Below are 56084 nucleotides of genomic sequence, written 5' to 3'. Positions count from 1 at the left end.
CCCGCGCACCGCCTCGACCGCGGTCCGCGCCACCCGCCGCCGCTCCTCGTCCGTGAGCGACGAGTACTCGCCGAGCGAACCGTTCGGGCCGACGCCGTGGCAGCCGTTGTCCACCAGCCACCGGCAGTGCTCCGCGTACCGGTCGTAGTCGACGGCGAGACCGGCCGGCGCCGCGCCGTCCGCCACGTACGGCAGCGGGGTGGCGACGACGACGCCGCCGAGGTCCGTGCTGGTACTCATGCGACGCTCCGTTCGTTCGGTGAACCGAACGCCAGACTAGCGCGTCGCACCTCAGGGGTGCGGGTGGCCGGGCCCGGCCGGGTGCGGCGCGTCGTACGCCAGCAGCAGCACCGAACGGACCGGGCCGTCGGGCGCCGCGTACCGGTGGGGGAGGCGGGCGTCGAAGCTGACGCAGTCCCCCGGCCCCAGCTCGGCGACCGTGCCGTCCACCTCCACCCGCAGCGCCCCGTCCTGCACCACCGTGTACTCGGTGCCGACGTGCCCGAGCGACGGTTGCCGCCGACCCGCGCGCACCCGCTGGTCGTACACCTCGACGAGGGCCGGGCCGGCCTCGATCCGGCGCAGCAGCCGCAGATCGACACCCTCGCCGGTGAGGACCTCCGCCTCGGCGGCGCGTACCACGGTCATCCCGGCCGGGCGCTGGTCGAGCAGGTCGGAGATCGGCAGTTCGAGCGCGCGGGACAGGCTGAACACCGTCTCGATCGTCGGGTTGCCGGCGCCGGACTCCAGCGCCGACAGCGTCGCCTTGCCGATCCCCGACCGCCGCGACAGCTCGGACAGCGACAGGCCGCGGCGGGTACGCGCGTGTCGCAGGTTCGCCGCGAGCGTGTCCCGTACCGACTCCTGCATGTGCGCCTCCCGCGTTCGCTGACCCGAACGGTACCGCCCGGTGGACGTCGGCGGCGGCGGGCCCGGCCGATCCCGGTACCGGGCGCCGCCCGAAGTGCTGTACTGGTGCCACGGCGGACTCGACCACAGGGGGCGCCATGGCCGGCACCGAACGTCGCTCCGGGTACGACGTCGTGGTGGTCGGGTCGGGCGGCGGTGGGCTGACCGCGGCGCTGACCGCCGCCCTGCGCGGGCTGTCCGCGGTCGTCGTCGAGAAGACCGACGTGTACGGCGGGACCACGGCGCTGTCCGGCGGCGCGCTGTGGATCCCGGACAACCACCTGCTGCACGCGGCCGGCGTCCCCGACTCGTACGAGCGGGCCCGGCGGTACCTGGACGCGACGGTCGGCGACCGGGTGCCGCGCGAGCGCACCGACGCGTACCTGCGGCGCGGGCCGGAGATGCTGCGGTTCCTGGCGGAGCGTACGGAATGGCTGCGCTTCGCGTACGTCCCCGGCTACCCGGACTACTACCCGGAGCGGCCGGGCGGAATGCCCGAGGGCCGCTCGGTCGAGGCGGAGCTGATCGACGGCCGGCTGCTCGGCCCGGACCGGGCGGCACTGCGCCCGCCGAGCATCGACACCAAGGGCTTCGCCATGAGCGCCGCGGAGTTCCACGACGTCACCATGGTGACCCGGACGTGGCGGGGCCGGGCCCGGTCGCTCACGCTCGGCGCGCGCCTCGTCCGCGCCCGTGCCACCGGGTACGACCCGCTCACGTTGGGGCAGGCGCTCGTGGCGCGGCTGCGGCTGGCGCTGCGCGACGCGGACGTACCGGTGCTGCTCGGTACCGAGCTGGTGGAGCTGACCACCGACGAGCGCGCGCACGTCACCGGCGTCCGGGTACGCGACCGGCACGGCGCGCGCACCATCACCGCGCGGCGCGGCGTGATCCTGGCGGCCGGCGGGTTCTCCCGCTCCGCGCCGATGCGCGACGAGTACCTGCCGCATCCGACGGACGTGGCGTGGACGTCCGCGCCGGAGGGGCAGACCGGCGACGCGATCCGGCTCGGGGTCGGGCTCGGCGCCGCCGCCGACCTGATGGACCGGGTGTGGGGCGCGCCGAGCCTGCTCCCGCCCGGCGCGGCGCCGTTCTTCCTCGTCTCCGACCGCGGCATCCCGAACCTGATCGTGGTGGACGCCGGCGGCGAGCGGTACCTGAACGAGTCGCTGCCGTACCACGAGTTCGTGGACCGGATGTACGCCGCGGGCGCCGTGCCGTACTCGTGGGCGGTCTTCGACCGGCGCGCCAAGAACCGGTACGTCGTCGCCGGGACGTTCCCGCGGCAGCCGTTCCCGGCCCGGTGGTACGAGAGCGGGTTCGTGCGGACCGGTCGCAGCATCGCCGACCTCGCCGACCGGATCGACGTGCCCGCGGCGACCCTGCGCCGCACGATCGCGCGGTACAACGACCTCGCGCGCGCCGGCCGCGACACCGACTTCGGCCGCGGCGACAGCGCCTACGACCGCTACTACGGCGACCCGACCCTCCACAACCCGAACCTGCTGCCGCTCACCACCCCGCCGCTGTACGCGGTCCGCGTGTACCCGGGGGACATCGGCACCAAGGGCGGGCTCGTCACCGACCCGGACGGCCGGGTGCTGCGCCCCAACGGAACCCCGATCGCCGGCCTGTACGCCACCGGCAACACCTCCGCCGCCGTCATGGGCGAGACGTACCCCGGGCCGGGCGCCACGATCGGCCCCGCCATGGTCTTCGGGTACGCCGCCGCCCAGGACCTCTGAGCCCGGATCGGCTCAGCCGAGCCGATCCGGCACCTCGTACGTGAGGAACACGAACGCGCCGTCCTGGTCCACGCGCGCCAGCCGCAAGGGCCCGGTACGCACCGGCAGCACGGGAGCACCGCCGCCGAGGACGACCGGCGCGACACCCAGGTGTACCCGGTCGAGCCGGCCCGCGGCGGCGAACCGCGCCGCGAGCACCCCACCGCCGACCAGCCACACCGTCGGCGCGGACGGCGTCGTCACCGCGCGCATCGCGTCGTGCGCCGCGGCCACGTCACCCGACACGAACCGTACGTCCGCGCCCGGCGGTACCGGCAGGTCGTGGTGGGTGAACACCCAGCAGGGGGTGTCGCCGTAGTGCCGCCGCCACGCCTCGGGCTTCTCGTGCGCCAGCACCCACCGGTACGTGGTGGCGCCCATCGCCATCGCCCCCACACCGGCGAAGAACCGCTCGAACCGGTCCCGCTTCGCCGCGGTGGGCGGGAACCCGGACAGCCAGTCCATCCCACCGTCCGGATCCGCCACGTACCCGTCGAGGCTGACCGCCGTGAAGTACTCCGTCGTCATGGCGGCCAGTGTCGGCCGCCGGCCTGACAGCCCGCGTCAGCCCGCGGCGAGCGGCGCCAGGTCGATGAAGATGCGGTAGTCGTCGATCAGGCCGCCGCCGTCGGTGTGGAAGATCGTCACCGCTGGCACCGGAACCTCCCGCCCGTCCGGCAGCGAGTACGTCACCGTCGCCTCCACGACCGTGTCGGCGCCGACCGTCCACTCGTTGCGGATGTCGTGCCGGAGGCCGGACAGCGTGGCGTAGAAGGCGGTCAGGCCCGCGGCGATCGCCTCGCGGCCGGACAGCGGCGCGGAGTTGCCGAAGGTCATCGAACCGTCCGGCGTGAACAGGTCCACGAACGCCGGCACGTCGGTGGCGTCCACCGCGCGGAACACGCGGGCGGTCAGGTCGCTGGGCATGGCGTACCTCTCGGTCGAAGGGTGCCGCCAACCTAGTCCGTCCGCGCGCCCGCCGCGGTCCCGCGCGCCCTCACCACCGCCAGGTCGTCGCGTACGACGAGCGGACGATGCGGTTGCTCTCCTCCGGGTGCTCGGTCACCGAGGTCACCGCGACCCGGCCCGGACCGACCAGCCGCAGCCACACGTTGCGGTAGCTGTAGCTCGACAGCCAGAAGCTCACCGCCGACCGCGGGTACTCCAGGTGCAGGTGCGTCCCGACGGTCAGGTCCCGGTACAGCAGGGCGGACGGCTGGATCAGCAGCGTCTCGTTCGGCGCGAGGTCGCGGACGAACGTGTTGCCCGGCGCGTGCAGCATCAGCAGCCCCGGCGCCTCCCGCGCGGTGAACACGTCACCGAACTGGCCCAGCGGGTAGTGCGTCTCCGTCTCGTCCCCGGACCGCGTCGTGTACCACACCCCGGTCGACGTCCAGTCGTACGTGATGTTGCCGGTGGCGGCGAGGAACCGGTGCTCGCGTACCCACATCTGCTGGCCGTGGTCGAGTGGCAGGCAGACCAGGTCGCCGGCGTGGTTGTCGGACAGCGCGGCGTGCCCCGGCCCGTGCGCCTCGATCATGAACAGCGGCAGCCCGCCCATGATGCGCTTCCAGCCGCCGGACAGCCCCATGTTCGACAGGCGCGTGGACGGGTCGGTCCACAGCAGCGAGTGGTGCGAGAAGTAGATCCGGTCGCCGTTCGCGAGCGCGAAGTCGGCGACCGGCACCTGCGTGCCCTCGATCTGCACGTACGACTGGCCGAACTGGATGCGCGCCATGTCCGGGATCGGCTCCTGGCGCTGCCAGCCGGACGTCGTCACCGCGGCCCGCACGTCGACCGGCGCACCGCACCGGACGCACGACCGCGCGGTCGGGTCGCTCGCGTGCCGGCAGTACCGGCAGGTGTAGACGTGAGTGGTCATCGGGCCTCCGACCGGTGGAGTGCCGCCATGTCAGCCGGTCCGGTGGTGCACGTACATGGACTGGATGCCGACGCGGCCGGGTCCGGTCATCTCGGCGAGGTAGAGCTTGCGCATCAGGCCGACCCGCAGGTCCTGCTGCACCGCCTGCATCTGCACCGAGGCGTCCTTGTAGAGGAAGCCGCCCGGCTCGACCAGGATCTTCTCACCCGGCCGGAGCGTGCGCTCCAGCACGTTGCCGTTGCCGTGCAGCAACAGCACCCCCGGGTACTGCTGCGTGATGAAGCGGTCCAGGTACATCCCGTTGCCGCCGTGCAGGATGTTGGCCAGGCCCTTGATCCGGATGAACGAGTAGTTCACCGAGCCGGCGGCGAGCAGGAACGCGTGCTCGCGTACGTCCAGCTCCATGCCCGGGTGCATCGGCAGCACGACCAGCTCGCCCGGCGCGTCCCGGGAGAACGCGATGCGCCCCGGCCCGCTCGCCACCGACAGTACGAACGGCATGCCGGCGAACATCCGCCGCAACCCGCCGCCCGTCTGCATCGACGACAGCGGCACCCGCTCGTCCTTCCACAGCATCACGTGATGCTCGAAGTACACCCAGTCGTTGGGGGCGAGGGCCATCTCGGCGACCGGGACCAGCTCGCCCTCGACCTGACAGACGCTGCCGGAGAACCGGAACTCGGTCAGGTCGCGCAGCCGGGGCGCCTCCCGCCAGCCCGAGTCGGTCACCCGGTTCCGCTCGTCGAGCGGCGCCCCGCAGGTCTGGCAGCTCGTGGTGCCCGGCGGGTTCTGCACCCGGCACCACTCGCAGGCTATGCGCTCCACGGTCACGGTCCCCTCCGCTCCGGCCCGGCCGCGGGCCGGCACCGACGGTAGCAACCGGGTACGAGCCGGTCACCGCGGATCGCTTGGTACGGCGTGGATCCGCGGTGCGTGGTCGGGGCGCTGCGGGGAGTCGCCGCCCGAGTAAACGGCGGGTAACGCAGCCGGTCGCGGTGGGTGCCCCGCGGCCGGCCCAGGTACGGACGGTGGGATGCTACCGATCGGTGCGAAACGTCGAGATCCGCCTCGGGAGGCGACGATGATCCTGGTACAGGTCCAGCAGAGCTGGCTGTCCGTGCTGACCGGTTCGACCACGCCGGACGAGGCCGTGCTGGGCGACTGGCCCGGTGTGGACGCGCAGAGCCTGCAGCAGTACGGCGACGTGCTGCTCGGCATCTACCGCAACACCGTCATCGCCGTGTACGACCTCGACCTGGCGAAGACGCAGGTGCTGCCCGGCGGCAAGACCCGGTTCGGCGGTACCCCGTCGACGACCTGGGGCCACCTGCTCGGCCAGCCGAACCCGGGCCAGCCGTGGGGCAACGACGGGTACGCGAAACCCGTGCAGTACCTGGACACCCGGGCCGCCGGGCAGGTCGCGCCGCAGGCTGCACCCGCCGGCAGCCGCCGCGCCGCGATCGACGGCATCGTGCTGACCGTCGACCCGTCCGGCGCGGCGACCGTGCACGTACCGGCGGGCCGCAGCGTCACCGTCCGCACCGCCTGAGCCGTACCGCGGCGGCGCTCGCCGCGGCGCCGGCTACGGGGCCGCGGCGTTGAGTACCGCGACGAGTTCCGCCTCCTCGCGGTCGAGGTGCGCGGTGACCTCGGCGACGAGCCGGTCCACCTCGGCGAGTACGGCGGGCTGCTCGGTGGTGTCGTCGGCCAGCGTGGCGCGCAGCTCGTCGAGCAGCCGGTGCACCGTGTCGTGCTCGGCGCGCAGCCGCGCCACGGTGTCGGCCAGGTCCGGCCGGTGCGCGTCGAGGTACGGGAACATCCCGTCGTCCTCGGTCCGGTGGTGGTGTTCCAGGCCGCGACACAGGGTCAGGCAGTTGATCCGGAGCTGCGCGCCGAGCCGCGGTCCGGCCGCCGCGACCTCCGCGCGTACCAGGGCGAGTTCGCGGCGGAACGCGGCGTGCACGGTGCGCAGGCCGTCGCCCCAGGCGCCGCCGCCCCGCTCGTACCGCACCGGGTGCAGCGCCACGACGGGGATCGTCCGCCCCGACTTCTCCTGGTACGCCAGCCATCCCGGGTCGGCCTCCACCGCCCGGTCGAACAGCCGGTCGCGTTCCGCGCCGTCGAGCACCACCGCGTCCGCGTCGTACGTGAAGACGCCGGTCTCCACGGTGACCCGGGGTTGCGCCAGCACGTTCCGGTACCCGTCGGGGTGGCGCGGCGACCCCCCGGCGGAGGCGAGGACGAGCGTGCGGTCCCCGTCGGGCAGGTAGCCGAGCGGCGTGGTGTGCGGTGCGCCGGTACGGGCGCCGGTGGTGGTCAGCAACAGCAGGCGGCCGTATGCGCCGACGACCCCGGCGTTGGCCCGGAACTCCTCGATCACCTGCTGGTCGAACTCGTTGGGCATGCGTCTCCTCACGCGTCGGATCGGTTGGTACGACAGGGAAACGCGCGCACACCGACCCGCCCGGTCCACAGTGGACGGTGTCCGGGAAGCGGAGGGTACGACCCGGCCACCCGCGCCGTCGAGGGTGCAGCAGCCCACGGCGGAAACGGGGTCGTACCGGGAAGGGAGCGAGGGTGGCGCGCGGCCGGATGGGCTCAGCAGCGCCCGGTGAAGTGAGTCGTCACGACTGCCCCCTCTGAATCGGGTGCCGCCGGCCCCTCGCCCCCGGTCTCGGTGTCCTCGATCTCTCTCCGGAGGGGGCGCGGCCTTGCGGCACGCCGACCATCAAACCCAGTCGCCGCAACGGATGTCAACATCCGGCGCGCATCCGGCGCAGGTGATCCCGCTCGCTTCCGTTGCGTGCCAGGGCGATCGCCGTGTCGTACGCCGCGGCCGCCTCACCCGTACGGCCGAGCCGGCGCAGCAGGTCCGCGCGGACCGCGTGGTACAGGTGGTGCCGGGGCAGGTCGAGCGGGTCGACCAGGTCGAGCGCCGCGGCGGGCCCGGCGACCTCGGCGACCGCGACCGCCCGGTGCAGCGCCACGACCGGCGTCGGCGTCATCGCCTGGAGCTGGTCGTACAGGGCGAGGATCTGGCGCCAGTCGGTGTCCGCGGCGCGCGGCGCGTCGGCGTGCACCGCGTTGATCGCCGCCTGGATCTGGTACGGGCCGGGACGGTCGCGGCGCAGGCACGCGCGTACCAGGGACTGGCCCTCGGCGACGAGCGCGCGGTCCCAGCGACCCCGGTCCTGCTCCGCGAGCGTCACCAGCCGCCCGGCGGCGTCGGTGCGCGCGTCGCGCCGGGACTCGGTCAGCAGCATCAGCGCGAGCAGTCCCACCGCCTCCGGCTCGTCCGGCATCAGCTCGACCAGCAGCCGGCCGAGCCGTACGGCCTCCGCGCACAGGTCCGCCCGTACCAGCGCGTCGCCGGAACTCGCCGCGTACCCCTCGGTGAAGACCAGGTACACCACGGCGAGCACCGACGTCAGCCGCTCCGGCAGGTCCTGCTCGTACGGCACCCGGTACGGGATGCGCGCGTCCCGGATCTTGGCCTTGGCCCGTACCAGCCGCTGCGCCATCGTCGACTCCGGTACCAGGAACGCGCGGGCGATCTCCGCCGTGGTCAGCCCGCCGACGAGTCGCAGCGTCAGCGCCACCCGGGCCGCCGGGGCGAGCGCCGGGTGGCAGCAGGTGAAGACGAGGCGGAGCCGGTCGTCGTGCACGGCGCCCTCCTCGTCCGGCTCGTCGTGCGCGGCCAGCCGCGCCGCCTGCTCGTACTTCCCCGGCCGGGACGCCTCGCGGCGCAGCCGGTCGATCGCGCCGTTGCGCGCGGTCGTGATGATCCAGCCGGCCGGACTCGGCGGTACGCCGTCCACCGGCCAGCGGTGCAGTGCGCGGGTGAACGCGTCCTGCACCGCCTCCTCGGCCAGGTCGAGGTCACCGAACGCGCGCACCAGCACCGCGACCGCCCGCCCGTACTCGGCGCGGAACACCCGCTCGACCGCGGCGGCCGGCACCTCCGGCACTCACGCCCCCTGGAACGGGCGTACCTCGATGGGCAGGGTGGTGATGCGGCTGATCCGCTTCGCCCAGCCGAGCGCCGCGTCCAGGTCCGGTACGTCGACGATGGTGAAGCCGCCGATGTGCTCCGTGCCCTCCGCGTACGGCCCGTCGGTGGTGAACACCTCGCCCTCCTTGAACCGCACGACGGTGGCGGTGTCCGGCTGGTGCAGCCCGCCGGAGAACACCCACACGCCGGCGGCGCGCATCTCGTCCTCCATCGCGTACAGCTCGCGCATGACCGGCTCCAGCACCTCCGGCGGCGGCACGATGCCGTCGGGCTGCCACATGCTCATCACGTACTTCGTCATGACGCACCTCCGTGGTTTCTCGTAGCTTCACCCTCCATACGAACGGCCGCCGGCCGGATCGACACCCTGGGACCACTTTTTTGCCGCCGGACTTGCGGGTGGGTCGATGTGCCGATGTGGCCGACCCGCACCGTCCGGTACCGTCCCGGAACGTTGCGACGGAACGACCCTGGATGCGTGCGATGACCGGTTCCCCCGTCCCCACGGTACGGTCGCGGCGGTGGCCCTGGGTGCTCGCCCTCGGCGGCCCCGCGCTCGCGTTCGTGGTCGCCCTGCTCGTCGAGTTCGTCGTACTCCCGGCCCTGCACGGCGGCGCCGCCCCGGCCACCCCGGCCGCGCTCGCCCGCGCCGGCACCGCCGCGCTGCGCCGCGCACCCGCCCTCCGGTACGTCGGGGACGTGCTCGCCGGCGACCGCGTCGTGCACGTCGACCTGCGGGTGACCGCCGCCGGCGACACCGTCGGCACGCTGCGGCTGCCCACCGGCGGCAGCGCGCGGCTGCTCGCCGTCGCCGGCGGCACGTACGTCGACGGCGACCGTGGCTGGTGGTTGTCGCTCGCCGCGGACCGTACCGGGATCATGGCCGGGCACTGGGTGAGCGGCGCACCGTCCGTGCTCGGCGGGCTCGACCCGCGCACCGCGCTGCGCCCGGCCGCGCTCGCCGCCGCGCTCGGCACCGTACCGGCGGGCGCGCGCGCCGCCACCGGCCGGGCCACCCGCCTCGGCGGCACGCCCGTCACCCCGGTCACCACCTCCACCGGCGCCACCCTGTACCTGCACGGCACCGTCACCGCCCTCGACGCGCGCCTCGCCGGCCGGTACGCGGCGCTCGACGTGACGCCGGTCGGCCGGGACACCGCCGCGCGCGCGGTCGCCGCCGCCCGCCGCGCCGCCGCCACCGTCCAGCGCTACGACACGCTGCCCGCCCGGTACGTGTCGGTGTCCGGCACCGGCAGCTGCGACGGATCGAGCTGCACCGAGACCGTGAAAATCCGGAACGAGGGCGGCCGCGCGACCACCCCCGGCACCGTGTACGGCCGGCTCACCCAGGGCAGCGTCGAGGGCGCGAAGCTCGGCGACTGCCACGCGCAGCTCCCGCCGATCGCGCCGGGCCGTACGGCGACGGTGCGGTGCACGGTGCACGCGTCGCCCGACGGTCAGGGCTGGTACCAGTGGGTCACGTTCAGCCCGGGGTGGCAGGGCAGCGATCCGGCGCCGCTGGTCCGGCTGCTCGACCGCGGGTACGACCTCGAATGGCTCGACGAGGACGACCACCCCGTCGAGGTGCTGACCGCGCTCGGCGGCCTCATCGCCGACCCCGGCTGGACCCGGAAGACCGTCGAAAGGACCTGCGCCGCGCTGGTACGGGCGGACCTGATCGGCGACGTCGCGCACCTGGTCGCGTCCGGCCGGCTCGCGTACCGGGCCGCGGACCTCGCCGCCGACGTCGCGGCGCACCGGCTCACCCCCGCCGCCCTGACCGAGGCGGTACGCCGGGCCGACGCCGGCACCGACCGCGTCGCCGTGGGCACCTGGCGCACCGGCGGCCACTCGTACCGGGCGGACGTGATCGACGCCGGCCGGCACCAGACGGTACGCGTCGCGCAGGTCGACTCGTCGTCCGCTTCCGTTGCGGTACAACGGATCGCCGCTCTCGCGGGTGCCGTACCGGCCGCGCCGCCCGGGTACGCCGCGACGCTGCGGGTCACGCTCACTCCGGCAGTGGTCGCGCTGTACCGGCTCGGCGGCGCGGATCTGCGGGACGCGCTGCGCCGCGCCGGCCTGACCCGGGTACGGCTGGGCGCGGTGCGCGGCCTGACCGTGGTCGGTGCCGGCGGTCGCGCGACCGATCTGCGCGCCACCGACTTCTGACGCCCCGGCACGGGAAGGGGTACCCGGCCCGGTCGCGGTGGGGGTTGCCAAGGGGCCGCAATGCCGTGAGAATTCGATTTCTCACGGCATTGGGGGATCTGTCATGACCGCATCCGCATCCCGCCCACTCGCCCGCCGTACCGTGCTGCGCGCCGGACTCGGCCTCGCCGCGGGAGCACTCGCCGTCCCCGCCACCGCGTCCGCCGCGACCGGCGGCACCGTCCACCCCGACGCGATCAGCGGTACGAAGATCAGGAACCTGACCGGTCCGGCCGAGACCGGCGGGTACGCGGCGCCGTGGGCGGACCTCGGCATCCCGGCGCGCTGCCCGGACGGCTCGATGCTGTTCGTCTGCGGCGACACGTTCGACGGGGCGACGGTGGGCGCCGCGGACTGGCGCGCGCCGACCGGGCTGCGGTCCAGCAACGGCAGCCCCGCGGGCATCGCGATCGACGGCAGCGTCGGCGGTTCGCACGCGGTCGGGCTCGTACCGGAGCCGCACAATCCCGTCGACGGTGGCTACACGACGGCGATCCCGTCCGACGTGTTCACCGTCGGCGACACGATGTACATGCACCTCATGCGCGGCGTCATCTACCGCACCGACCACAGCGACTTCTGGCGGTCCACCGACAACGGCGAGACCTGGGAGTACCTGTGCCTGTGGCCGGGCGACATGTACGGCGGCCAGTTCCAGCAGAAGACGTACGCGGTGGCCGACGACGGGTACTGCTACGTGCTGTCCACGGTGTTCAACCGCGACGTCACCTCGGGCCTGCTGCTGCACCGGGTACGCCAGGACAGCCTCGGCGTGCCCGACGCGTACCAGCCGTGGGGGTACGCGAACGGCGCCTGGGCGTGGGGCAACCCGCCGACCACCATCACCGGCGCGCGGCGGTGGGGCGAGATCTGCTTCCGCGCCATGGGCGGGCAGTACGCGTTCACGTGGCTCAACATGGATGCGCTGTCGATGCGGGCGCAGGTGTTCCCGCTGCCCACCTCGAACCTGTTCACCACACCGGAACAGACCATCATCGTGCCGACCACGCCGGGCAACGAGGGCGGCAACGCGGTCGCCAGCCCGTACGGCGGGTTCATCGTGCCGGGCTCGACGTTCGACGACTTCCACGTCTGCGTCAGCCAGTGGTACGACGACGTCGACTACCGCGTCATGCACTACCGGATCGACGGCCTCGCGCACTGACGCCCGCCCCGGGAGGGCGCCGCGCCGGCTGATGCGGGAGTACCGGAAAAGTGTTGCGGGGCAACGGGATCCGGCCGATGCTGGGCGGATGGAGGTGCTCCAGGACGACCCCGGACGCCGGGTGGTGCGGATCGGCGACACGGTGCGCCGGCCGTGGCGGCCGTGGACCCCGACCGTGCACGCGCTGCTCGACCACCTGCGCGCCGTCGGCTTCCGGTACGCGCCGCGTGCGTTCGGCGCCGACCGCGAGGGCCGCGAGGTGCTGGCGTATACGTAGTTGAGGAGCGGCAGCGACGATACCTGCCGGGGGAGTGCGGTCCGGCCGGCTGGGCGAAGGTGGTCGATCCGGTGGGTCTGCGGGCGTTCGGCCGGCTGCTGCGGGAGTACCACGAGGCGGTCGCCGGGTTCGTCCCGGGCGCGCATCGCCACCTTCTGCGCCGCGTACGGCGTGGACCCGGCGGGCATGGCCGACGCCGTACTCGACGCCCAGCGGACCACCGCGGCCCTCGCGCGTGACCTGGCCCGGCGGGGCCGGGAGCCGCAGGTGACCTGGGCCCGGCAGGGACACCTGGCGGAGCTGGACCGCCGCATCGCCTGGACCGCCGCACACCGCCACCTGGCCGGGTGACCGCCACGCGCCACCCTCGGCGGTGGCGGAGAACCAGCGCGCCACCGGCGGGGAGCGGACGCCGGTCAGCGGCGGCGGGAACTGGCGCGGACGTGCAGCTCGGTGCGCAGGGTCGCGACGGTCGGCGGCCGGCCCGGGTCGTCGATGCGCGACTTGAGCAGCGTCGCCGCGGTGCGACCCAGCTCGTACGTCGGCTGGGTGACGGTGGACAGCGGCGGCCGGATGAACGTCGCCCACGGTACGTCGTCGAAGCCGACCACGGCGACCTCGTCCGGCACCCGGATCCCCTTGTCCGACAGGAACTCCAGCGCGCCGACGGTCATCAGGTTGTTGGCCACGAAGACCGCGTCGGGCCGGGCGGCGGCGAGGTCCGCCATCGCCTCGTACCCGCCGCGCTCGCGGAAGTCGGCGTGCCGCTCCAGCTCCGGCTCCGGCGTACGCCCGGCGGCGCGGAGCGCGGCGCGGAACCCGCGCAACCGCTGGCTGGCCGTACTCAGCCGGGACGGGCCGGTGATGCACGCGATCCGTTCGTACCCCTGGTCGATGAGGTGTGCGGTGGCCTCGCGCGCGCCGTGCTCGTTGTCGACCAGCACGGTGTCGAGGGCGAGCCCGCGCGGGCGGCGGTCGATGGCGACGACGGCGCGGCCGGCGTCGACGAGCGCCCGGATGTTCGCCGTACGGCTGGTGGGGGAGACGATGAAGCCGGAGATCTGGTCGGCGAGCAGGGCCGTGACGTACCGCGCCTCCTTGTCGGGCTGCTCGTCGGAGTTGCACAGCACCACCGAGTATCCGAGGTCCTGCCCGGCGTCCTCGACGCCGCGGACCACGGCGGTGAAGAACGGGTTGTTGACGTCGGAGATGATCACCGCCCACAGGTTCGTGGTACTGCGCCGGAGGTTGCGCGCCAACGAGTTCGGCCGGTAGCCGAGCGTCGCCGCGGACTCGCGCACCCGGGCGGTCAGCGCGGCGTCGACGCCCTCGTGCCCGTTGAGCACGCGCGAGACCGTCGCCGGTGACACCCCGGCGTGCCGGGCGACATCGTAGATGGTGGGCATGCCGACCATGGTCCTCCATCACCTCCCCGGCTCCGCCGCCCGGGTACCGAACCGGCGGGTCACCCTTGACGACCCGATGTGGTGCACCTAGGTTATCGAGAAATCGGTTTCTCGTTGCGAATCGTTGTCGACAGTGTGTCGGAGGCGGGTCATGCACGCGATCGAGGGAACATTCGGGATCTCGGCGCTGACCGCCGGCCGCAGCCGATCGATCAGCCCGGAGAACCCGACCGGTGCGCCGGGCAACGGCGGCCGCGCGACCGAGGGCACGGGTGCGCGGGCCGCGCGCGACCTCGGCCCCGGCTGGAAGGTGTCGCCGAGCATCGACATCCCTGCCGGCGCCACCGCCGTGCTCGGCGAGATCGAGGGCCCGGCGACGATCCGGCACCTCTGGCTCACCACCCACCGGGACAACTGGCGTTCCCTGGTACTGCGGGCCACCTGGGACGATGCCGACACGCCGGCCGTCGCCGTACCGTTGGGCGACTTCTTCTGCTCGGGGTGGGGCCGCTTCGCGCAGGTGAGTTCGGCGCCGGTGGCGGTCAACCCGAACGGCGGCTTCAACGCGTACTGGGAGATGCCGTTCCGGCGGTCGGCGCGGCTCACGCTGGAGAACCTCGCCGCCGAACCCGCCACCGTGTACTTCCAGATCGACTACGAACTGGCGCCCGTCGCCGACCACGCGGGATACCTGCACGCCCAGTGGCGACGCAGCAACCCGTTGCCGTACAAGGAGGTGCACCCGATCCTGACGGGGGTGACCGGCGCCGGGCACTACGTCGGGACGTACCTCGCGTGGGGGGTGAACTCGACCGGCTGGTGGGGCGAGGGCGAGCTGAAGTTCCACCTGGACGACGACGAGGAGTTCCCCACGATCTGCGGCACCGGCACCGAGGACTACTTCGGCGGCGCCTGGAACTTCGACGTGCCGGGCCAGGGCTACACCCCTTACAGCACACCGTATCTGGGGCTGCCACAGGTGATCCGCCCGGACGGCCTGTACGAGAGCCAGCAGCGCTTCGGCATGTACCGATGGCACATCCCCGATCCGATCCGGTTCGAACGGGGCTGCCGGGTGACGGTCCAGGCGCTCGGCTGGCGCTCCGGCGGGCGGTACCTGCCGCTCACCGACGACATCGCGTCCACCGCCCTGTGGTACCAGGCGGATCCGGGCGGGGTTCCGGGCGGCGCGCTGACCGCCGACGAGCTGGAGGTGTGCTGACATGGCGGGGATCCGGCGCCGGTCGCTGTTCACCGCGGCGGCCGCGGGCGCGGCCACGCTCGGCGCGCCGGCACTGCTGTCCGGGTGCGGGAAGTCCGGCGGTGCCAAGGAACTGACGTTCTGGAACTTCTACGCGCCGAACCCGAACCCCGGCGATCCCACCCTCGCCGCCCAGAGCAAGTGGTTCGAGGACATGGTCGCCGCGTGGAACCGGGAACACGAGACCAAGATCCGCCTCCAGTACGTGACGATCCTCGGGACGCCGAAGCTCGCCACCGCGTTCGCCGCTGACGAGGGCCCGGACATCTTCCTGATCAGTCCAGGCGACATCCTCCGGTACTACAACGCCGGCGTGCTCACCGATCTCACGCCGTACCTGACGAAGGAGGCGATCGCCGACTTCTCGCGGCCGAACATGGACACCCGCCTGGTCGGCGACCGGGTGTACGCGCTGCCGATGGAGATCGAGCCGCTCGCCATGTTCTACAGCAAGCCGCTGATGGAGTCCGTCGGCGTCACCGCCGACAGCGACCTGCCGACGACCTGGGACGAAATGCTGGCGCTCGGCGAGAAGCTGAAGCGGGCGAAGAAGCCGCCGATCGTGTTCTGCGCCGCCCCCGGCTACTACCAGAACTTCACCTGGTACCCGTGGATGTGGCAGGGCGGCGGCAACGCGATCTCCGCGGACGGCAAGCACAGCGCGTTCGACTCGCCCGGCGCGGTGCACGCGCTGAACCTGTACAAGCAGACGATCCAGCGGGGCATCTCGCCGCGGGTCGAGCCGGCCAACGCGGACGGCGCGCTCGCGCTCATGCAGGGCTACGCCGCGGCATACCACACGGGCATCTGGTCGGTCGCCGAGTTCCGCCACCGCAAGCCGAAGTTCCCGTACGGGGTGTTCGCGCCGCCGACCCCGCCCGGCGGTACGCCGAAGACGGTGCTGGGTGGCTGGGCGTTCGTGGCGAACGCGCGGGGGCGCGACCCGGAGACGGCGGCGAAGTTCTGCGCCTGGGCGATCGGTTCGATGGAGCAGGACTCGATCGACCGCGTCGTCGACTGGTGCACCAAGGCCAAGGCCGACATCGCGCCGCGGAAGTCCGCGCTGGAGCTGGCGACCCGCAACGGCGGGTACGACGACCCGATCATGAAGAAGTTCAAGGACGAGATCTTCCCGACCGGCCGGGGCGAGCCACGCTACCCACCCGTGGTGTACAAGGCGATCTCCGACGCGATCCAGGCGTGCCAGCTCACCGGCGCGGATCCGCGCCAGCAGGCCGAGCTGGCGTCGAAGCAGATCGACGCGTACCTCAAGAGCTACGAGGGGGGCAGGATCCTATGACCGCGGTCGCGCAGGCACCGGCGGGCGCCCCGTCGACGACGAGCGGGCGCCGGCCGACGAGCCGGAGGCGGCGGGAGGCGCTCGCCGCGATGCTGTTCCTGGCGCCGGACATGCTGGGGCTGCTGCTGTTCCTGGGCATCCCGATGGTGGCGTGCCTGGTGCTCGGCTTCTTCCAGGTGGACGGTTTCGGCGGGTACAAGTGGATCGGGCTCGGCAACTACGAGCGCATGTTCGCCGACCCGCTGTTCCTGCACAGCCTCCGCACCACCCTGCTGTACCTGGTGATCCTGATCCCCGGGCTGTTCGTGGTGAGCCTCGCGCTGGCCCTGCTGGTACGCCAGCGTTTCCCGCTCGTCGGGCTGGTGCGCAGCATGCTGTTCGCGCCGAACGTGGTGAGCCTGGTCGTCGTCGCGCTGGTGTGGAAGTTCATGCTGACCGACCAGATCGGCGTGATCGACCGGATCCTGGGCTTCTTCGGGGTCACCGCACCGTCCTGGCTCGGTACGCCGAAGTGGGCGGTCGGCAGCATCCTCGTCGTGACCATCTGGTTCGCGATGGGCTACTACATGCTCATCTTCCTCGCCGGCCTCCAGGACATCCCCCGCGAGTACTACGAGGTGGCGAAGCTGGACGGGGCCGGGCCGTGGCAGACGTTCCGGCACATCACCTGGCCGCTGCTCAAGCCGACGAGCTTCTTCATCCTGCTCACCTCGACCGTGTCGATGATGACCGGCGGCCTCGACCTGCTGTACGTGCTGACCAGCGGTGGCCCCGCCAACTCGACCACCCTGATCATCTACTACATCTACCAGCAGGCGTTCGTGTACGGCGAGTTCGGCTACGCGTCGGCGATCGGCGCGTTCCTGGTGGTGATCCTGCTGATCTGGTCGGCGGCGCTGTTCGCGCTGACCCGGGGAGGGCGGTTCGGCGATGGCGACAAGTGACACGGTGACCCGCCCCGCGGTACGCGTCAACCGGCCGTCCGGTCGCGGCCGGCGCGCCACCGCGCTGACCGTCGGCGCCATCCTCGCGCTGATGACGATCTTCCCGCTGCTGTGGATGGTGACCTCGTCGTTCAAGGGCGCCGACGAGGTACTGAGCACGAACCTGTTGCCGCACAAGGCGACCCTGTCCAACTACACGTACGTGTTCACCCAGGTGCCGTTCGCCCGGTACCTGCTGAACAGCCTCATCGTCTCCGTCGTGGTCACCGTGGTGGCGCTGTGGTTCCACTCGATGGCCGCGTACGCGCTGGCCCGGTTGCGGTTCCCCGGGCGGGACACGCTGTTCCTGCTGATCTTCTCCACGCTGCTGGTGACCGCGCCGGTGATCCTGGTGCCGCTGTTCCTGATCGTGCACACGCTCGGCCTGCTCGACACGTACGCGGGGCTCATCATCCCGGCCATCTTCAACGCGTTCGGCATCTTCCTGCTGCGCCAGTTCTACCTGTCGATCCCGAGCGAACTGGAGGACGCCGCGATCGTCGACGGCTGCTCGTACTGGCAGATCTACTGGCGGGTCATCCTGCCGCTGTCGAAGCCGGTGTTCGCGGCGCTCGCGGTGCTGTTCTTCCTCGCGAACTGGAACGCGTTCCTCTGGCCGCTGATCGCCACGAACTCGCAGGACCTGAACGTCGTGCAGCTCGGCATCGCGTCGTTCCAGCAGGAGCACGCCAACAACTGGAACTACACGCTCGCCGCGTCGACCATCGCGGCGATCCCGACGCTCGGACTGTTCGCGCTGTTCCAGCGCCGGATCGTGGAGTCCATCAAGACGTCCGGCTTCAAGTAGGCCGCGGGATTCCGTTGCGGGGGGCCGGATCCGGCCCCCCGCAACGCGTGTCAGGCGTAGTACACGGCGAGTTCGGCGACCGAGGTGAACGCCTGCGTGCCACCGGGCACGCCGTACAGCCGGACGCCGTCGCCCCACGTGTCGTCGAACGTGAACGTGTACGTGACGTTCGTGCCGGCCGCGTCCGAGTACGGGTAGGCCGGGTCGACGGTGACGCCGGTGACGTCCACCCACGCGTGGTTCTGGCGTACCTGCACGCGCAGGTCGCGGGCGAACCAGCCGCCGTCGGCGAACATCGTCCCGGTCGTGTAGACGACCCGGTTCACGTGGTACGCCCGCGGCCAGGTGTAGCCCCACTGGTCGGAGTCCTTGGCCGTACCGTCCCAGGAGTCCTCGCTCTGCGCGGTGTTCCCGTCGTTGAGGTACGCGAGGTTGCCGTAGTGCGAGGTCTTGTCGACCGGTACGGTGCCGGCGACCGTACGGGCCAGGTTCGCGGACGCGTCGCGCGGGTTGCCGGGCGTCGTCGGCTGCCACGGCGTGACCACCAGGCGCCGCAACGAGAAGTCGTAGTTCGCCGGGCCGGAGTCGTTGCCGACGAACCAGTTCGCCTGCACCCACATCGTGCGGCCGTCGGCGCTGACGTACGCGGACGGGATCGTCGTGGCGTAGCCGCCGTTCTTCGGTCCGGGCGCCGCACCCCACCACGGGTACGGGCCGAAGTCCTTGTGCAGGAACAGTGTCCACGGCCCCCACGGCGCGGGCGCCTCGTAGAACTCGAACGTGTACTCGGTCCACGACGTGTACAGGTAGCGGTCCAGGCCCGGGTTGTAGAGCACGCCGCCCTGGGCGAGCACGCTGAGGTTCGTCGGGCCGTTCTTCGGGTTGTTCGAGATCGTCGGGTAGAGGCGCCGGTCGTCGTGCAGGACGGCCCGCCGCGCGCCGATGTCGGCGCTCCACTGTGGAGTGTCGCCGGCCAGCCCGGTGAAGAACCGCCACGCCGACCGGTCCTGTACCGAGCCGACCGGAACCCGCGCCAGGTACAGGTCGACCGGGTCCGGCACGGTGTGCGCGTACGAGGTGCGCCAGTTGCCGTCCAGCCCGTACGCGTAGACGTAGCCGGAGTCGTCGGGGCCGAGGACGCTGCGGTGCACCGAACCCTGGCCGAAGTCGAGGAAGAACACCGTGGTGAACACGTGGTCGGTGAACATCGGCGCATCGGTGTGCGTCCAGGTGACGCCGCCGTCGGTGGAGCGGGCGATGCTCGCGGCGGCCGCGTCGTCGAACGGGTCGACGCTGCCGGACTTGAGGTCCTGGACCGCGAGGTACAGCTCGTCGGTGCCGTCGCCGTCCCCGTCGATCGCGATCATCCCGGTCGGCTTCCGGTTGTACTGCGCGGGATCCGACCACACCGGGCCGATCGCGTCACCGCCGGCCGTGCGTACTCCCGTGATGCCGGACGGTGGGGCGCCGGTGATCCGGTTCGCCACGATGTCGAGCGCCGGCTGGTCGGAGAAGCCGCGGCCGTCGCCGTTCGCCGCGTAGGTCGCGCCGTCGCGGGCCCACGCCGACGGCCACAGGTCGCCGTCGCTCGCGGTCGACACCTCCGCCGCGTACGGCAGGTCGACGGTGGCGAAGAACGTGCTCGCCGGCTCCACCACACCGTCCGCCGGCGTCACGCGCCTCCCCGCGTACGCCAGGGGTGCGCCGGCCGCCACCAGCGGTACCGCCGCCAACCCGCCCAGGATCACCCCGCGTCTCGACACCCCACCGGCCATCGCCGACACCTCCGCTGGAAATCGATTTCTCGCCAGCGTAGGGCGATACGCCCGACCTGTCCACGGCCCGGCCGGGATCTCAGGGCTTGACGGCCAGGAACAGGAACGCGGCCAGGAGTACCAGGTGCACCGCCGCCTGCAACCGGGTCGCCCGACCCGGCACCACCGTCAGCACGCTGACCACGACGGTGATCCCCAGCAGCACCATGTGCACGCTCGACAGGCCCAGGATCAGCGGACCCGGCAGCCACACCGACGCCAGCGCGATCGCCGGGATCGTCAGGCCGATGCTCGCCATCGCCGAGCCGTACCCGAGGTTGAGGCTGATCTGGATCCGGTTGCGCCGCGCCGCGCGACCCGCCGCCAGCGTCTCCGGCAGGAGTACGAGGAGGGCGATGACGACGCCGACGAACGACGGCGGGAAGCCGACCGCGCGGACGCCGGACTCGATCGCCGGCGACTCGACCTTGGCCAGGCCGACCACCGCGACCAGCGCGATCAGCAGCTGCCCCAGGCTCGCCAGCGCCGCCCGCCGGGACGGCCGCGCCGCGTGCTCCTCCTCCTCGGCGACCTCGCCCCGGCTGTCCACCGGCAGGAAGAAGTCGCGGTGCCGCACCGTCTGGGTCAGTACGAAAACCAGGTACAGCGCGAGCGAGGCGATCGCCGCGAACGTCAGCTGCGCGGCCGAGAACTCCGGCCCCGGCTTCGTGGTCGTGAACGTCGGCAGCACCAGGCTCAGCGTCGCCAGCGTGGCGACCGTGGCGAGCGCCGCGCCGCTGCCCTCCGAGTTGAACCGGGTCACGCCGTACCGGAGGGCGCCGAGCAGCAGCGCCAGACCGACGATCCCGTTCGTGGTGATCATGACGGCGGCGAAGACGGTGTCCCGGGCCAGCGACGCGCTGTCCTTGCCGCCCGAGACGGTGAGCGTGACGATCAGGGCGACCTCGATGACGGTGACCGCGACCGCGAGTACGAGGGAACCGAAGGGCTCGCCGATGCGGTGCGCGACCACCTCCGCGTGGTGCACCGCGGCGAGCACGGCACCGGCCAGCAGTACGGCGATCAGGGCGACGGGCACCGGGCCGAGGTGGCGACCCCACGCCACCACCAGCGCGATGACCGCGACCAGCGGTACGAGAAGCTGCCAGGAGACACGCAAACGCATGTGATCAACACTGACAGAGATCCGCGGGGGTAACCACCGAATGGCCGAGCCGATGGTGACACCGCCCGATCCCGCCGCACCCGGTACGTCCCCGGCCCGGCGCGGCGAAGCCGGGCGACCGTACCGGGCGTCGGGGCACGACCGGCCTGTGACGGTGACGTACCGGTGGATCGGTCGTGGACGGCGCATCCGCTGCCGTACCAACGGATCCGGCCAGGGCGCGGAACTGGCCGGGTGGCCGATGCGGGCTGCGCGGTTCGGACGGAAACACGGCGTTCCCACCACGCGGCGACGGGTCGGCGGGCGATGATGTCGGCATGTGTCGGTGGTTGGTGTACGCGGGGTCGCCGATCCGGCCCGAGGAAGTGCTGTACAAGACGGACCACTCGCTGATCGACCAGAGCATGCACGCGCGGATGGGCGCCACCACGCTCAACGGCGACGGCTTCGGCTTCGGCTGGTACGACGGGTCGCGCCCGCCGGGACTGTTCCGCGGAACCGGCCCGGCGTGGAGCAACCGCAACCTGCGCGAGATCTCCGAGCACCTGGAGACCGGGCTGTTCTTCGCGCACATCCGGGCCTCGACCGGCTCGGCGGTGCAGGAGACCAACTGCCACCCCTTCCGGTACCGGAACTGGTTGTGGATGCACAACGGGCTGATCAAGGACTTCCCGCGGATCAAGCGGGAACTGGCGCTCGCGGTGGAACCCGAACTGTTCCCGCACATGGAGGGCACGACCGACTCGGAGATGATGTTCTACCTGGCGCTCAGCCTCGGGCTGCGCAGCGACCCGCCGAAGGCGGTGGCCCGGATGGTCGGGCACGTCGAACGGGTCGCGGCCGAGCACGGCATCGCCGACCCGGTGCAGATGACCGTCGCGACCTCCGACGGCGCCCGCGTCTGGGCCTTCCGGTACTCGACGCAGCGCAAGTCCCGGTCGCTGTTCTACTCGCGGGAGATCGACGCGCTGCGCGCGCTGTACCCGGAGAACCCGACGTTCCAGCGGCTTTCGGAGGAGACCCGGATCATCGTGTCCGAACCGCTGGGCGACCTGCCGGGCGCGTGGCAGGAGGCGCCCGAGTCGGCGTACGGCATCGTGCAGCCGGGCGAGGACCGCATCGCCGCCTTCGAACCCGAGCCCGTCTGACCCACCGCGCATCCCGTTGTACGGTGCGGGAGTGCGCATGCTCCGTACGGTCGTGGCCGTGCTCGGCGCCGTGGTGATCCTCGGTGCCGGGTGCGGTGGGCCGACCGTGCACCACGCCGCGTCCTCGCCGGCGCCGCCGCACCCGACGACCGCACCGCGCCCCGCCGCCTCCCCGTCGTCCGCCGCACCGGCCACCCCGGTGCCGTCCGCGCGGCGGTACGCGCACATCGTCGTGGTGGTACTGGAGAACAAGAGCTTCCCGGACATCGCGACCAGCCCGGACGCCACGTACCTGCGGGCGCTGGCCGCGCGCGGCGCGCTGTTCACCCGGTCGTACGCGGTGACCCATCCGAGCCAGCCGAACTACCTGGCGCTGTTCTCCGGGAGTACGCAGGGGGTCACGGACGACTCGTGCCCGCAGACGTTCGGCACCGGTACGCTCGCCGGTCAGCTCCGCGCCGCCGGCCGCACGTTCGCCGCGTACTCGGAAGGGTTGCCGGCGACGGGATTCACCGGCTGCTCGGCCGGCTCGTACGCGCGCAAGCACGCGCCGTGGGCCGACTTCCCGGCGGTGCCGGCCGGCACGCAGCACCCGTTCGGCGCGTTCCCCGCCGACCCGGCCGCGCTGCCGACCGTGTCGTTCGTCGTGCCGAACCTGTGCGACGACATGCACGACTGCCCGATCGCCACCGGCGACGCGTGGCTGCGCACCCACCTCGACGCGTACGCGCGCTGGGCGAGGACGCACGACAGCCTGCTCGTCACCACGTTCGACGAGGACGACCAGTCGGCGGGCAACCGCATCTGGACGTCGTTCACCGGTCAGGGCGTCCGACCCGGCCGGTACGCCGAGCGCGTCGACCACTACCGCGTGCTGCGTACCGTCGAGAGCCTGGAAGGGCTGCCGGCGTTGGGCGACGCGGCGCGCACCACACCCGTGACCGACGTGTTCGGCGGGTCCGGCGGCGCTCCTCAGAGGTCCTGACAGAAAGGCGTCGTCCTGAGTCCGCCAGGCGCCGACAGTCCTTTCTGTCAGGACCTCTTAGGGTGTCGGCATGGACCGGCACATCGTCTTCGAGCGGCTGCACAACGTCCGCGACCTCGGCGGGTACCGGGGGCACGGTGGCGGCACCGTCCGCTGGGGCGCGCTCTACCGGGCGGACTCGCTGGGCAAGCTGGCCGGCGCCGACCTGGCCCGGTTCCGCGCCCTCGGCGTCCGTACCGTCCTCGACCTGCGGTACCCGTGGGAGGTCGAGGCGCGCGGCCGGGTGCCCGCCGACGAGGGCCTGACGTACCGGAACCTGAGCATCGAGCACCGGCCGTACGACCAGGCGGCGATCGACCCGGCCGTCGACCCGTGGCGCTTCCTCGCCGACCGGTACGCGGAGGTCGCCGCCGACGGTGCGGTGGAGCTGCGGCAGGCGCTGACCGCGCTCGCCGACGACCCGGGTCCGGTGGCGTTCCACTGCGCGTCCGGCAAGGACCGTACCGGGATCGTGGCGGCGCTGGCGCTGACCGTACTCGGGGTGGCGGAGGCGGACGTGCTGGCCGACTTCGCGCTGACCGAACGCGCCACCGACCGGCTCGTCGCCGACTGGCACGCCGCGAACCCCGGCCGCACGCTCCGCTGGCCCGGGTACGGCCGCGCCCCGGCCACGGTGCTGCGGCTGTTCCTCACCGACCTGGCCGGCACGTACGGCTCGGTCGACGCGTACCTGCGCGACGTGGTCGGCGTCGACACCGCGCTGACCGACCGGCTGCGCGCCCGCTACCTGGTGCCCTGACCTGGGCGGCCCGCGCGGCACAGGTTCCGCACAGGCCGGACCTGTGGCGGGTACAGCGGGGGCCGGCAGGGTGGCGCGGTGACCACGATCGAGGCGCCGCCGACAGCCCTGCCCGAGACGCGCGTCCGGGGAGGTGGCTGGCGGCACCGGGCGGCGTACGCCGGGCTGCTGGTCGGCACCGCCGTGCTGTACCTGGTGGGTCTCGGCTCGTCCGGCTGGGCCAACGCCTTCTACTCGGCCGCCGCGCAGGCCGGCGCCTCGAACGTCACCGCGTTCCTGTTCGGTTCGTCCGACGGGGCGAACGCGATCACCGTCGACAAGACCCCCGCGTTCCTGTGGGTCATCGACATCTCGGTGCGGCTGTTCGGGCTCAACACCTGGAGCATCCTCGTACCGCAGGCGCTGGAGGGCGTGGCCGCCGTCGCCGTGCTGTACGCGACGGTCCGGCGCTGGTTCCCGGCCGGCGCCGCGCTGCTCGCCGGCGCCGCGCTCGCGCTCACCCCGGTCGCCACGCTGATGTTCCGGTTCAACAACCCGGACGCGCTGCTCGTGCTGCTGCTGACCGCCGCCGCGTACGCGACGACGCGGGCGCTGGAACACGACCGGCCGGCGCCCGTCGCGTCCCGACTGCGGTCCCTGGTCGGTGACCGGGCCGTACGCTGGCTGTTCCTCGCCGGCGTGTTCGTCGGCTTCGGCTTCCTGGCCAAGATGCTCCAGGCACTCGTGATCGTGCCCGTCCTGGCGCTGGTCCACCTCGCGTACGCGCCGGCCGGCCGCCGCATGCGCACCCGGGTACGCGACGTGCTCGTCGGCGGGCTCGGCCTCGTCCTCGCCGCCGGCTGGTGGATCGCGCTCGCCGAACTCGTACCCGCCGCGGACCGGCCGTACATCGGGGGGACGCAGCACAACAGCGTGCTCGAACTGACCTTCGGGTACAACGGGTTCGGGCGGCTGACCGGCGACGAGACCGGCGGCCTCGGCAACATGAACGCCGACGCCGGGCCGCTGCGGCTGTTCGGCAGCGAGATGGGCGGGCAGATCTCCTGGCTGCTGCCCGCCGCACTGCTGCTCCTGGTCGCCGTGCTGTGGCTGACCTGGCGCAACCCGGACCGCGACACGGACGGTGGCGCCGCCCCGGCCGTACGCCGGATCCGCGCCGCGCTCGTCCTCTGGGGCGGCTGGCTGGTGCTCACCGGCGCCGTCATCAGCCTCGCCCAGGGCATCATCCACCCGTACTACACGGTCGCGCTCGCGCCCGCGATCGCCGCACTCGTCGGCATCGGCGGCTGGTACGCCTGGCGGTACGCGCGGCTGCTCGCGGCCGGCACCGTCGCCGTCACCGCCGCCTGGTCGTACGTGCTGCTGGACCGGACGTCGGACTGGCAGCCGTGGCTGCGGTACCTGGTGCTGTTCGGCGGGCTGCTGACGGCGGTCGCGCTGTGGCTGACCGCCACGATGTCCCGCCGGGTCGCCGCCGTCGCCGGGATCGCCGCCGTGGCAACGGTACTGGCCGGCCCGCTCGCGTACTCGGTGTCCACGGCGGCCAGCCCGCACACCGGCGCGATCCCGTCCGCCGGACCGGCCGGCGCGGGCGGCGGCTTCCGGACGGCCGGCGGCGGGAACGGCGCCCCACCCGGCCGGAACGCCGCCCCCGGCGCCGGAAACGGCACCGGAATCGGCCCAGCCAACGGCAACGGCCCAGCCAACGGCAACGGCAACGGCTCCGCGAACGGTAACGGGATCGGGAGCAGCGGTGGCGGGTTCCCGGGCAACGGGTTTCCCGGCAACGGCGGGGGAATGCGCGGCGGCGGGATGAACCTGCTGGACGCGCCGACCCCGACCGCCGCCGTCGTGAAACTGTTGCAGGCCAACCATTCCCGGTACTCCTGGGTCGCGGCGACGGTCGGCTCGAACAGCGCCGCCGGGTACCAGCTCGCGGCCGGGTACCCGGTGATGGCGATCGGCGGCTTCAACGGCACGGACGCGTACCCGACGCTGGCGCAGTTCCGGGAGTACGTGGCGGCGGGGCGGATCCACTGGTTCGTCGGTGGCAGCGGCGGCGGTGCGGGGATGCGCGCGACGAGCGGAAGCCAGGCGGCGCAACGGATCGAGTCGTGGGTGGCCGCGCACCACACCGGCCGTACGGTCGGCGGCGTCACCCTGTACGACCTGACCGCGCCGACGTCGTGACGTACTCACAGAGGTGGCACAGGATCGCCACACAGCCGGCAAAGCGCACCCGGTGAGGCTCGGAACCATGGCAACCTCGACGATCCCGTCCGCTCCGGGCGAACCCGTGCCCACCACGTCCGCGACCGTCCCGGTCCTCGACGTGGTGGTGCCGGTCTACAACGAACAGGACGACCTGGCGTCGTGCGTGTACCGGCTGACCGAGTACCTGGGGACGCACTTCCCGTACCGGTACCGGATCACGGTGGCGGACAACGCGAGTACCGACGAGACGCTGCCGATCGCGCAGAAGCTCGCGGCGGAGCTGCCCGAGGTGGCCGTGACGCACCTGGACCAGAAGGGCCGGGGCCGGGCGCTGGCGCAGGTCTGGTCGGCGTCGGACGCGCCGGTGCTGGCGTACATGGACGTGGACCTGTCGACGGACCTGGCCGCGCTGCTGCCGCTGGTGGCGCCGCTCATCACCGGCCACTCCGACCTGGCCATCGGTACCCGGCTGTCGCGCGGATCCCGGGTCGTACGCGGGACGAAGCGCGAGGTCATCTCCCGCTGCTACAACCTGCTGCTGCGCGGCACGCTGCGGGTCGGCTTCTCCGACGCGCAGTGCGGGTTCAAGGCGATCCGCCGGGACGTGGCGCGCGAGCTGCTGCCGCTGGTGGAGGACACCGGCTGGTTCTTCGACACCGAACTCCTCGTCCTGGCGCAGCGCGCCGGCCTGCGGGTGCACGAGGTACCGGTGGACTGGGTGGACGACCCGGACAGCCGGGTGGACATCGTGTCGACGGCGCTGGCCGACCTGAAGGGCATCGTACGGGTCGGCCGGGCGCTCGCCACCGGGCGGCTGCCGCTGGCGGAGCTGAGCAGCCAGCTCGGCCGCCACCCCCTGCCGGTACGGACGCCCGGGGTGCCCGCCGGGCTCGTCCGCCAGGCCGTACGGTTCGCCGCGGTCGGCGTCGCGTCGACGCTGGCGTACCTGCTGCTGTTTCTGGTGCTGCGCAACGGGATCGGCGCGCAGGGGGCGAACCTGGTGGCGCTGCTGGTGACCGCGGTCGCGAACACCGCGGCGAACCGGCGCCTCACGTTCGGGATCAGTGGGCGGCGGCACGCGGGCCGCCACCAGGCCCAGGGGCTGCTGGTGTTCGCGCTCGGCCTGGCGCTCACGTCCGGTTCGCTGGCCGTCCTGCACGCGCTCACCGGTACGCCGCAGCGGCTGGTCGAGCTGGTCGTCCTGGTCGCCGCGAACCTGGTGGCGACCGCGCTGCGCTTCCTGCTGTTGCGCGTGTGGGTCTTCGGAACCGCGCGCTAGAGACTGCCACGACGATGATGGGGGATACCGTGTCCACGACGACGCTCGCGCCACCCGCGCACGCCGCGCCGCCCCGCGGCAGGAGCCGCCCGGTCTGGCTGTGGCCGGCGCTCGGCGTCCTGCTGGTCGGCACCGCCGTGCTGTACCTGTGGAACCTGTCGGCCTCCGGGTACGCCAACGACTTCTACGCCGCCGCCGTGCAGGCCGGTACGCAGAGCTGGAAGGCGTGGCTGTTCGGCTCGCTCGACCCCGGTTCCGGCATCACCGTGGACAAGCCGCCCGCCGCGCTGTGGGTGATGGGCCTGTCCGGCCGGATCTTCGGTTTCTCGTCCTGGAGCATGCTCGCGCCGCAGGCGTTGATGGGCGTCGCCTCCGTCGCCCTGCTGTACGGTGCGGTCCGCCGCGTCGCCGGGTACGTCGCCGGTCTGGCGGCCGGCGCGGTCCTCGCGCTGACCCCGGTCGCGGTCGTGATGTTCCGGTTCAACAACCCGGACGCGCTGCTGGTGCTGCTGCTCGTCGCCGCCGCGTACGCGACGACCCGGGCGATCAGCCGCGGCCACGTCGGCTGGCTGGTGCTCGCCGGCTCCGCGATCGGTTTCGGCTTCCTGACCAAGATGCTCCAGGCCCTCCTGGTACTCCCCGGCCTGGCGCTGGCGTACCTGGTGGCGGCGCCGGTGTCGCTGCCGCGCCGGCTGTGGCACCTGCTCGCCGCCGGCGGTGCGATGATCGTCTCCGCCGGCTGGTACGTGGCGCTGGTGGAGCTGTGGCCCGCCTCGTCCCGGCCGTACATCGGGGGATCGACGACCAACAGCCTGCTGCAGCTCGCCGTCGGGTACAACGGGCTGGGCCGGATCTTCGGCGGTGGCGGCAATCCCGGCGGTGGCGGCAAAGGCGGCGGTGGTGCCGGCGGTGGCTTCGGCGGCGCGACCGGCATCACCCGGATGTTCTCGTCCGAGTTCGGCACCGAGATCTCCTGGCTGCTGCCCGCCGCGCTGGTGGCGCTCCTCGCCGGGCTGTGGCTGACCCGCCGCTCCCCGCGTACCGACCGGACCCGGGCGGCGCTGCTTTTGTGGGGCGGCTGGGTGCTCGTCACCGGCCTCACCTTCAGCTACATGTCCGGCATCATCCACCCGTACTACACGGTCGCGCTCGCGCCCGGGATCGCCGCCGTCCTGGCGATCGGCGTGCAGCGGCTGTGGCAGACCCGGTCGAGCCTGCTGTCCCGCGCGCTGCTGGCGGTGGTCGTGGTGGCCGCCGGCGCCTGGTCGTTCGTACTGCTCGCCCGCGCTTCCGCCTGGCACCCCGAGCTGCGGTACGCGGTCCTCGTACTGTCGCTCGCGGCCGCCGTCTGGCTGCTCGTCGGCGGCCGGGCCGGAGTCGGGCTCGCCAGCACACCGGGCCCGCGTTCGCTCGTGGTACGCCGGATCGCGGTGCTGCTCGCCGTGGTCCTGGCCGTCGCCGGGATCGGCGGCAGCGCGGCGTTCGGCGCGGCCACGGCCGGCACCGCGCACACCGGCAGTACCCCGAGCGCCGGCCCCTCCGGGTACGTATCCGGCGGCATGGGCGGCTTCCCCGGCGGCGGCACCTCCGGCAACGGCCGTACCGGCAACGCGCCCGGCAACGGCAGCGCGCCCGGCGGCACGGGCAACGGTTCGGGCAACGCGCCCGGCGGGTCGACCGGGCCGCAGGGTGGCCGCGGGACGGGCGGTCCCGGCGGGGAGATGGGAACCAACAGCGCGCTGGTGGCGCTGCTGAAGCAGAGCACCTCGTACCGCTGGGCGGCGGCCACGAACGGCTCGATGATGGCCGCCCCGCTGGAACTGAACAGCGGCGCCTCGGTACTCGCGGTCGGCGGGTTCTCGGGCGGCGACAACTACCCGACGCTCGCGCAGTTCACGGCGTACGTGGCGGCGCACCAGATCCACTACTACGTCTCGGAGGGCCAGGGCGGCATGGGCGGCGGAATGGGTGGCAACAACCGGATCGCCTCCTGGGTCGCGGCGCACTTCACCGCGAAGACGGTCGGCGGCACCACGGTGTACGACCTGACCGCGCCGAAGAGCTGAACCCCGGATCCCGTTGCCCCACAGCGGGATCCGCCCATCCCGGCCCCGGCCCGCACGCCCGTGCGGCCGGGGCCGTCGCCGGCGGCCTCACCATGTGCCCGTACGCCGGGCGGCTCGCCGCGGCCGCCGCCGTCGGCACCCCCGACACCGACCTCACCCCGTACGACCCGCTGCGTACGGGGCGCGTCAGGGCGTCCGGTACTCCTCGATCCGCGCGCTGACCCGGCCGGACGGCGTCGCCCACGTGACGGTCTCGCCGGCGCCGTGCCCGGCCAGCGCGCGCGCCAGCGGGCTGTCCTGGGTGATGGCGCCGGCCGCCGGGGCCGCCGCCACCTCCAACCGCTCCGTACTCCCGTCCGGGTAGCGCAGCACCGCGCTGGTACCGAGCGGCGGCCCGTCCACCGGCTCCCCGCCGTACGTCAGGCGGTCCCGGAGTTCGGTGATCCGGACGTCCAGGTGGGAGATCTCGGTGGCCAGGCCGATCTCCTGCGCCTCGTCGGCGCTGTCGCCGGGGCCACGGTCGGCGGGCAGGTCCGCCGCGAGCCTGGCGCGTTGGGCCTCCAGCTCGGCCAGTTCCTCGCGCAGCCGCCGGTCCGCCTCACCCATCGGTCCTCCCTCGCCGACCCGCCGCGTCCGCGGCCGGTGGACGGCTCCATTGTCGGTCGGCCGGCGGGCGGGCGCCGGTGAACCGGCCACTTGACCCGCGAGGTCATCGACGGCGTGACCGTGCCCGGGTGATCGTGGTGCCGCACACCACGAGGGGACGGAGAGACCCGTGACCGCAGTACTGAACCTGCCCACCACGCCCACCGCGGTACGCCGCTGGGCCGCGCTGCCGGTGATCCTCACCGCGGCGTTCATGGTGACCCTGGACTTCTTCATCGTGGCCGTCGCCGTCCCGTCCATGCAGCGGGACCTGTCCGCGACCACCGGCGACAGCCAGCTCGTCCTCGCCGGGTACGGCCTGGCGCTGGCGTCGGCGCTGATCCTCGGCGGCCGGCTCGGCGACCTGTACGGACAGAAGCGGATGTTCCTGCTCGGGCTGGCGCTGTTCACGGCGGCGTCCGCCGGGTGCGGGCTGGCACCGGGCGCGGGCTGGCTGATCGCCGCCCGGGTCGGCCAGGGTCTCGCGGCGGCGCTGCTCACCCCGCAGGGCCTCGCGATCCTGCGCCGCACGTACGAGGGGGCGGACCGGGTCCGGGCGCTCACCGCGTACGCGCTGACCCTGGGGTTGGCGGCGGTCGGTGGGCAGCTCGTCGGCGGCCTGCTCATCGACGCGGACGTGGCCGGACTCGGTTGGCGCGCCTGCTTTCTCGTGAACGTCCCGGTCGGCCTCGTGACGCTGGCGCTCGCGCCGCGCCTGGTACCGGGCGGGCGGCGCACCGGCGGTCAGCTCGACCTGCCCGGCGCCGCGCTGGTGACGCTCGCCCTGCTCGCCGTCGTCCTGCCGCTCGTGGAGGGGCGCGAGCACGGCTGGCCGGCGTGGACCTGGCTGTCCCTGGCCGCTGCCGTACCGCTGGGCGCCGGGTTCGTCGCGTACCAGCGGCGGGTGGCGGCGCGCGGCGGGGGACCGCTGGTGCACCCGGCGCTGTTCCGGCACCGTACGTTCGGGGTCGGACTCGTCGCCACCGTCGCGTTCCAGGCGGGCATGGGGTCGTTCTTCTTCGTCCTCGCGCTCTACCTCCAGGCCGGGCACGGCATGGGGCCGCTCGGTTCCGGCGTGGCGTTCACCCCCATCGCCCTCGGGTACGTCGGCAGCTCGCTGCTCGCCGGCCGCGTCGCCGCACGCCTCGGGCGGCAGGCGCTGGCCCTCGGCGGCGGCACCATGGCGCTCGGCCTGACCCTCGTGTACCTGACCGTGCCGGCCGGGTCGGTGGCCGCGCTGGTGCCCGGGTTCGCGGTCACCGGCGTCGGCATGGGCCTCGTCCTCGCCCCCCTGACCACCCTCGTACTGGCCCGCGTGCCGGTCGAGTACGCGGGGGCGGCCGCGGGCGCGCTCAACACCGCGCAGCAGGTCGGTGGCGCGCTCGGCATCGCGGTCATCGGCGTCCTGTTCTACGGCCGGCTCACCGCCGGGTACGCCGTGGCGTTCCGCGCCGGGCTGGTGTACCTGGTCCTCGCCGCACTGGCCGTGGCGGTACTGGCCCAGGCGCTGCCGAAGCCGCGCCGGTGACACGAACCGGACCCGGGTGCGGTCGGCGGACATCCCGCCGGCCGCACCGGCGCGGCGTCCTCCGTCCGGGTGGCGGATCGGTTGAGCGTCCGCAAATCGGGTGCCGCGGGGTTGGCGCGGGCCGTCCGACGGGTCAGGATGGGGCTCCGGGCGAGGCGCCAGGTACTGGGGGGTTTCCTGGCCCCTCGCCCCATCCGCGCCCGCGGTCAGCCGGCCGGGCGTACCGCCTCGATGAGGAAACGGGCCGAGGTCGCGCGGAACGGGCCGTCGGCGGTGATCCGGTCGTGCAGTTCCCGCAGCCGGTCGCGGTACGCGTCCACGGTGAATCCCGGGACGATCCACGGGACCTTCCGCAGGAACACGATGACCGCGGCGACGTCGTCGAACGTCATCGGCAGCGACTCCACGAGCAGCCGCCTGATCCGCAACCCCGCGGCGTACGCGGCGGCCACGGCGACCTCCGGGTCGCGCCCCGGCGCCACCGGCGTCGGCCCCAGGAAGTACTCGGACAGCTCGTGCACGGAGGCCCGCCCCACCTGCTGCGACAGGTACGTGCCGCCGGGGGCGAGGACGCGGGCGATCTCGGGCCAGTCCGCGCGTACCGGATGGCGGCTGGTGACCAGGTCGAACGTGCCGTCGGCGAACGGCAGCGGCGCGTCCGGCGCGGTGCGTACGACGACGCCGGACAGCGGCGCCAGGTTCGCCTGCGCGACCGGCACGTTGGGCGCCCAGGACTCGGTGGCGACCAGTACCGGTGGCGGAGTGCCGGCGGTGGCGACGACCTCGCCGCCGCCGGTGTCGAGGTCGAGGGCGCGGTGCGCGCGGGCCAGGTACTCGCCGAGGAGCCGGGCGTACCCCCAGGAGGGGCGCGCCTCGGTCGCGCGGCCGGCGAACCAGGAGAAGTCCCAGCCCTCGACCGGCACCGCGGCGCCCTCGGCGACGAGATCGTCGAACGTTGCCATGGCGCCAGTCTCCCGGCGCCGCGGTGCGTCGGGTAGCGGATTACCAGTTGGCCTGGCCGGGCGCGGGCGGCAGCGGCGTGCCCGGATCGTGGATCACGTACGTGGTGCCGCCGGAACCGGTCAGCCATGCCGCCTCGAACTCGGCACGCCCCACCGTCTTGCGCACCGCTGCGTCGTCCGGGGAGTACGGGTCGTTGAGGACGGGGCTGCCGTCGGCGGCGAACCCGGCGATCACCAGCAGGTGCCCGTTCGTCGCGTAGTCGAGGCCCGGGATCTCGCCCTTGCGGAACGACACCGACACCACCAGCGGGATGCCCGCCTGGACGAACAGTTCCGCCTCGGTCAGCGACCGCAGCCGTGTCACGAACGTGGCCAGCCCACCGAAGCGCGCCGCGTGCGCGGTGTTGAACGGCCAGTTGCCGCACCCGGAGTACGCGTGGTCGTAGGTGTTGCGGGCGGCGTGGTCGACCCACGGGTCGGCGTACGACGGATCGACCCAGGCGTAGTCGGCGGGCGTCGGACCGGTGCCCCAGTACGCGACGACCATGGACGTCGACGTGGGGCTGCACCACGCCTCGCCGCCCCCGTCCCACTGCGGGTACTGCCCGTCGTGGATCTCCTGCGAGTACCTCGGCACGTCGAGTACGGTGCCGGCGGCGGGACCGGGCGCGCTCGCGGTCGGCTTCTTCGTCGGCAGCGCCGACGCGACCGCGCCGAGCGACCGTACGGCCGGGCTGTCGGTACTGCCGGCCGGGCGGTACAGGGTGAGGCGCAGCTGCCAGCTGGCGAGGGTGACGCCGGACGCGGCGACGAACGTGTCGACGTCGACGCGGCCGTTCGGGTCGGACTGCCCGGCCACCGACGTACGGTGCAGCGCCGTGTCGTCGGCCGCCCACCGGCCCAGCACGTACCAGGCGGTGCCGGGGCCGCGCGCCTCGACCTGGAGCCAGCTGCCGCCCGGCGTCGCGGCGTTCCACGACGCGATGAGCTGGGTCAGCCCGAAGCCGGGTTCGACCACCGGCGACGTCCACTGCCCGAACTCGTACGTCCGGGTGCCCCCGCCGTACGGGTCGGTGTAGTCGACGGTGCCGACCGGTTCGCCGAGCACGACCGTGCCGTTCGCCACCGTGGTACCGGCGGTGGCGCCCGCGCCGAGGTCGGCGCCGGACCAGGCGCGGTAGGCGATGTTGCGGGTGTCCACTGTGGCCTTCCGGGTGCTGGCGAAGGCCGGGTCGCCGCCCGTGACGCCGGCGGCGAGCACGGCACCGCCGATCAGGACCGCACGTCGCTTCATGGCGAATTCCTCCGAGTTGGCGTGTACGCGGAAGATTTGCGCCCAAACGCTAGCGGTTCGGCTCGTCCGGGGCCAGCCGTGGCGGGAAGCCGCCGCTCGCGACCGGACCCCAGTCGTCGATCGTGACGCGGATCAGGCACTTGCCCTGCCGCACCATCGCCGCCCGGTACTCGTCCCAGTCCGGGTGCTCGCCGCCGATGCACCGGTAGTACTCGACCATGTCCTCGATCGCGTCGGGCAGGTCGAGCACCTCCGCCGTCCCGTCGAGCTGCACGTACGGCCCGTTGAACTCGTCGGACAGCACGCACACGGTGACCCGGGGGTCACGTCGCGCGTTGCGCGCCTTGGCCCGTTCCGGGTACGTGGAGACGACGACGCGGCCCGCGGTGTCCACGCCGCACGTCACCGGGGAGACCTGCGGGCGACCGTCGCGCCGGGTCGTGAACAGGACCGCGTGGTGGCGCGGCCGGACGAACTCCAGCAGGTCGTCGCGGTCCGGGCGCCGTGCGCTCGCGTACGTCGGCATGTCGATCACCGTAACCGCATGGGGTAGCGTGCACGCGATCGGACCGGCGCGGGTCCGAACCGGCTCCCGGCGTCGACACCCCCCGAGTCGAGCATTCCGCTCGTGCGACGCCGGGCGCGGTCTCCCGGGCCCGGGCCCCCACCCGGCTCCGGGAGACCGCTTCATCCCCGCCGCCGGCACCCTTTCCTCCCCGCCGCAGGCGTCCTGTCCGGTCCGGCGCGCGACAGTTACCACTCTGGCGCAACCGTCGGTGCCCGCCGCGGGCCCTCGTGTCTACGGTGTTGCCTGGTCAGGGCCATCCCAGCTCCTGATTCAACCTTCCCGGATGCTGGTACGGCAGCGCGATCGGAGGCGCCGTGGGCGACTTTCTGCACACCTTCTTCGACGTGCACGAGATGTGGTCGGTACTGCCCGAACTGCTCGGCGAGGGTCTCCGCAACACCCTGCTGATCGCGGTACTCGCGATCGTGTTCGGCCTCGTCCTCGGCATGCTCCTGGCCGTACTGCTGCTGTCGAAGCGCCGGCTGGTACGGCTGCCCGCCCGGCTCTACGTCGACGTGTTCCGCGGGCTGCCGGCGATCGTCACCGTCAGCCTGGTCGGCCTCGGCCTGCCGGCGGCGCACCTGCGCCCGTTCGGCCGAAGCCCCCTCGGGTACGCGGTGCTGGCGGTCGGCCTGATCTCCGCCGCGTACTGCGCCGAGATCTTCCGGTCCGGCATCCAGTCCGTACCGCCCGGCCAGCTCCAGGCGGGCCGCAGCCTCGGCCTGTCGTACCTGAAGACGATGCGGCTGGTGGTGGTGCCGCAGGGGATCCGCAACGTGCTGCCGGCGCTGGCCGGGCAGTTCATCGTCGACATCAAGGAGAGCTCGCTGGTGTACCTGCTCGGCCTCGCCGTCGGGCAGCGCGAGCTGTACTTCATCGCGCAGGAGCACCAGGCCGCGTCGTACAACTCGTCGTCGCTGGTCGCCGCGGGCCTGTGCTACCTGGTGATCACGATCCCGCTGACGTACCTGGTGAACTGGCTGGACCGCCGGATGCGCGCCGGCCGTCCCCGCGTCGCGACCCCGGCCCCGGTCGAACCCGCGGCCGAGCAGACGGAGGTGTCCGCATGAACGTACGGCCGGAGCCGGCGACCGCGGTGGTCGAGCCGGCGACCGAACCCCTCATCCGGGTACGCGGCCTGCGCAAGTCGTACGGGCCGGTGGAGGTGCTGCGCGGGGTCGACTTCGACGTGGCGCCGAGCGAGGTCGTGTGCGTGATCGGGCCGTCCGGCTCGGGCAAGTCCACGATGCTCAAGTGCATCAACCTGCTGGACGCGCCGACCGCCGGTGAGATCGCCGTGTCCGGCGTGACGCTGACCGACCCGAAGGTCGACGTCGACGCGGTACGCGCCCGGATCGGCATGGTGTTCCAGCACTTCAACCTGTTCCCGCACAAGACCGTACGGGCGAACGTGACGCTCGCGCTGCGGCACGTGCGCGGGCTCGGGCGGGCGGCGGCGGACGCGGAGGCGGCCGAGCAGCTCGACCGGCTGGGCCTCGCGCACCTGGCCGACCAGCGGCCGGCGAACCTGTCCGGCGGCCAGCAGCAGCGCGTCGCGATCGCCCGCGCGCTGGCGATGCGGCCCGAGGTGATGCTGTTCGACGAGGCGACCTCCGCTCTCGACCCGGAACTCGTCAAGGGCGTCCTACAGGTGATGCGCGACCTCGCCGGGTCCGGCATGACGATGCTCGTGGTGACGCACGAGATCGGCTTCGCCCGCGAGGTCGCCGACCGGGTCCTGTTCATGGACGACGGCGTCATCGCCGAGCAGGGCCCCGCCCGCGACGTACTCGAACGGCCGCGCACCGAACGCCTGCGCACCTTCCTGTCGCAGGTCCTCTGACCCCGCCCGAACCCGCTTTCCCTGACGTACCAAGGCAATCGGCGGAACGTCCCCAGGTTCCGTACCCCTCGAAAGGACCCATCCCATGCGACTGCGTGTCCTCGCGGCCGGCGCGGTACTCGCCGCGGCCCTGCCGCTCACCGCCTGCGGTGGCGGCGCTTCCGACGCCGCCGACAACCCGCTGCACCTCGTCCAGCCCGGTACGATCTCCGCCGCGGTGTCCACCGACCAGCCGCCGTTCGCGTCGGCCGCGAAGGGCGGCACGCCGAAGGGCTACATCGTCGACCTGACCGACGAGGTCGCGAAGCGGCTGCACGTGAAGGTGCAGTACAAGGCGAGCACGGTGCCGGGTGCGCTGCAGGGCGTCACGACCGGCCAGTACGACCTGGCGGCCAGCGGCCTCGGCGTCACCCCGGAACGCGAGCGGTCCGTCGCGTTCACCAAGGCCCTGTACTGGAGCACCACCGCGGTCCTGACCCGGAAGTCCAGTAGCGCCAAGGGACTCGGCGACTTCAAGGGCAGGAAGGTCGGCGTGGTGACCGGGGCGGTGCAGGAGAGGTTCCTGGACAAGATGCCCGGCGTGGTGGCCACCAAGTTCCAGAACCAGAACGCCGCCGTGTCGCAGCTGCTGTCCGGCAACCTCGACGCGTTCGTGGTCGGCGGCCCCGACGCCGACGCCTACCTCAAGCAGTACGACTCGTTGAAGGTCGCGGTGTCCGCGCCGGTCGACCACCCGACCGCGATGGCCACGGGCAGGGACAACACCGCGTTCCGTACGGCCGTGGACAAGCAGCTCGCCGCGATGGTCGCCGACGGCACGTTCCTGAAGATCTACCGGCGCTGGTTCACCGAGCCGCCGCGCCCGGAGCTGGTCAAGGTGTGGCCGGCGCTCGGCAAGTGAGGACGACCGTGACCGTCACGCCCGCGACCGCCGAACCGATTCCGTTACCTGACGGCGGATCCGTGTACCGCACGGTGCTGCGGATCCCGATGCGGGACGGCGTCGAGCTCGTCGCCGACCGGTACGCCCTGACCGCCGAGCCGGCACCCGCCCCGGTACTGCTGGAGCGCACCCCGTACGGGCGGCGCGAGCGTCGCGGGTCGGACGGCCTGACCCGCGACGGCGCGCCGATCCAGCCGGTCGACCAGGCCGCGTACTTCGCCCGCCGCGGCCTCGTCCTGGTACGCCAGGACTGCCGCGGGCGGGGCGACTCGGACGGCACGTTCGTCAAGTACCTGGGCGAGGCGGAGGACGGGTACGACACGGTCGAGTGGCTGGCCGCGCAGCCGTGGTGCGACGGGCGGGTGGCCACCACCGGCGTCTCGTACTCGGCGCACGCGCAGACCGCGCTGGCCGCGCTCGCCCCGCCGCACCTGGCGGCGATGTTCGTCGACTCGGGCGGCTTCGCCAGCGCGTACGAGGCGGGCGTGCGGATGGGCGGCGCGTTCGAGCTGAAGCAGGCGACGTGGGCGTTCCGGCACGCGCAGGAGAGCCCCGCCGCGCGCGCCGACCCGGTCGTCCGGGCCGCGCTGGACTCGCAGGACCTGCGGGCCTGGTTCGGCGCGCTGCCGTGGCGGCGGGGCCTGTCCCCGCTCGCCGCGGTCCCGGAGTACGAGGAGTATCTGCTGGACCAGTGGGCGCACGGCGCGTTCGACGGGTTCTGGCGGCAGCTCGGCATCTACGGCCGCGGCTGGTACGACGCGTTCCCGGACGTACCGAGCCTGCACATGGTGAGCTGGTACGACCCGTACGTGCCGACCGCCCTGGAGAACGTCCGCCAGCTGTCGGCCCGCAAGACCGGCCCGACCCGGCTCGTCATCGGCCCGTGGACGCACGGCGCGCGCAGCGTGTCGTACGCCGGGGACGTGGACTTCGGGCCGGCGGCCACCCTCGACGGCAACCTGGCGCCGGACTACCTGGAGTTCCGCGCCGACTTCCTGGCCCGGCACCTGGCGGGGGAGGGCGGCGACGACCCCGCCGTCCGGTACTTCCTGATGGGCGGCGGCTCCGGCCGGCGTACCGCGGAGGGCCGGCTCGACCACGGCGGCTCGTGGCGCACCGCGTCGGCGTGGCCGCCCACCGAGACCACCCCCGTCACCCTGTACCTGCGGGACGGCGGCACGCTCGGCACCGACGCGCCGGACGGCGGGACCGTCGAGTACGACTTCGACCCGGCGCGGCCGGTGCCGACGATCGGCGGGCAGGTCACCTCCGGCGAACCGGTGATGTCCGGCGGCGCGTACGACCAGGTCCCCGGGCCCGGCACGTACGGCGGGACCGCGCCGTACCTGCCGCTGGCCAGCCGGCCCGACGTGCTCGTCTTCCAGACCCCGCCGCTCGCCGCCGACGTGGCGCTCGCCGGCCCCGTCGAGGTACGCCTGCGCGTGTCGTCCAGCGCCGTCGACACGGACTTCACGGCCAAGCTGGTCGACGTGCACCCGCCGAACCCGGACCACCCCAACGGGTACGCGATGAACCTGACCGACGGGATCCTGCGCTGCCGCTACCGCAACTCGTACGAGCGGCCCGAGCCGATGGAGCCGGGGGCGGAGTACGAGATCGTGGTGCCGGTGCCGGACACCGCGAACCTGTTCGCCGCCGGGCACCGGATCCGGCTGGACGTGTCGTCCAGCAACTTCCCGCGGTTCGACGTCAACCCGAACACCGGCGGCACCGAGGTCGACTCCCGCCGCCGCGTCGTCGCCACCAACCGGGTACATCTCGGACCCTCCGGGCTGACGGTGCACGTACTCGCCGGCGCGGAGGCACTGCCGGCGTCCTGACCGGCGACCCGGGACGCGCCGGCCCTAGACTCGGCGTCCGTGGTGGTGACGCTCGACCTGGCGAAGGCGCGCCCGGCCGACCTGGTCGCGGGCGCGTCCCCGCTCGCCGAGCTGATGGCCGGGCTGCACGTACTGGCCGAGCCCGAGCACCACCCCGAGTCCCGGGCCTGGCTCGGCCGGGTCCGCGAACGGATGCCGGACGGCCTCGCCACCGACCTCGCGTACCACGCGCCGCTGTGGGCCCGGTTCCGCTGCCGGCTGTTCTACCCGTTCGCCGGGCCGCTCGACCGTGACCTCGACGGCGAACTCGACGCGCTGTCCCGGCTCGACGAGGACACCTTCGTCCGGTACGCGGCGATCGCGATCCGCGGCACCACCTTCCCCGTCGACGGGCTGCTCGCCGACCCGTCCGGCTTCCTGCGCGCCTGCGAGCGCCGCTCGTACTCCCGGGCCGAGCTGGCGCGCGCCCTCGTCACCGATCCCGCCGCCGTACGCGCCGGCCTGGTCGAGACGCTCGCCCGCTGCGCCACCTCGTACTTCGACGCGGAGTGGCGGATGGTCGGCCCGCGGCTGCGCGACGTGTCCGCCCGGCTGCGCGACGCCACCCGCGGCGCGACGGTCGCCGCCACCCTCGCGTCCATGTCGCCGACCGCCACCACCACCGACGTACCGCCGCGGGTGCACTACGACAAGCTCCAGTCCGCGACCGGGGCCGTCGCCGCGCACGGCTGCCTGCTCGTACCGACGCTGCGCGGGTGGCCGCACCTGATCGTGAAGCTCGACCCGGACGAGCCGGTCGTCGTGCACTTCCTCGCCGGCGACTGGGAACAGCACCGGCAGGTCTCCCAGTCGCTGGTCCGCGAACGCATCGCCGCCCTCGCCGAACCGGCCCGCCTCGACCTCTGCCGGCACCTGCTCGGCGAGCCGATCACCACGTCCGAGCTGGCCGAACGTACGGCGCTGGGCGAGCCGCAGGTGTCCCGGCACATCCGCCGGCTGCGCGAGGTCGGCCTCGTCACCTCCCGCCGCGAGGGCCGCATGGTCTACCACCGGCTGCACGCCCGGCTGCTGCTCGACCTCGGCGTCGACCTGCTCGCCACCGTGATGCGCTGACCACCGCCGCGGATCAGTCGGCGGCGGGGACGCCCGCGGGGCGGGCCTGCACGTCGTCGGGGCGGCGCGGCCGGGGCGCGTTGTTGACCAGCCAGAGCGGTTCGGCCGCGTCCTCGCCGGTCTCGACCGGTTCCTCGGCCGGCCCGGCGAGCTGGCTCACCGTCCGCAGGACCTCCACGATCTCCTCGTGTACGGCGTGCCGCACCGCGGCGGCCTTGTCGTACCGCTCGCGCGCGAGGCCGAGGATCCTGGCGGCCTCCTGCCGCGCCTCGTCGACGATCCGGCCGGCCCGGTGCTGCGCGTCGGCCACGGCCACCTTCGCGTCCTCGGCCGCCGCCGTACGCATCGACTCCGCGTCGTTGCGCGCCGCGGTACGCGTCGCCTCGGCGTCGTTGCGCGCCGCCGTCCGCGCCGCCTCCGCGTCCTGGTGCGCCGCGGCGCGCGCCGCCTCGGCGTCGTCGCGGGCCGCCGCGCGGATCCGCTCCGCCTCGGTGTGCGCGTCCTCCAGCACACCCGCGGACAGCTGCTCGGACTCGGCGAGCAACTGCTCCATCCGCCCACCCAGGTACTGCGCCGGCGTCAGCCGGTTGACCTGCTCGTCGCGGTCCTGCGCGATCATGTCGGCGCGCAGCTCGGCGATCTGCGTCATCAGTTCGCGTTCGCGGGCCTGCGCCCGACCCTGTCGGACGGCGAGCTCGGTGAGGGTGCGTTCGACGCGGTCCGCGTACCGCCGGACCTGGTCCCGGTCGTACCCGCGGACCGCGGTGTCGAAGGCCGCCTCGGGCCGGAAACCGGTGTCGCGCAAGGCAACTTCGTGGTCAGAGAAGTCCCGTCGGATCCCCATGATGCCCCTCCAGCCGCCGCGCCGTCGATCATGAGATGCCCACCCTAGTAATACCCCCAACCGCGGCATTTCAACCAGGGGTCCGCGGAACCGACCCCTTGTACCGCGGGACGGGGCGACCGCATCGCCGACACGCCGGAGACGCGGTCACCTTCATCGTCGCAGGCCGGCGGGATCCGCGCCGGGCAACGGGATTCACGGCCGAAGCGCCACCGGTTCGGCTGGTTCGTGGCAGCCTTGCCGACCCCCGGCACCACCGTCCGGTACACCCGCGTCCGGCCGCGCGCCTGTCCAGCGGCGCCGGGCCGACATGGCTCCGGTGTCGACGGGCCGGGTGTCCGCGGCGCCTCGTCGTAGCCGCGTCCGTGCCGTGGGTAGGACGAGGATCGGACCCGAACTCATCGACTCCGTCCGATCCCACCGCCGGGTTGCGGAGCCGCCCGGCGCTACCCAAGAATGGGAGCCCGAGTCGCCGCGCGACCGTGGGAGTCGGCTCGATGAACGGCCGGCGAATTCGCCGTGCAGCTCGATACCGGCCACCCCGGAAAAGGAGCCACACAGTGCTGGACGCCCAGGATTCCGCGCGGCTGCGCCGGCTTCTCGACGAGGTGCGGGAGTACGGGGGGAGGGAATCGGTCGCCGGGTTCTTCAGTGAATTCGTCGGCGGTCGTGATCCCGGCCTGGACGGTGTGCTGGTGTTCGACCATGCCGCGCTGCTGGTCTTCCCGGACGACGTCGCCGACGTGACCGAGCTGCTGACCGACGCCGGGTTCACGGCGCTGCCCCCGGTGGCGAGCGTGGTGGTGCGGCAGCGCCTCGCCGAGCGGTACGGGGTGGCCGAGGACGCGCTGCCGGTGTCGATCGTGCGCGGGACGATCCCGTCGGGCCCGGCCGCGGGGCGCGGTGTCGAGGTGTTCGCGGCGACCGGCGAACTGCCCGCGTCGATGGTGGCCGCGGAGCGGGCGAACGACACCGAGGCGCATTTCGCGTTCACCATGGTGGACCCCGGCGACGGCGCTTTGGAATCGCTGCGGAAGACGTTCGCGAATCGGCTGTCGCTGGTTCCCGACGGCGGCGGCTACAACCCGTACGACGATGCCGCCTCGGGCGGCCGTTCGGTCTTGTACTTCCGCGTCCCGGACGGTTCCGCGGCGGGTGTCCGCCGATTCGAGCTGACCTGTGCCGGCCATTTCCCGGAGGTCATCGACGGGCATCTGCGCAGCGTCGGGCAACAGTTCGGGCAGGCGCCGGAGAAACTGCTCGCGCTGCTCACCGGGCACTGGGCGGCCCGCGCCGTCCACGTGGCGGCGGAGCTGGGGCTCGCCGACCTGCTGGTCGAGCCGGCCAGCGCCGCGGAGGTCGCCGAGCGCGCCGGTACCGATCCGGACGCGACCGCCCGGCTGCTGCGTTTCCTGGCGCACCTGGACGTGCTGCGCCCGGCCGGCGACGGGCGTTTCGCCCTCACCGGCACCGGTGCGCTGCTGCGCGCCGACAACCCGTTCCGCGACCTGACCCGGCTGTACGGCGGGGCGTTCTACGACGCGTGGTCCGAGCTGCTGCCCGCGGTACGGGACGGCGGCAGCGCCTTCGGCCACCGGTACGGGACGGAGCACTTCGACTGGCTCGCCGCGCACCCGGAGACCGCGCGGGTCTTCGACCGGACGATGGCGGCGGTGACCGACGTGGTCGCCGCCGAGGTCGGCACCGCGTACGACTTCCCGGCGGGCGCGACGGTCGTGGACGTCGGCGGCGGCAACGGCGCCCTGCTCCGCGCCGTACTGCACCGGCACCCGACGACCTCCGGCGTGCTGTTCGACCGCGACCACGTGGCCGCCGCCGCGGGCGCCGACGGGCGGTTGCGTACCGAGGCCGGCGACTTCTTCACCGCCGTACCGGACGGTGGCGACGTGTACCTGCTGTCCCGGGTGCTGCACGACTGGGACGACGCGGACTGCCACCGGATCCTCACCGCGTGCCGCGCCGCCTGCGTCCCGGACGCCACCCTGCTCGTACTGGAACGGCTGCTGCCCGACGACGGCGCCGACCTGGGCGGCTTCTCGCTCGCCCTGCCGTGGGACATGCAGATGCTCGCGGTGACCGGTGGCCGGGAACGCAGCCGCGCCGAGTACGACAAGCTGCTGGCGGGGGCGGGTTTCCAGCTCACCGGCGTGCGCGCGCTGCCGGTCGACATGAACCTCATCGTCGCCACCCCGGTCTGACCTTCAGCCGGACCGGACCGGGCCGGCGGCCGGCGACGCCCACCGCGCGGCGGCCGCCGCCGACCCGACCCGCGCCGCCGAACCTCCGGCCACCGGCGCGACAGCCCGCGCACGCCCGGCCCCACCCCGGTACGCGGGCGCGGGGTCCGGGCGAGGCCGGCGGTCAGCGGTCGAGTCCGGCGTCGTGGACCAGGTCGGCGGCGAGCCCGTCGACGAGGTCGGCGGACAGCCCGCGTGCGGTGAACCAGCCACCGACGTTGCGTACGTCGCGTTCCAGGAACTCCCGGCCGCGCGGGTTGCCGATCACGTCCACGATCTGCGGCACGTCGATGACGACGAGCCGCCCCTCGTGCACCAGCAGGTTGTACGCGGACAGGTCGCCGTGCGCGTACCCGTCGCGGGCGAGTACGGACAGGCTGTGCCGCAACTGTTCCCACAGGTCGGCGAGTTCGGTGGGGTCGGGCCGGGTCTGCGCGAGCCGCGGCGCCGCCGTACCGTCGGCCGTCCCGACGAACTCCATCAGCAGCTCGGTGCCCACGATCTGCACCGGGTACGGCACGGCCGCGCCCGCCTCGTACATCCGGCACAGGGCGGTGAACTCGGCGTTCGCCCACATCCCGGCGATCGCCTCGCGGCCGAACGCGGACCGTTTCGCGACCGCCCGGTTGACCCGGGATTCCTTGTCCCGCCTGCCTTCCAGGTACCCGGAGTCGCGGTGGAACATCCGGTGCTTCGGATCCCGGTACCGCTTGGCGGCGAGCAGCGTGCCGCGGTCGGTCCCGGGTACGGACCGGTCGAGCAGGTAGACGTCCGCCTCCTTGCCCGTCTTCAGGACGCCCAGCTCGGTGTCGACCGCACCCAGCTCGGTCACCACCCACTCCGGGTACGGCCGGGGGCCGCGCTCGGTGGGGGTGGACTGGTCCCAGGTGGACCAGCGGTCACCGGACGGCGGACCGTCCGGCGCGACCGGCGTGTCCTCGCCGAACACGTCGAACCGCTCGGCGTAGTCGGCGAACGCCCCGTCCATGTCGTACTCGGTGGTGGTGTCCTCGCGGCTCTTCTTCCCGCCACGGGAACGGATACGGGTGAAGCTGTCGTACTCGTGCACTGCGGTGGTCTCCTCGGGAGTGGCCCACCGCGGGCACGTGACTCAGGCGGTGGGCTGGGCGAAGCGGAAGGCGTCTGACGCGCACACGAAGGCGCGCCGAATGACATCGGCAGCCATGAGGTCACGCCTCCCTTCGCACCCCGCCGGCACCGCCGGCAGCTCGACCTGCCGGAGCACCGGCATCGAGCGCACACACTATCGGCAGTACGACGCCGCGCAACCCATTTAGAGGTCCCGACAGTCCTTTCTGTCAGGACCTCTTAGGTTGCCGCGGGTGACGAGTACCTCCCGTTGCCCGAGATTTGCCGGTGTCTTGCTGTGGTGTTTCTAGCCTTACGCCATGAGTCTGACCGGAAGGCCGCTGTTGGTGGTCGTCGGACTGCTGGCCCTGGCCATGCCGGTCCTCGCCGTGTACGGGTGGCGTTGGCGCACCCTGCGCCTGGTCCGTACGATCGCGCTCGTCGTGTGCGGGCAGCTGCTGTTCAGCCTGGCCATCGGGCTGGAGATCAACCGCAAGCAGGACTTCTTCACCAGCTGGGACGACCTGCTCGGCGCCGAGGGTACGAAGACGCAGGCGGCGGCGTCGGGCACGCTGGACCGCAAGGCCGCCGCCGACGCGGCGAACAAGCACGGCCACGGCATCGTGATGTCGCTCAGGATTCCCGGCGCGCGCTCCGGGCTCGACCTGCCGGCGCTCGTCTACCTGCCCCCGCAGTACAGCCAGAAGGGGTGGACGCACCGGCGGTTCCCGGTGGTCGAGGCGCTGGACGGGTTCCCCGGCACGCCGGAGCGCTGGACCCACACACTGCACCTGCCGCGCATCCTCGACGCGGAGATCGCCGCCGGCCGGATGGCGCCGACCATCGTCGTGATGCCGACCCAGCAGACGAACAAGTGGCGCGACTCCGAGTGCATCAACGCGGTCGGCGGCGACCAGTTCGCCACGTACCTGACGCGGGACGTGCAGCAGGTCGTCCGGACCAAGTTCCGCGCCGCGCTCACCCGCGACGGCTGGGGCCTCATCGGGTACTCCACCGGCGGGTTCTGCGTGAACAACCTCGCGTTCCAACCCGGGTACGGCTACGCCGCGGGCGCCGCCATGTCCGGCTACTTCATCCCGTACCAGGATCGCGGTACGGGCAACCTGTTCCACGGCAACGTGAAAGCCCGCCAGGCCAGCTATCCGTTGTGGCAGCTGGAACACGCCCGGCACCTGCCCGGCATCTCGCTGTACTCGGCGTGCGCCAAGCCCGACCCGGAGCCGTGCAAGGAGGCGCACCTGTTCGCCGCCGCGCTGCGCCGCCACCCGGGCCCGGTGCACCTCACCCAGGTCGAGGTGAACACCGGTGGGCACAACATGGTGACGTGGCGGGCGATCGAGGGCCCGGCGTTCGACTGGCTGTCGGCGCACCTCGGCCCGCCGCTCGCGGTCGCCTCCGTCCCCGGCAACATCCCGCGTACGCCGCTGCCGCCGAAGCCGTCGCACTCCACCGGCCAGCCCCCGGGCGAACTCGCGAAGCCGCGCCCGTCCACCCGCAGCGGTACGGCCGGCACCCCGACCCGCCGCAGCGTCGTCGCCTCACCCACCGCGTAGCCGGGGACCACCACGCGGTCGGGCGTCAGCGACCGGCGTTCACCGCGGACGCGGCGAGGCGGGCGCGTGAGCGCGGGCGTCGCGGGCGGGTGTCGCGGCCAGCCGTGACGGCGTTGCCTTGTGGCGCAAGCGAATCGTCAGTGGCGGCGGCCGGGGCGGTCCAGTGCGCGGAGCGTGGCGCGCAGCTGTGTGGTGAGCGCGGCGGTGGTGTCGGCGTCGAGGTGGGCGAACAGGGCGGCGTGCGCGGCGTTCGTCGCGAGGACGGCCTCCTCGGCGCGCTCGACGCCCTCGTCGGTGAGGCGGACCGCGGAGCCGCGCCGGTCGCCCGGGTCCGGCTCGCGGACGACGAGGCCGGCGGCGACCAGCCGGTGCACCACGTTGGTGGTACCGCCGGAGGACAGCAGCAGCGAGGCGGCGAGTTCGTTCTGCCGGCGGCGGTAGGGCTTCCCGACCGACCGCAGCGTCGCCAGGATCTGGTACTCGGCCTTGGTCAGGCCGAGCCGGGTCAGCTCAGGCGCGGCGGCGTCGTCGAGCAGCACGGTGAGCCGCGCGACGCGCTTGCCGATCTCCAGGGGGCCGAGCTCGACCTCGGGCAGTTCGGCGCGCCAGGCGGCGACCAGGTCGTCCACCGGGTCGGTCCGCGTCACCTTCATGCGGTTGAGCCTATCGGGCTTCCCTGCTAGCTTTCTCTGTAGCTTTTCAAAAAGCTTTCTACGGAGGTACTTGGATGGACGTCCTGATCCGCGGCGGCCGGCTCGTCGACCCCGACACCCACGCCGACGTACTGGTGCGCGGCGGGCGGATCGCCGCGGTCGGCCCGGACCTCGCCGTACCGCCGGGGGTGGAGGTGATCGACGCGGCCGGCACGCTCGTCCTGCCGGGGTTCGTCGACACGCACCGGCACACCTGGCAGACCGCGTTGCGGCAGACCGGATCCGACTGGACCCTCGGCGACTACGCGGCCCGGATGTTCGGCCCGCTCGGCGCCGCGTTCCGGCCCGCCGACGTGTACGCGGGGACGCTGCTCGGCGCGCTCGCCGCGCTCGACGCCGGCATCACCACGGTCGTCGACTGGGCGCACGTGATGGCCACGCCCGCGCACGCCGACGCGTCCGTACGGGCGTTGCGCGACGCCGGCGTCCGCGCCGTCTTCGCGCACGGCTGGGCCGGCGGGCACGTCGGCCCGCACCCCGCCGACGTACGACGGGTCCGCGCCGAGCTGCTGCCCGACGACGACGCGCTCGTCACGCTGGCCCTTGCCGTACGCGGGCCGGACTTCAGCGATCTGGACACCACCCGGGCCGACCTCGCCCTGGCCCGCGACCTCGGCGTACCGGTGAGCGCGCACGTCGCGGGCGGCGCGCCGGGCGACCACCCGGACGGCATCGGCGCGCTCGCCGACGCGAAGCTGCTCGGCCCCGACCTCACCGTCGTGCACGCGACGGGTGCGAGTGACACCGACCTGGCGCTGCTCGCCGAGTACGGGGTGGGGGTGTCGGTCAGCCCGCAGACCGAGCTGGTGATGCCGGGGGTCGGGGCGGGCACGGCACTGCGCCGGCTGCGGCGGGCCGGCGTACGCGCATCGCTGTCGACCGACACCGAGGTGGCCGCGAGCGCCGACCTGTTCAGCCAGATGCGGCTCGCGCTGGCGTCGTGGCGCCGCGACACGCCGGTCGGCGAGCCGTTGCCCACCGCCGCCGACGTACTGCGGCTGGCGACGGCGGACGGTGCCGCCGTCGCCGGGCTCGCCGACCGTACGGGCGCGGTGGCCGTCGGGCTCGCCGCCGACCTCGTGCTGCTGCGCGCCGACGCCGTCAACCTCGCGCCGGTCACCGACCCGGCCGCCGCCGTCGTACTCGGTGCGCATCCCGGCAACGTGGACACCGTGCTCGTCGCCGGGCGCGTGGTGAAGCGCGCCGGGCGCCTGCTCGCGGACGTACCGGCGGCGGTGGCGGCGGCGCGGGACTCCGCCGCGCGGCTGCCGCTCTGACCGTCCGTACCGGACGGTGCCGCCGCCGGTCCGACCGTCCTCAGTGGACGGTGGTGGTCGCGCGCCAGCGCCGCCGCCGGGTACGGGTCGCGGCCGGCCGTACCCGGTGGGTGCCGGTGGCGAGCGCGTCCGCGGCGCGCTGGACGCGGCGGGTGAGTGCGGGCAGCCCGGCCGTGCGACCGGCGGCGACCCGTTCGAGCGCCGGTACCAACCGGATCAGCGCGGCGGCGGACCTGGCCGTCGGGGTCGTCGCGGACGCGCGGCGGCGCGCGGCGGCGGCACACGTACGCCCGCAGTACCGGGGGGCGCGGCCGCGCGCCGGCGGCTGGATCCGCGTCGTACAGCCGGGTCGTTGGCAGGCGACGGGTGGGCGGCGCGGCGGGTTCTCGGCGCGGAACCGCGTGACCAGGCCGGTCAGCTCGGCGAGTTCGGTGTGCTGCGCGTCGGTGAGGGTGCCGCGTTCGTCGCGGCGGCGTTGCCGGGCGAGCCAGCCGAGCGCGGACTCGGTGGGCCGCCGACCCCGGCGTACCGCGGCGCGGAGTTCGGTGGCGCGCTGGTGCCAGCGGCGTTCCTGGCTGCCGCGGAGAGTGGCGAACAGTTCGCGGTGCGGTTCGGGGAGTTCGCCGCGGCGGGCGGCGGAGCGCTGCCGGCTCATCCACTCCACCGTCGACTTGCTGGTGTCGCCGGCCGCCGCCAGCCGGTACCGGCGCAGCCACGTGTCCGGCACCGCGGCGGCGCGTACCTCGGCGAGTTGGCCGGCGAGGGTCGGGTGGGAGCGGCGCAGCCAGCCGGCGAGAGTGCGTTCGGCCGGGTCGTCGGCGTCGGGCTGCGGCAGATGGCGGTGCCGGCCGACGAACGTACGGAGTTGCCCGAGCCGGTCCGCCGCGGTACGCCGGCGGTCGGCGGCCACGTCCCACGTCCAGGCGGGCAACCGCAGCAGCGCGGCGCGCTGGTCGGTGGTGAGCCGGGCGCGGTGCTGGCGGCAGTTGCGGGCGAAGCGGCCGACCGGGTACCCGTCGTCGGCGACCGCGCCGACGGGCGGGATGCGACCGTGGTCGGCGACCCAGGCGGCGAGGTGGGGAAAGCCGAGGTTCCACCGGGCGAGGCCGGTGTCCAGTCTTCGCCGCGGGTTCTTCGTCCGCCACACCCAGTGCGGTACGGCCTCCAGCGCCTCGACGCGGTCCCGGCTCAACGTGCCCCGGTGGTACGCGTACCGCGCGTTGCTCACCCAGGTCGCGAGGTTCCGGCCGTCCGGCGTACGGGCGTCGCGCGGCGGGTACGTGTGGCCGTTGGCCTTCGCGTACCGGGTGACGGCGGCGAGGGCGGTGCGCCACGCCGTCGTGTTCCGGCGGTCCGGTGCCGGGGGCGGGGTGGTGCTGTGGGCCGGTTCGGCCACGCTCGCCTCCTTGAGACCACTCTCGTACCTGATGGGGTTTCTCTGTGTGGTTCTAACGGGCACGGAGGGTTTTGGGTACTGGGTGTTCGATGCGGTACCCGGGGCAACGAGTTCGCCGGCTGGTCGGTCGTGTCCACGTTCGGGTGATCGTCCCGTGACCGGGTGGCACCGGATCCGGGCGCGGTGGGACGGCACGCCGGGCCGTCGTCGCGGCGCGGCGGTGGAACGTTGCGGGTGGCGCTCGGCGCCGGAACGCTCAGGCGCCGCTGGCGGTCGGCGCTGGAACGCTCAGGCGCCGCTGGCGGCGCACTCCGGGCAGCGGCCGAAGATCTCCACCGTGTGCCGCACCTGGTCGTACCCGTAGCGCGCGGCGAGCTGGGTGGCGGCCTTCTCCGCGGCGGGTACGTCGACCTCCCGGGTACGCCCGCAGACGCGGCACACCAGGTGGTGGTGGTGACCGCTGCCGGCGCACTGCCGGTAGAGCTTCTCGTCCCCGGCGATCGTGATGACGTCCAGCTCACCCGCATCGGCGAGGCTCTGCAGCGCCCGGTACACGGTGGTCAGGCCGATCGTGCTGCCGCCGCGGCGCAACAGCTCGTGCAACTGCTGCGCGCTGCGGAACTCGTCGGTCTCGGCGAGCAGCTCCCGTACGGCGGCGCGCTGCCACGTCGCCCGGGTCTGTGCCGCCCCGGTCCGCCCGTCCGCCACCGTCGTCCTCCCTCGCGCGTCGATGCATGGCGATATTGCCATGCAATCATGCCGGGCCGGGCGGGGCACCCGAGCCCGGCGGATCCAGCCGGCAGGGGACTTCCAGTCGGGAGAGCCACTTGCGCCCGATCTCGGCCGGCAGGTCGACGTCGTGCGCCCGGGCCAGCAGCAGGACGTGGCAGAACACGTCGGCCACCTCGGCCCGGAACGCGGCGTCCCGTTCCTCCGACGTGCGCCCCTTCGTCCGGGCCAGCCCCCGCAGCATCAGGTACGCCTGGGTCAGCTCGCCCATCTCCTCCTGGAGCTTGAGCAGGAACCACGGCTCGTCCCGGTCGATGCCGAACGCCGCGGCGTACCCGGCGGACACCGCCTCGACCTGCTCGGAGAGCGCCTCGATGTCCATGCCGGCACGCTACAGCGGCGTCGACTAGGGTGCCGATCATGGACGCGGGGGACCGGTACGAGGTGGCCGACCTGGGTTCGGCCGCCGCGGGTGTACGCCGGGTCGACTGGGCCGAGCGTTCCATGCCGGTACTGCGGGCGTTGCGGGAGCGGTTCGCCGTGGACCGGCCGTTCGCCGGGATCCGGGTCGCCGCGTGCCTCCAGGTCACGGCCGAGACCGCGGTACTCCTGCGCACGCTCGTCGCCGGCGGCGCCGAGGTACGACTCGCCGCGTCCAACCCGCTGTCCACCCAGGACGACACCGCCGCCGCGCTGGCCGCGGAGTACGGGGTGGGGGTGTTCGCGCGCAGCGGCGTCGACGCCGAGACGTACCGGCGGCACGTGGCGGCGGTGCTGGACGTGGCACCGACGCTGATCTTCGACGAGGGCGGTGACCTGGTCGACGAGCTGCACGCGGCGGGCCGCGCGGACCTGGCCGCCGGCGTACGCGCGGGCTGCGAGTCGACCACCAGCGGCGTGCTGCGGCTGCGGCAGATGGCGCGGGCGGGCGCGCTGCGGTTCCCGATGGTGGCGCTCGACCAGACCCCGACCCGGCTACTGGTCGACAACCGGTACGGCACCGGACAGTCCACAGTGGACGGAGTACTGCGGGCGACGTCGATGCTGCTCGCCGGCCGCACCGTGGTCGTCGCCGGGTACGGCCAGTGCGGCACCGGCGTGGCCGAACGGGCGCGCGGACTCGGCGCCCGGGTGGTCGTCACCGAGGTCGACCCGCTGCGCGCGCTGGCCGCCACGCTCGCCGGGTACCAGGTGCTGCCGATGGCGGAGGCGGCCGCGGTCGGCGAGGTGTTCGTCACCGCCACCGGCAACCGCGACGTGCTGCGCGCCGAACACTTCGCGCTGATGCGCGACGGCGCCGTCCTCGCCAACGCCGGCCACTTCGACGTCGAGATCGACATCCCGGCCCTCACTGACCTCGCCGTGGAACGGCACTCCGGCGTCCGCGCCCACACCGACGAGTACGTGCTGGCGGACGGGCGGCGGCTGCTGCTGCTCGCCGAGGGCCGCGTCGTCAACCTGACCGCCGCGGAAGGCAACCCGGCCGCGGTGATGGACATCGCGTTCGCCGGGCAGGCGCTCACCGCCGCGTGGCTGGCCTCGGCGGAGCTGCCGCCCGGCGTACACGCGGTGCCGGACGAGATCGACCGGGAGGTGGCCGAGCTGCGGCTCGCCGCCACGCACGTACGCCTCGACACCCTCACCCCGGCGCAGGCCGGGTACCTCAACAGCTGGCACCGCGCCGACTGACACCGACGGGACGGACAGCCGCCGGCCGTGGTGCCACACTCCGCGCGTGCTGCTCGTCAACCGCGCGTACGCCCGGCTCTGGGCCGGGCAGGCCGTCTCGACCGTCGGCGACCACGTCTTCGACACCACGCTGGTGCTGTGGATCGGCACCGTACTGCTCCGCGGCCGGTCGTACGCGCCGGTCGCGGTGTCCGGGCTGCTGGCCGTCGTCGCGCTGGTCACGATGCTGGTCGCGCCGGTCGCGGGCGTGTTCGTGGACCGGTGGGACCGGCGACGCACCATGCTCGCCGCCGACCTCGTACGCGCCGGGCTCGTCGCCGCGCTCGCCGCCGTGGCGTTCCTGCCCGCCGGCACCCTGCCGGCCACCACCCTCGTCGCCCTCGCGTACGCGGTGGTCGCGGTGACGGCGGCGGCCGCGCAGTTCTTCAACCCGGCCCGGCTGGCGCTGATCGGGCAGGTGGTCGCCGATCCGGCCGACCGGTCCCGGGCCGCGGGCATCGGGCAGGCCACCCAGTCCGCCGCGGCGATCGTCGGTCCGCCGCTCGCCGCCCCGCTGCTGTTCACCGTCGGCGTCCGCTGGTCGCTGCTGCTCGACGCGGTCACGTTCCTGGTGTCGTTCCTGGCGGTCCGCGCGGTACGGGTGCGTGCGGTCGCCACCGACCCGGCCGGGGTACGTCGCGGGTTGTGGCCCGAGTTCCGGGCCGGGCTGGCGTTCGTCGGCGGCAGCCGGGTCCTGCGCGCGGTACTCGTCGCGGTCGCCGTCGCCACCCTCGGTACCGGCGCGCTCAACACCCTCAACGTCTTCTTCGTCGGCACGAACCTGCACGCCGCGACCCGCTGGTACGGCACGCTCGACATGGCGGTCGGGATCGGCGCGGTCGCCGGCGCGCTCCTCGCGGCGGCGGTCGCGGCGCGGCTCGGCAACGCCCGGGTGTTCGCGGTGGGCCTGCTCGTCGTCGGCCTCGGCATCGTCGCGTACGCCCGGGTCACCGCGCTGTGGCCGGCCCTGGTGCTGCTCGTCGTGGTCGCCGTACCGCTCGGCGAGGTGAACACGGTGCTCGGCCCGATCCTGCTGCGTACGGTGCCGGCGCACCTGCTCGGCCGGGTCGTCTCGGTGCTCAACCCGGTGCAGCAGGTGGCGTCGCTGGCCGGGACCGCGCTCTCCGGCTGGCTCGCCAGCACCGTACTGCTCGGCTTCCACGCCGCGCCGCTCGGCGTACCGTTCGGCCGGATCGACACCGTGTTCGTCCTCGCCGGCCTGCTGATCGTCGCCGGCGGCGGGTACGCCACGGTCGCGCTCCGCGGCACCGACCGTACGGCGGAGGTCGTCGACTGACGCCGGTCAGGTGCCGTTGAGCCAGCGCAGGGCGCGCTGCTTCTCGAAGTCCAGCGCGCGGGTGGGCGGGGGAGTGAGGCGACCGAGCTGCTGGCCGAGTTCGCGGACGTGCCGGGCGACGTCGGGCTCGGCGAGCACGCGCAGCGCGAACGCCAGCGCGGCGGGACTCACCTCGTACCGGCGCTCGATGGCGAGGCCGAGGGTGATGGTGGTGAGGTCGGCCTCGTCGTACCGACGGTGGGCGCCGGTGGTGCGGCCGTCGTGGGCGGGCGGAAGCAGGCCCAGACGCTCCCGGTACCGGAGCATCCGGGCGGACAGTCCGAGTCGTGCGGCGGCCTCGGTGATGCGCATACCGCGATTCTGACATTCTTGTGTCAAGTACTGGCGGAGGCTTGTGCGATCTTCGACGCCGGCCACCTAGACTCGCCGGAGATGCTCTCAGCCGTAGGAGATGACGTGTCCGTTGAGAACGCGACCGGTGACTTCAAGGTCGCCGATCTGAGCCTGGCCGAGTTCGGCCGGAAAGAGATCCAGCTCGCCGAGCACGAGATGCCCGGCCTGATGGCGCTGCGCGAGGAGTACGGGGCGAGCCAGCCGCTGGCCGGCGCCCGCATCACCGGCTCCCTGCACATGACCGTGCAGACCGCGGTGCTGATCGAGACCCTGACCGCGCTCGGCGCGCAGGTCCGCTGGGCGTCCTGCAACATCTTCTCCACGCAGGACCACGCCGCCGCCGCGATCGCCGTCGGCCCGACCGGTACGCCGGAGAACCCGCAGGGCGTCCCGGTGTTCGCCTGGAAGGGCGAGTCGCTCGCCGAGTACTGGTGGTGCACCGAGAAGGCGCTCACCTGGCCCGACGGTGGCCCGAACCTGATCCTCGACGACGGCGGCGACGCGACCCTGCTCGTACACAAGGGCGTCGAGTTCGAGAAGGCGAACAAGGTGCCGGCCGTGGAGACCGCGGAGAGCGAGGAGGAGGCCGAGATCCTGAAGCTGCTCGCCGCCTCGCTGGAGGCCGACGCGCAGAAGTGGACGACGATCTCCGCCGGCATCAAGGGCGTCACCGAGGAGACCACCACCGGCGTGCACCGGCTGTACCAGCTGGCCGAGCGCGGCGAGCTGCTGTTCCCGGCGATCAACGTGAACGACTCCGTCACCAAGTCGAAGTTTGACAACCGGTACGGATGCCGCCATTCGCTGATCGACGGCATCAACCGCGCCACCGACACCCTGATCGGCGGCAAGACCGCCGTCATCGCCGGGTACGGCGACGTCGGCAAGGGGTGCGCCGACTCGCTGCGCGGCCAGGGCGCCCGGGTCATCGTCACCGAGGTCGACCCGATCAACGCGCTGCAGGCCGCGATGGACGGCTACCAGGTTGCCCGGCTCGACGACGTGGTCGGCCAGGCCGACATCTTCGTCACCGCGACCGGCAACTTCCACGTCATCACCGCCGAGCACATGGCGAAGATGAAGCACCAGGCGATCGTCGGCAACATCGGCCACTTCGACAACGAGATCGACATGGCCGGCCTGATGAAGACCCCGGGCATCGAGCGGATCAACATCAAGCCGCAGGTCGACGTGTGGAAGTTCGCCGACGGCCACACGATCATCGTGCTGTCCGAGGGACGCCTGCTGAACCTGGGCAACGCCACCGGCCACCCGAGCTTCGTCATGTCGAACTCGTTCGCCAACCAGACGATCGCGCAGATCGAGCTGCACACCAAGATCGAGGAGTACCCGACCGGCGTGTACCGGCTGCCGAAGGTACTGGACGAGAAGGTCGCGCGGCTGCACCTGGGCGCGCTGGGCGTCGAGCTGACCGAGCTGACCCCGGAGCAGGCGGCGTACCTGGGCATCCCGGCCGAGGGCCCGTACAAGCCGGAGCACTACCGCTACTGAGTTCGTCGGCCACTGAGTTCGTCGGCCACTGAGTTCGTCGGCCACTGAGTACGTCGGCCACTGAACACATCGGGCCACTGAGTTCGTCGTGGTACCGGATGGAGGCGCGGTCCCGCGGGGCCGCGCCTCCTTCGTGTCCACAGTGGACAGTGCTGGTTCCGGGCGGAGAATCGGTCTGTCCGGGACAGTCCACAGCAGACGGTGGATCGACCGTCGATTCTTCCGGTTGGCCTGTCGCTACAGGGATTCGCGTCACCCCGGTCCTAACGTAGGGGCCGCTCGTGGCATCACCCGTCGTGACGTCGGGGATGCATCGCGTGCTCGTCACGGGGGTGATGAATGGCGAACGCGACCCAGGTACACACCGACTCGGTCGAGGCGCGGGAGCCGCGCCCGCCGTCGCGTCCGGTGCGCCTGCCCGGGGTGGACGGCCTGCGCGCGCTGGCCGTCACCGCCGTCCTGATCTACCACGTCAACCCGCGGCTGCTGCCCGGCGGCTACCTCGGCGTCGACGTCTTCTTCGTCGTCAGCGGGTACCTGATCACCCGGCTGCTGCTCGCCGAGCGCGGCAACCTCCGCCACTTCTGGGTACGCCGGGCCCGCCGGATCCTGCCGCCGCTCGTCCCCGTGCTGCTCGTGACCGTACTGGCGGTCGCCTGGGCGAGCCGCGCGCAACTGCGCTCGCTGCGTACCGAGGTGTTGGGGGCGTTGACGTTCACCAGCAACTGGGTGCAGATCGCCGAGCACCACTCGTACTTCGCGCGCTTCGCCGCGCCGTCGGTCCTGCAACACCTGTGGTCGCTGGCCGTCGAGGAGCAGTTCTACCTGCTCTGGCCGCTCGTCGTGGTACTCGTGCTGCGCCGCGGCCGCAACCGGCTGGCGCTGCTCGCCGCGCTCGGCGCGGTGGCCTCGATGGTGGTGATGTCCGCGCGGTTCACCACCGGCGGCGACCCGTCCCGCGTGTACTTCGGCACCGACACGCACTGCGCCGGCCTGCTCATCGGCGCGGTCCTCGCGGTGCTGTGGTCGGGCGCCGCCGGAACCTCACGCCTGCGTACGGTCGGGCGCAACGTCGCCGCGGTCGTCGGCATCGGTGTGGTCGGGGTCG

General features: G+C 73.2%; 52 protein-coding genes (2 of these 52 running past the window's edge). 29 read left to right on the top strand and 23 right to left on the bottom strand.

Annotated features, from left to right (window positions below; genetic code table 11):
- Together Aru02nite_RS03260 and Aru02nite_RS03255 are read right to left on the bottom strand one after the other, a co-directional pair.
- Nucleotides 1–240: the 5' end (the start) of a dihydrodipicolinate synthase family protein gene (locus tag Aru02nite_RS03260; RefSeq protein ID WP_203654765.1), read on the bottom strand. Its footprint begins 678 nt before the window's first position; 240 of the gene's 918 nt are visible here — the first part of the coding sequence; its start codon is at nucleotides 238–240; its stop codon lies beyond the left edge, outside the window.
- A gap of 51 nt (nucleotides 241–291) precedes the next feature.
- Nucleotides 292–870 carry a helix-turn-helix domain-containing protein gene (locus Aru02nite_RS03255; RefSeq protein WP_203654764.1) on the bottom strand — a complete coding sequence of 193 codons (579 nt, stop codon included), beginning with the start codon at nucleotides 868–870 and terminating at the stop codon, nucleotides 292–294.
- A 137-nt stretch (nucleotides 871–1007) separates the two neighbouring features.
- Here Aru02nite_RS03255 and Aru02nite_RS03250 point away from each other — a divergent pair, with 137 nt between their 5' ends.
- Complete coding sequence (locus Aru02nite_RS03250; protein WP_203654763.1) at nucleotides 1008–2654, top strand: FAD-dependent oxidoreductase; 1647 nt, start codon at nucleotides 1008–1010, stop codon at nucleotides 2652–2654.
- Between the two features lie 12 nt (nucleotides 2655–2666).
- Here the strand turns inward: Aru02nite_RS03250 and Aru02nite_RS03245 are convergent, their stop codons facing one another.
- From Aru02nite_RS03245 to Aru02nite_RS03230, 4 genes are all read right to left on the bottom strand, one after another.
- Nucleotides 2667–3221, bottom strand: a complete 555-nt coding sequence (locus Aru02nite_RS03245; RefSeq protein ID WP_203654761.1) for a dihydrofolate reductase family protein — start codon at nucleotides 3219–3221, stop codon at nucleotides 2667–2669.
- 36 nt (nucleotides 3222–3257) lie between these two features.
- Nucleotides 3258–3620, bottom strand: a complete 363-nt coding sequence (locus Aru02nite_RS03240) for a nuclear transport factor 2 family protein (RefSeq protein WP_203654760.1) — start codon at nucleotides 3618–3620, stop codon at nucleotides 3258–3260.
- Between the two features lie 70 nt (nucleotides 3621–3690).
- On the bottom strand, nucleotides 3691–4575 hold the full coding sequence (locus Aru02nite_RS03235) for an AIM24 family protein (RefSeq protein WP_203654759.1): 885 nt from the start codon (nucleotides 4573–4575) through the stop codon (nucleotides 3691–3693).
- Between the two features lie 30 nt (nucleotides 4576–4605).
- Nucleotides 4606–5406 (bottom strand): AIM24 family protein, encoded by an 801-nt coding sequence (locus tag Aru02nite_RS03230; RefSeq protein ID WP_203654758.1) that lies wholly within the window; start codon nucleotides 5404–5406, stop codon nucleotides 4606–4608.
- A gap of 250 nt (nucleotides 5407–5656) precedes the next feature.
- Here Aru02nite_RS03230 and Aru02nite_RS03225 point away from each other — a divergent pair, with 250 nt between their 5' ends.
- On the top strand, nucleotides 5657–6124 hold the full coding sequence (locus Aru02nite_RS03225; protein ID WP_203654757.1) for a hypothetical protein: 468 nt from the start codon (nucleotides 5657–5659) through the stop codon (nucleotides 6122–6124).
- A 33-nt stretch (nucleotides 6125–6157) separates the two neighbouring features.
- Here Aru02nite_RS03225 and Aru02nite_RS03220 read toward each other — a convergent pair whose 3' ends face one another.
- The 3 genes from Aru02nite_RS03220 to Aru02nite_RS03210 form a co-directional block, all read right to left on the bottom strand.
- The gene (locus Aru02nite_RS03220; protein WP_203654756.1) at nucleotides 6158–6979 is read right to left on the bottom strand and encodes a nitroreductase/quinone reductase family protein; all 822 of its coding nucleotides are present in this window, start codon (nucleotides 6977–6979) and stop codon (nucleotides 6158–6160) included.
- 349 nt (nucleotides 6980–7328) lie between these two features.
- Nucleotides 7329–8543, bottom strand: coding sequence for an RNA polymerase sigma factor (locus tag Aru02nite_RS03215; RefSeq protein ID WP_239076352.1), 1215 nt, complete (start codon nucleotides 8541–8543; stop codon nucleotides 7329–7331).
- Nucleotides 8544–8888 carry a YciI family protein gene (locus Aru02nite_RS03210; protein ID WP_203654754.1) on the bottom strand — a complete coding sequence of 115 codons (345 nt, stop codon included), beginning with the start codon at nucleotides 8886–8888 and terminating at the stop codon, nucleotides 8544–8546.
- Nucleotides 8889–9070: 182 nt separating this feature from the next.
- On the opposite strand from Aru02nite_RS03210, the gene Aru02nite_RS03205 reads away from it, so the two are divergent.
- The 4 genes from Aru02nite_RS03205 to Aru02nite_RS03190 all read left to right on the top strand — a co-directional run bounded on the left by Aru02nite_RS03205 (nucleotide 9071) and on the right by Aru02nite_RS03190 (nucleotide 12591).
- Entirely contained in the window at nucleotides 9071–10759 is a 1689-nt protein-coding gene (locus tag Aru02nite_RS03205; protein WP_203654752.1) for a hypothetical protein, read from the top strand.
- 103 nt (nucleotides 10760–10862) lie between these two features.
- A complete protein-coding gene (locus tag Aru02nite_RS03200) occupies nucleotides 10863–11963 on the top strand; it encodes a DUF4185 domain-containing protein (RefSeq protein ID WP_203654750.1) in 1101 nt (366 codons plus the stop codon).
- Nucleotides 11964–12051: 88 nt separating this feature from the next.
- Nucleotides 12052–12240: a hypothetical protein gene (locus Aru02nite_RS03195; protein WP_203654748.1), complete on the top strand. Its 189-nt coding sequence runs from the start codon at nucleotides 12052–12054 to the stop codon at nucleotides 12238–12240.
- Between the two features lie 186 nt (nucleotides 12241–12426).
- Nucleotides 12427–12591, top strand: a complete 165-nt coding sequence (locus tag Aru02nite_RS03190) for a hypothetical protein (protein WP_203654746.1) — start codon at nucleotides 12427–12429, stop codon at nucleotides 12589–12591.
- Between the two features lie 65 nt (nucleotides 12592–12656).
- Here Aru02nite_RS03190 and Aru02nite_RS03185 read toward each other — a convergent pair whose 3' ends face one another.
- Entirely contained in the window at nucleotides 12657–13646 is a 990-nt protein-coding gene (locus tag Aru02nite_RS03185) for a LacI family DNA-binding transcriptional regulator (protein ID WP_203654744.1), read from the bottom strand.
- A gap of 151 nt (nucleotides 13647–13797) precedes the next feature.
- Here Aru02nite_RS03185 and Aru02nite_RS03180 point away from each other — a divergent pair, with 151 nt between their 5' ends.
- The 4 genes from Aru02nite_RS03180 to Aru02nite_RS03165 are packed head-to-tail and all read left to right on the top strand — an operon-like array spanning nucleotide 13798 to nucleotide 17998.
- The gene (locus tag Aru02nite_RS03180) at nucleotides 13798–14868 is read left to right on the top strand and encodes a glycoside hydrolase family 172 protein (protein WP_203654742.1); all 1071 of its coding nucleotides are present in this window, start codon (nucleotides 13798–13800) and stop codon (nucleotides 14866–14868) included.
- Between the two features lies 1 nt (nucleotide 14869).
- Nucleotides 14870–16207: an ABC transporter substrate-binding protein gene (locus tag Aru02nite_RS03175; protein ID WP_203654741.1), complete on the top strand. Its 1338-nt coding sequence runs from the start codon at nucleotides 14870–14872 to the stop codon at nucleotides 16205–16207.
- Nucleotides 16204–17151 (top strand): carbohydrate ABC transporter permease, encoded by a 948-nt coding sequence (locus Aru02nite_RS03170; RefSeq protein WP_203654740.1) that lies wholly within the window; start codon nucleotides 16204–16206, stop codon nucleotides 17149–17151. The genes Aru02nite_RS03175 and Aru02nite_RS03170 overlap by 4 nt, the downstream gene beginning before the upstream one ends.
- Complete coding sequence (locus tag Aru02nite_RS03165) at nucleotides 17138–17998, top strand: carbohydrate ABC transporter permease (protein WP_203654739.1); 861 nt, start codon at nucleotides 17138–17140, stop codon at nucleotides 17996–17998. Before Aru02nite_RS03170 ends, Aru02nite_RS03165 begins: the two co-directional genes overlap by 14 nt.
- A gap of 50 nt (nucleotides 17999–18048) precedes the next feature.
- On the opposite strand, the gene Aru02nite_RS03160 is transcribed toward Aru02nite_RS03165, so the two are convergent.
- Together Aru02nite_RS03160 and Aru02nite_RS03155 are read right to left on the bottom strand one after the other, a co-directional pair.
- Entirely contained in the window at nucleotides 18049–19773 is a 1725-nt protein-coding gene (locus tag Aru02nite_RS03160) for a glycoside hydrolase family 183 protein (RefSeq protein WP_203654738.1), read from the bottom strand.
- 79 nt (nucleotides 19774–19852) lie between these two features.
- A complete protein-coding gene (locus Aru02nite_RS03155; protein ID WP_203654737.1) occupies nucleotides 19853–20938 on the bottom strand; it encodes a calcium:cation antiporter in 1086 nt (361 codons plus the stop codon).
- A 317-nt stretch (nucleotides 20939–21255) separates the two neighbouring features.
- Here Aru02nite_RS03155 and Aru02nite_RS03150 point away from each other — a divergent pair, with 317 nt between their 5' ends.
- The 6 genes from Aru02nite_RS03150 to Aru02nite_RS03125 all read left to right on the top strand — a co-directional run bounded on the left by Aru02nite_RS03150 (nucleotide 21256) and on the right by Aru02nite_RS03125 (nucleotide 29429).
- The gene (locus Aru02nite_RS03150) at nucleotides 21256–22086 is read left to right on the top strand and encodes a class II glutamine amidotransferase (protein WP_203654736.1); all 831 of its coding nucleotides are present in this window, start codon (nucleotides 21256–21258) and stop codon (nucleotides 22084–22086) included.
- A gap of 37 nt (nucleotides 22087–22123) precedes the next feature.
- The gene (locus tag Aru02nite_RS03145) at nucleotides 22124–23071 is read left to right on the top strand and encodes an alkaline phosphatase family protein (protein ID WP_203654888.1); all 948 of its coding nucleotides are present in this window, start codon (nucleotides 22124–22126) and stop codon (nucleotides 23069–23071) included.
- 70 nt (nucleotides 23072–23141) lie between these two features.
- Nucleotides 23142–23870, top strand: coding sequence for a tyrosine-protein phosphatase (locus Aru02nite_RS03140; RefSeq protein ID WP_203654734.1), 729 nt, complete (start codon nucleotides 23142–23144; stop codon nucleotides 23868–23870).
- Nucleotides 23871–23948: 78 nt separating this feature from the next.
- Entirely contained in the window at nucleotides 23949–26060 is a 2112-nt protein-coding gene (locus Aru02nite_RS03135) for an ArnT family glycosyltransferase (RefSeq protein WP_203654732.1), read from the top strand.
- Nucleotides 26061–26127: 67 nt separating this feature from the next.
- Complete coding sequence (locus Aru02nite_RS03130) at nucleotides 26128–27363, top strand: bifunctional glycosyltransferase family 2/GtrA family protein (RefSeq protein ID WP_203654730.1); 1236 nt, start codon at nucleotides 26128–26130, stop codon at nucleotides 27361–27363.
- Between the two features lie 17 nt (nucleotides 27364–27380).
- On the top strand, nucleotides 27381–29429 hold the full coding sequence (locus tag Aru02nite_RS03125) for an ArnT family glycosyltransferase (RefSeq protein ID WP_203654887.1): 2049 nt from the start codon (nucleotides 27381–27383) through the stop codon (nucleotides 29427–29429).
- Between the two features lie 186 nt (nucleotides 29430–29615).
- On the opposite strand, the gene Aru02nite_RS03120 is transcribed toward Aru02nite_RS03125, so the two are convergent.
- On the bottom strand, nucleotides 29616–30035 hold the full coding sequence (locus Aru02nite_RS03120; RefSeq protein ID WP_203654728.1) for a GreA/GreB family elongation factor: 420 nt from the start codon (nucleotides 30033–30035) through the stop codon (nucleotides 29616–29618).
- A gap of 169 nt (nucleotides 30036–30204) precedes the next feature.
- On the opposite strand from Aru02nite_RS03120, the gene Aru02nite_RS03115 reads away from it, so the two are divergent.
- On the top strand, nucleotides 30205–31602 hold the full coding sequence (locus Aru02nite_RS03115) for an MFS transporter (RefSeq protein WP_275408570.1): 1398 nt from the start codon (nucleotides 30205–30207) through the stop codon (nucleotides 31600–31602).
- A gap of 206 nt (nucleotides 31603–31808) precedes the next feature.
- On the opposite strand, the gene Aru02nite_RS03110 is transcribed toward Aru02nite_RS03115, so the two are convergent.
- Genes Aru02nite_RS03110 through Aru02nite_RS03100 form a run of 3 tightly spaced genes read right to left on the bottom strand, consistent with a single transcriptional unit; the run spans nucleotide 31809 to nucleotide 34384 of the window.
- Nucleotides 31809–32564 carry a methyltransferase domain-containing protein gene (locus Aru02nite_RS03110; RefSeq protein ID WP_203654726.1) on the bottom strand — a complete coding sequence of 252 codons (756 nt, stop codon included), beginning with the start codon at nucleotides 32562–32564 and terminating at the stop codon, nucleotides 31809–31811.
- 40 nt (nucleotides 32565–32604) lie between these two features.
- Nucleotides 32605–33858 (bottom strand): C39 family peptidase, encoded by a 1254-nt coding sequence (locus tag Aru02nite_RS03105; protein ID WP_203654724.1) that lies wholly within the window; start codon nucleotides 33856–33858, stop codon nucleotides 32605–32607.
- 49 nt (nucleotides 33859–33907) lie between these two features.
- Nucleotides 33908–34384: a PPOX class F420-dependent oxidoreductase gene (locus Aru02nite_RS03100; RefSeq protein ID WP_203654723.1), complete on the bottom strand. Its 477-nt coding sequence runs from the start codon at nucleotides 34382–34384 to the stop codon at nucleotides 33908–33910.
- A 356-nt stretch (nucleotides 34385–34740) separates the two neighbouring features.
- Between Aru02nite_RS03100 and Aru02nite_RS03095 the strand changes: the two genes are divergently transcribed.
- The 5 genes from Aru02nite_RS03095 (at nucleotide 34741) to Aru02nite_RS03075 (ending at nucleotide 40166) form a co-directional block, all read left to right on the top strand.
- Nucleotides 34741–35496, top strand: a complete 756-nt coding sequence (locus Aru02nite_RS03095) for an amino acid ABC transporter permease (RefSeq protein WP_203654722.1) — start codon at nucleotides 34741–34743, stop codon at nucleotides 35494–35496.
- Nucleotides 35493–36269: an amino acid ABC transporter ATP-binding protein gene (locus Aru02nite_RS03090; RefSeq protein ID WP_203654721.1), complete on the top strand. Its 777-nt coding sequence runs from the start codon at nucleotides 35493–35495 to the stop codon at nucleotides 36267–36269. The genes Aru02nite_RS03095 and Aru02nite_RS03090 overlap by 4 nt, the downstream gene beginning before the upstream one ends.
- Before the next feature lie 85 nt (nucleotides 36270–36354).
- On the top strand, nucleotides 36355–37170 hold the full coding sequence (locus Aru02nite_RS03085; protein WP_203654720.1) for a substrate-binding periplasmic protein: 816 nt from the start codon (nucleotides 36355–36357) through the stop codon (nucleotides 37168–37170).
- Between the two features lie 8 nt (nucleotides 37171–37178).
- Nucleotides 37179–39053 (top strand): CocE/NonD family hydrolase, encoded by a 1875-nt coding sequence (locus tag Aru02nite_RS03080; protein ID WP_203654719.1) that lies wholly within the window; start codon nucleotides 37179–37181, stop codon nucleotides 39051–39053.
- A gap of 39 nt (nucleotides 39054–39092) precedes the next feature.
- On the top strand, nucleotides 39093–40166 hold the full coding sequence (locus tag Aru02nite_RS03075) for an ArsR/SmtB family transcription factor (RefSeq protein ID WP_203654718.1): 1074 nt from the start codon (nucleotides 39093–39095) through the stop codon (nucleotides 40164–40166).
- Between the two features lie 13 nt (nucleotides 40167–40179).
- On the opposite strand, the gene Aru02nite_RS03070 is transcribed toward Aru02nite_RS03075, so the two are convergent.
- Nucleotides 40180–40971 (bottom strand): hypothetical protein, encoded by a 792-nt coding sequence (locus tag Aru02nite_RS03070; protein ID WP_203654716.1) that lies wholly within the window; start codon nucleotides 40969–40971, stop codon nucleotides 40180–40182.
- Nucleotides 40972–41570: 599 nt separating this feature from the next.
- Between Aru02nite_RS03070 and Aru02nite_RS03065 the strand changes: the two genes are divergently transcribed.
- Nucleotides 41571–43229: a methyltransferase gene (locus tag Aru02nite_RS03065; protein WP_203654714.1), complete on the top strand. Its 1659-nt coding sequence runs from the start codon at nucleotides 41571–41573 to the stop codon at nucleotides 43227–43229.
- Between the two features lie 163 nt (nucleotides 43230–43392).
- On the opposite strand, the gene Aru02nite_RS03060 is transcribed toward Aru02nite_RS03065, so the two are convergent.
- Nucleotides 43393–44256 carry a serine protein kinase RIO gene (locus Aru02nite_RS03060; RefSeq protein WP_203654885.1) on the bottom strand — a complete coding sequence of 288 codons (864 nt, stop codon included), beginning with the start codon at nucleotides 44254–44256 and terminating at the stop codon, nucleotides 43393–43395.
- A gap of 421 nt (nucleotides 44257–44677) precedes the next feature.
- Between Aru02nite_RS03060 and Aru02nite_RS03055 the strand changes: the two genes are divergently transcribed.
- Entirely contained in the window at nucleotides 44678–45931 is a 1254-nt protein-coding gene (locus Aru02nite_RS03055) for an alpha/beta hydrolase (protein ID WP_203654712.1), read from the top strand.
- Nucleotides 45932–46068: 137 nt separating this feature from the next.
- Here Aru02nite_RS03055 and Aru02nite_RS03050 read toward each other — a convergent pair whose 3' ends face one another.
- Nucleotides 46069–46584 carry a MarR family winged helix-turn-helix transcriptional regulator gene (locus Aru02nite_RS03050; RefSeq protein ID WP_203654711.1) on the bottom strand — a complete coding sequence of 172 codons (516 nt, stop codon included), beginning with the start codon at nucleotides 46582–46584 and terminating at the stop codon, nucleotides 46069–46071.
- A gap of 74 nt (nucleotides 46585–46658) precedes the next feature.
- On the opposite strand from Aru02nite_RS03050, the gene Aru02nite_RS03045 reads away from it, so the two are divergent.
- Nucleotides 46659–47921, top strand: coding sequence for an amidohydrolase family protein (locus Aru02nite_RS03045; protein WP_203654708.1), 1263 nt, complete (start codon nucleotides 46659–46661; stop codon nucleotides 47919–47921).
- Nucleotides 47922–47961: 40 nt separating this feature from the next.
- On the opposite strand, the gene Aru02nite_RS37110 is transcribed toward Aru02nite_RS03045, so the two are convergent.
- From Aru02nite_RS37110 to Aru02nite_RS03030, 3 genes are all read right to left on the bottom strand, one after another.
- Nucleotides 47962–49317: a helicase associated domain-containing protein gene (locus Aru02nite_RS37110; RefSeq protein ID WP_203654706.1), complete on the bottom strand. Its 1356-nt coding sequence runs from the start codon at nucleotides 49315–49317 to the stop codon at nucleotides 47962–47964.
- A gap of 288 nt (nucleotides 49318–49605) precedes the next feature.
- Nucleotides 49606–50025, bottom strand: coding sequence for a Fur family transcriptional regulator (locus Aru02nite_RS03035; RefSeq protein ID WP_239076348.1), 420 nt, complete (start codon nucleotides 50023–50025; stop codon nucleotides 49606–49608).
- Between the two features lie 46 nt (nucleotides 50026–50071).
- On the bottom strand, nucleotides 50072–50428 hold the full coding sequence (locus Aru02nite_RS03030; RefSeq protein ID WP_203654702.1) for a nucleoside triphosphate pyrophosphohydrolase family protein: 357 nt from the start codon (nucleotides 50426–50428) through the stop codon (nucleotides 50072–50074).
- Between the two features lie 38 nt (nucleotides 50429–50466).
- Between Aru02nite_RS03030 and ahcY (Aru02nite_RS03025) the strand changes: the two genes are divergently transcribed.
- Nucleotides 50467–51735, top strand: a complete 1269-nt coding sequence (ahcY, locus tag Aru02nite_RS03025) for an adenosylhomocysteinase (RefSeq protein ID WP_203654700.1) — start codon at nucleotides 50467–50469, stop codon at nucleotides 51733–51735.
- Between the two features lie 46 nt (nucleotides 51736–51781).
- Complete coding sequence (locus Aru02nite_RS03020) at nucleotides 51782–53071, top strand: MFS transporter (protein ID WP_203654699.1); 1290 nt, start codon at nucleotides 51782–51784, stop codon at nucleotides 53069–53071.
- 6 nt (nucleotides 53072–53077) lie between these two features.
- Here the strand turns inward: Aru02nite_RS03020 and Aru02nite_RS03015 are convergent, their stop codons facing one another.
- Nucleotides 53078–53422 carry a MerR family transcriptional regulator gene (locus Aru02nite_RS03015; RefSeq protein ID WP_203654698.1) on the bottom strand — a complete coding sequence of 115 codons (345 nt, stop codon included), beginning with the start codon at nucleotides 53420–53422 and terminating at the stop codon, nucleotides 53078–53080.
- A gap of 105 nt (nucleotides 53423–53527) precedes the next feature.
- On the opposite strand from Aru02nite_RS03015, the gene ahcY (Aru02nite_RS03010) reads away from it, so the two are divergent.
- Both ahcY (Aru02nite_RS03010) and Aru02nite_RS03005 read left to right on the top strand, forming a co-directional pair.
- Nucleotides 53528–54976 (top strand): adenosylhomocysteinase, encoded by a 1449-nt coding sequence (ahcY, locus tag Aru02nite_RS03010; RefSeq protein WP_239076347.1) that lies wholly within the window; start codon nucleotides 53528–53530, stop codon nucleotides 54974–54976.
- Between the two features lie 339 nt (nucleotides 54977–55315).
- On the top strand, nucleotides 55316–56084 hold the 5' end (the start) of the coding sequence (locus Aru02nite_RS03005) for an acyltransferase family protein (RefSeq protein WP_203654696.1). It continues 1115 nt past the right edge of the window; the window shows 769 of its 1884 coding nt (coding positions 1–769); it begins with the start codon at nucleotides 55316–55318; the stop codon falls past the right edge of the window.

Source organism: Actinocatenispora rupis (assembly GCF_016861975.1).
Classification (GTDB): Bacteria; Actinomycetota; Actinomycetes; order Mycobacteriales; family Micromonosporaceae; genus Actinocatenispora; species Actinocatenispora rupis.
Note: the sequence above shows the minus strand (reverse complement) of the source record. Positions and strands in the feature narration are given on the sequence as shown.

Coding starts and splice junctions, on each gene's coding strand:
- Aru02nite_RS03255 (WP_203654764.1), bottom strand. CDS start 870: ATGCAGGAGTCGGTACGGGACACGCTCGCGGCGAACCTGCGACACGCG.
- Aru02nite_RS03030 (WP_203654702.1), bottom strand. CDS start 50,428: ATGGACATCGAGGCGCTCTCCGAGCAGGTCGAGGCGGTGTCCGCCGGG.
- Aru02nite_RS03225 (WP_203654757.1), top strand. CDS start 5,657: ATGATCCTGGTACAGGTCCAGCAGAGCTGGCTGTCCGTGCTGACCGGT.
- Aru02nite_RS03145 (WP_203654888.1), top strand. CDS start 22,124: ATGCTCCGTACGGTCGTGGCCGTGCTCGGCGCCGTGGTGATCCTCGGT.
- Aru02nite_RS03220 (WP_203654756.1), bottom strand. CDS start 6,979: ATGCCCAACGAGTTCGACCAGCAGGTGATCGAGGAGTTCCGGGCCAAC.
- Aru02nite_RS03130 (WP_203654730.1), top strand. CDS start 26,128: ATGGCAACCTCGACGATCCCGTCCGCTCCGGGCGAACCCGTGCCCACC.
- Aru02nite_RS03165 (WP_203654739.1), top strand. CDS start 17,138: ATGGCGACAAGTGACACGGTGACCCGCCCCGCGGTACGCGTCAACCGG.
- Aru02nite_RS03235 (WP_203654759.1), bottom strand. CDS start 4,575: ATGACCACTCACGTCTACACCTGCCGGTACTGCCGGCACGCGAGCGAC.
- Aru02nite_RS03015 (WP_203654698.1), bottom strand. CDS start 53,422: ATGCGCATCACCGAGGCCGCCGCACGACTCGGACTGTCCGCCCGGATG.
- Aru02nite_RS03150 (WP_203654736.1), top strand. CDS start 21,256: ATGTGTCGGTGGTTGGTGTACGCGGGGTCGCCGATCCGGCCCGAGGAA.
- Aru02nite_RS03060 (WP_203654885.1), bottom strand. CDS start 44,256: ATGGACGGGGCGTTCGCCGACTACGCCGAGCGGTTCGACGTGTTCGGC.
- Aru02nite_RS03120 (WP_203654728.1), bottom strand. CDS start 30,035: ATGGGTGAGGCGGACCGGCGGCTGCGCGAGGAACTGGCCGAGCTGGAG.
- Aru02nite_RS03125 (WP_203654887.1), top strand. CDS start 27,381: ATGGGGGATACCGTGTCCACGACGACGCTCGCGCCACCCGCGCACGCC.
- Aru02nite_RS03175 (WP_203654741.1), top strand. CDS start 14,870: ATGGCGGGGATCCGGCGCCGGTCGCTGTTCACCGCGGCGGCCGCGGGC.
- Aru02nite_RS03250 (WP_203654763.1), top strand. CDS start 1,008: ATGGCCGGCACCGAACGTCGCTCCGGGTACGACGTCGTGGTGGTCGGG.
- ahcY (WP_203654700.1), top strand. CDS start 50,467: ATGGACGCGGGGGACCGGTACGAGGTGGCCGACCTGGGTTCGGCCGCC.
- Aru02nite_RS03055 (WP_203654712.1), top strand. CDS start 44,678: ATGAGTCTGACCGGAAGGCCGCTGTTGGTGGTCGTCGGACTGCTGGCC.
- Aru02nite_RS03140 (WP_203654734.1), top strand. CDS start 23,142: ATGGACCGGCACATCGTCTTCGAGCGGCTGCACAACGTCCGCGACCTC.
- Aru02nite_RS03180 (WP_203654742.1), top strand. CDS start 13,798: ATGCACGCGATCGAGGGAACATTCGGGATCTCGGCGCTGACCGCCGGC.
- Aru02nite_RS03240 (WP_203654760.1), bottom strand. CDS start 3,620: ATGCCCAGCGACCTGACCGCCCGCGTGTTCCGCGCGGTGGACGCCACC.
- Aru02nite_RS03050 (WP_203654711.1), bottom strand. CDS start 46,584: ATGAAGGTGACGCGGACCGACCCGGTGGACGACCTGGTCGCCGCCTGG.
- Aru02nite_RS03245 (WP_203654761.1), bottom strand. CDS start 3,221: ATGACGACGGAGTACTTCACGGCGGTCAGCCTCGACGGGTACGTGGCG.
- Aru02nite_RS03155 (WP_203654737.1), bottom strand. CDS start 20,938: ATGCGTTTGCGTGTCTCCTGGCAGCTTCTCGTACCGCTGGTCGCGGTC.
- Aru02nite_RS03200 (WP_203654750.1), top strand. CDS start 10,863: ATGACCGCATCCGCATCCCGCCCACTCGCCCGCCGTACCGTGCTGCGC.
- Aru02nite_RS03045 (WP_203654708.1), top strand. CDS start 46,659: ATGGACGTCCTGATCCGCGGCGGCCGGCTCGTCGACCCCGACACCCAC.
- Aru02nite_RS03205 (WP_203654752.1), top strand. CDS start 9,071: ATGACCGGTTCCCCCGTCCCCACGGTACGGTCGCGGCGGTGGCCCTGG.
- Aru02nite_RS03210 (WP_203654754.1), bottom strand. CDS start 8,888: ATGACGAAGTACGTGATGAGCATGTGGCAGCCCGACGGCATCGTGCCG.
- Aru02nite_RS03195 (WP_203654748.1), top strand. CDS start 12,052: ATGGAGGTGCTCCAGGACGACCCCGGACGCCGGGTGGTGCGGATCGGC.
- Aru02nite_RS03170 (WP_203654740.1), top strand. CDS start 16,204: ATGACCGCGGTCGCGCAGGCACCGGCGGGCGCCCCGTCGACGACGAGC.
- Aru02nite_RS03085 (WP_203654720.1), top strand. CDS start 36,355: ATGCGACTGCGTGTCCTCGCGGCCGGCGCGGTACTCGCCGCGGCCCTG.
- Aru02nite_RS03190 (WP_203654746.1), top strand. CDS start 12,427: ATGGCCGACGCCGTACTCGACGCCCAGCGGACCACCGCGGCCCTCGCG.
- Aru02nite_RS03105 (WP_203654724.1), bottom strand. CDS start 33,858: ATGAAGCGACGTGCGGTCCTGATCGGCGGTGCCGTGCTCGCCGCCGGC.
- Aru02nite_RS03090 (WP_203654721.1), top strand. CDS start 35,493: ATGAACGTACGGCCGGAGCCGGCGACCGCGGTGGTCGAGCCGGCGACC.
- Aru02nite_RS03110 (WP_203654726.1), bottom strand. CDS start 32,564: ATGGCAACGTTCGACGATCTCGTCGCCGAGGGCGCCGCGGTGCCGGTC.
- Aru02nite_RS03185 (WP_203654744.1), bottom strand. CDS start 13,646: ATGCCCACCATCTACGATGTCGCCCGGCACGCCGGGGTGTCACCGGCG.
- Aru02nite_RS03160 (WP_203654738.1), bottom strand. CDS start 19,773: ATGGCCGGTGGGGTGTCGAGACGCGGGGTGATCCTGGGCGGGTTGGCG.
- Aru02nite_RS03100 (WP_203654723.1), bottom strand. CDS start 34,384: ATGCCGACGTACGCGAGCGCACGGCGCCCGGACCGCGACGACCTGCTG.